We start from the raw sequence: 42,774 nt of genomic DNA, 5'->3' as shown, positions 1-42,774 counted from the left end.
CCCAGTCAAGCGCACGACGGCGCGAGACGCCGCGCGGAACCGTCAGCACCACCGCGCCGGTGCGCGGATCGACGCGGAGCCGCAGGACGCGCGCACGCGCCGATGGCTTGACGATCAGGTTGGCGCTGATCGCGCCCGCCTCGAAGCTCAGCTCAGAGGTCACGGTCGACGAGATGGTGCTCGAGATCACCCGCCTCGGCCTCGGCCACCGTCCAGCCCCTGACCGACATGCCCGCGGCGTGCACCGATTCGCGGTCGCCGCTGACGAGGTAGTGCCATTCCGGCAGGGGTTCGCCCGCCGCCCGCAGCCGGTAGGCGCAGGTCGATGGCAGCCAGGAAAGCGCGCCGACCTTGTCCGCGGTCAGCCGCACGCAATCGGGCACGAACGCCTTGCGCCCGCGATAATGCGTGCAGCGGCAACTGTCCCGGTCGAGCAGCTTGCAAGCGACGTTGGTCGGGTAGATTTCGCCGGTGGCGTCGTCCTCAACCTTGTGGAGACAACATTTGCCGCATCCGTCGCACAGCGCCTCCCATTCGGCGCGGGTCAGCGCCGCCAGCGGCTTCTCCCAGAACCTGTCGCTTACTTCACCCAGCGCTTTATCTCCTCGGCGATGGCGTCGGCGCCCTTGTCATGGGGCACGATGGCGATCGGCTCGCCCTCCGGGCCGAACAGCAATGCGATTCGCGAGTGGTTGACGAGATAATCGCTCGCGCCCTCGACCTCTTCCTTCATGTAATAGACGCCGTAGCGTTTCGCCACATCGGCGATCTCCTCCGGTGTGCCGGTGAGGCCGACAAGGCGCGGATGGAAGGCGGCGACATATTCCTTGAGGACCGGCGGCGTATCGCGCTCCGGATCGACGCTGATGAAGATCGGCTGGACCCTGGCGGCGACCTCGGGGTGGTTTTGCTCCAGCTGCCGCAGCGCCTGTCCGATGATCTGGAGGTCGACCGGACAGACATCCGGACAATAGGTGAAGCCGAAATACACCAGCCGGTACCGACCGGCGAAGTCGGTATCGGCGACGCGCTCGCCATCCTGATTCGTCAGGGTGAAGCCGCCGCCGATCGACGCCCCCGCGAGCGGCGGCGTTTCCTCTTCGCCGGGCGCGCAGCCGGCGAGCAGCAGCGAAAGAAGGAGGGCGAGAAGGCCGAAGAGATTGCGTTCGTTCATGGCACCGGCAGCCATGCTTTGCTATGACGTCGTGATCAAGCCGGCATAGAGCAGGGAATAATTATCGTGATCCGCAAAGTCATCGCCGCCTTCGGGGCCGCCGTCGCCCTTGGCCTCATAGCCTCGCCCGTAGCGGCGCAGATAAACTCCGACAGCTATAAATTCCTGGAGGCGGTCAAGAAGCGGGACGGCACGACCGTAACGGACCTGGTGTCGGTGCCGGGGTCGGTGGTGATCAACACCACTGGCGGCGAATATGACGACGGTGCGCTGCACACCGTCGTGCGGCGACGCGACTATGCCTGGCTCAGCTTTCTTCTCGGCAAGGGCGCCGACGCCAATATCCGCAACGGCGAAGGCAATACTCCCCTCGCGCTCGCTGCCCAGCTCGGCTGGGTCGAGGGTGCGCGGCTGCTGCTCGGGGTCGGTGCCCAGGTCAATGCGGCCAACAGCCGCGGCGAGACGCCGCTGATTTTCGCCGTCCACCGCCGCAACCTGCCCATGGTGCGACTCCTGATGCAGGGAGGAGCCAATCCCAATCATACCGACAGCATCGCCGGCTATTCCGCGCTTGATTATGCCAAGCGGGACCGCCGCGCGGCCAATATTGCCAAGGCGCTCGAAGAGGGTCCGTCAAAACCGACGAAGGAAGTGTCCGGCCCCGTCCTTTAATCCAGCCCGGCAAGCCCGGGATCGAGATCGCCTGCAAGGCGTCGCGCCGCGCGCCGCGCGAATCGCAGCGTCTCCGCCTTGCGCCGCGCAGCCGCCAGCTTGCGCATAGGGGCATCCCTCAGCACGGCCGCGTCATAGCGGTCGGCAACGATCAGGCCCGCCACGTCGGGGCCCAGCGCCGCCGCCTCGAAAAGATCGAGATTGAACCCGGTCGGCACCGCCCAGAAGAAGCGGTCGCAATAATCGAGATAGTCCGGCCATTTCTGATCGCCGAGCAGGTCGGCTCGCGACACCTTGATCTCGACGATGGTGAGCAGCCCCCTGGGGCAGAGCGCGACCATGTCCGCGCGCCGCCCGTTGGGCAGCGGCACTTCGCAGATTCCGAACAGATCCTGCCGGCAGAACAGCCGCGCCAGGCCGCGGGCGACGTCCTGCGCGACCAGCGGCTCGTCGGCAAAGCAGCGCTCGGGACTCGGAAGGGACGCCATCGCGCGACCCTAGAATGAAAAGGGAACAGATGAAAGATGGGAGTGGGGTTCGCTCGCTTTCTTCAGCGAGCAAACTTCCCACCCCGCTTAACGATAGAAGACGTGGTTGCCGACGGAGGCGACTCGGGTGAGGCCGCGCCAGCTCGGCCGCACATAGGTGGCGTGGAAGAACATCGCCGTTGAAACGGCGCTGTCGGCCAGATCCTGCTTGGCGATTTGCGCGATCGCCACGGCCCGGTGCCAGGCCGCGCTCGAGCGCGGCACGGAGGGGATGTGGCCACCACGAACGAAGGAGAATTGGTTTCGCTGCTTCACGACGCCGCAGATCGTGTCGGGGAATTTGGGGGATTTGACGCGGTTGAGGATGACCTCCGCGACAGCGAGCTGACCCTCCAGCGGCTCGCCCTTCGATTCGAAATAGACGGCGCTGGCGAGGCATTCGAGCTCTCCGCCGGCGATATCGGCGCTGGCATAGTCGGCGACGAGCTCGTCGAGCGGCCGTTCTTCGCCCATCTCGACAATATCCATGCCGGTTTCAGCCACGGCGGCGACGGCGTGCGTGGCCACGGGAGTCGAGAAATCCACGTCATGGGCCAGCCGGGCGGGCCCTTGCGAATTGGTTGCCAGCGCGCTGCCGTCCAGGTCGGCCGAGGCGTGGTCGATATAGCGCGACGTGATCGGCGCCGCTTCCACGTCCCAGGCCATTGAAGGATCGGCAAAGGCCGCCGACGCTGCCATTGTGACGAAAGCCGCCGCGTAGGTCGCGGCGCGAGTGAGAGAAAACATTCAGCCACTGACTATGGCGGTTGGTCGATCGCGGCGATGCCTGACTATCGGCATTGCTGATCTTCCCTCCGACTTGCGTGCCGCACGCCGACCTAGGCGTGTCTCGCGGCCCCCGCTCCCGAGCAAAAGTGCTCCGCCGGCCTGATTGTGCGGCGCAACAGGGTCAATCGAAATCGTTCATTTCGTCGGCGAACCGTTCCGCAGACGCGATATCCAGTTCCAGAACCCAGATATCCGGGTCGAATTTTTGCCTTCGCGCAAGGAACTTTTCAAATTCATCATCGTTTTCAGCGGCTTCGCCAACGGCTTCCTGCCAGGCATAATCACCCGTGGGCTGCAGGATCCGCTCCATGATCCGCAGTTTTCTGCCCCTTTCGGCCAATATCACGAGCACGGCTCCGGCCGTCGGGTCGCCCTTCGCCAGCACAGCGGCATAGCCTCCCTCCGACTCGGCGCGCCGCATCAGAGCGGTGACGAAGACCGAGCTGGAGAGTCGCGGCTCCATCACTCTCGATAGCCATCCAGGCTGGTGAGGGAGATATGCGAGCGCATGAACGTCCCCGTTCCGCGCGCCGCCTCCTCGCCGGCGGCATCGATCAGCCGCGCGTCGCCGACGAACACGCGTCGCCGCCCGCTCACCCAGCGACCCTCGGCGATCACCTCGCCGCCCTTCAGCGGCCGGGTGAAATTGAGGTTGAAGGCGGTGGTGAGGAGAAAGCGATCGGTCACCAGGCTGTTGCAGGCGTAGAAGGCGGCATCGTCCATCATCTTGAAGTAGAGTGTGCCGTGGGCGGCGGCGGCGGCATGGTGGACGCGGTCATCCACGACGAATCGTATCCGTGCAAAGCCTTCCTCGACAATCTCGATCGTCGATTCAAACAGCGCGTTGATGGGGGCATGACGATAGAGGGATTCGAGCGCACGGTGATGGGCGTGCGCGCCGACGGCCATGTCGCCGGTCTCAGGCGGCGTCACGGGTTTCCGACGCGGCCAGCAGCGCGAACAGCGCGTCCCTGGACCTCGCGCCTCTTAGCTTGGCCGCGGTCGCCCGGTCCCTCAGCGCCCGGCTGACGCCGGCCAGCGCCTTCAGGTGGTCGGCGCCGGCGTCGGGGGGCGAAAGGAGCAGGAAGACGAGGTCGACCGGCAGATTGTCCACCGCCTGGAATTCGATCGGTGCGCTCAACCGGGCGAAATAGCCGAACATCCGATCCAATCCCTCGATCTTGCCATGGGGAATGGCGGTGCCCCCGCCGAACCCGGTCGAGCCCAGCCGCTCGCGCTCGTTCAGCGTCACGACGATATCCTTGGCGCGCAGGCTCGTCTTTCGGGCCGCCGCCGTCGCCAGTTGCTGGAACAGGGCTTTCTTGTTGCTGACGGTCATCGCCGCATCGACGCTGTCGGCGGCCAGAAAATTGGAAAGATCGCTCATTATACACCGCAAGGAGGCACCGACGCCCCCGTCCTGATCCAGTAAAGACGCGGGTCCCACCCGCATGAGATGGCCTAGCCGCGTTGCGGCTCGACCCAGCCGATGGTCCCGTCGCCCCGTCGATAGACCATGTTGAAGCTGCCCGTGCCGCTGTTGCGGAAGAGGAGCGCATTGGTATTGCGAAGGTCGAGCAGCATCACTGCGTCTGACACGCTCGCATCGGGAATGTCGACCCGCGTTTCGGCGACAATGGGCGGATGGGCGACCGGCGCCGCTTCTTCCTCAGACACCGCAAAGACCGTGTAGCCGGCATCGGTAGAGATTTCCGCGAGCGCTTCGACGGGCGTGGCGCCGTGCCGGTCCTTCAGCCGTCCCATGTAACGTCGGAGCTGCTTCTCGACCCGTTCAGCGGCCTGATCGAAAGCGGGATGCGCGTCGGCGGCCTGGCCGGATCCTTTCAGGATCACGCCCTGCATGACATGGGCGACGATGTCGCAGGTAAAGGCGTGGTCGTGAGGTCCCTTGCCGAATGTCACGGTGGCCGAGATCGTGCGCTCGAAATATTTATCGGCGATGGCGCTTAGCCGTTCCTGGACATGCTCCTTGAGAGCCTCGCCGGTATCGACTTGATGACCAGAGACCCGGATTTCCATCATATTCTCCAGTTACAATTTGGCCGCCGGATAGGCCGCCCATCGGCTTTCCGTCAACCGCACCCCTCCAGTCGATGCCATATGGGGTCGACGAGCCCGGCTACAAATGCGGCATGCCGCGCGAGCTCCGCCTCCGAGGGCTGGTGCGGCCGGGGCGGTCGGATCGGAAGGACGATCGGCGAGGCCTCAGCGACACGCTCCCGGCCTGCTTCGCCGGTCGCCGCGGCGACGGCCAGCGAGAGACCGATCTGGCGGCCGCCGGTCAGCTCGACATAGACCTGCGCCAGCAGCTGCGCGTCGATCAACGCGCCGTGCTTGACGCGCAGGCTGCGGTCGATTCCGTAGCGTGTGCAGAGCGCATCGAGACTGTGCTTGGCGCCGGGATGCCGTTGCCGCGCCAGCACCAGGGTATCGACCATCCGGGTCATGCAGACGAGTGAGCGCCCGCACGCCCCAAGCTCATGGTTGAGGAAGCCAAAATCGAAGCTGGCATTGTGGGCGACCAGCGGGCTGTCGTCGATGAACTCCATCAGGTCTTCGCACAATTCATGGAAGCCCGGCTTGTCGGCAAGAAAGGCGTCGCTGAGGCCGTGGACGGCCTGCGCTTCGCTCGGCATCGGCCGGCCGGGATTGAAATAGGCATGGAAGGTGCGGCCGGTCTCGACCCGGTTCACCAGCTCGACGCACCCTATCTCGACCATGCGGTCTCCGGCGAGCGGGCTGAGGCCCGTCGTCTCGGTATCGAAAACAATTTCGCGCATGCCTTCCTTATCGGACGGAGCGGCCCGCCAGACAAGCAATGATCGCACGCACGGCCGCCCGCGTTTCGTCGAAGGAGCCGCCCGTCTCTATGACGAAATCGGCCCGCGCCCGCTTTTCCGAGTCGGGAATCTGAAGCGCCCGAATGGCCTCGAATTTTTCCTCCGTCATGTCGGGCCGTGAAAGCACGCGTGACTTCTGAATGTCGGTCGGAGCGGAAACCACGGCGATCTTGTCGACCGCTTTCCAGCCGCCCTTTTCGAACAGCAGTGGAATATCGAGCACGACCAAGGGCGCGCCGCGATGCTCGGCGAGGAATGCCTGCTTCTCCCGGGCAACGGCCGGGTGGATCAACGCTTCAAGCCGGCGGAGCGCGCTCCGCTCGCCCAGCACCGCTTCGGCAAGCGCCGTCCGATTGACTCCCGCCGCGCCGGTCGTGCCGGGGAAAAGGGTCTCGATCTCCGCCACCAGAGCGCCCTTCCGGCCCTGCAGCCGATGCACGACCGCATCCGCATCGAACACCGGCACGCCTTCTTCGGCGAACATTGCGCCGACCGTCGACTTGCCCATGCCGATCGATCCGGTGAGGCCGAGAACGATCATCGGATGAGAAGCTTACGAAGCTCGGCGTCGTGCTCGCGCGGCGCGGGGGCACCGAAGAAGAGCTCGAAGGCGGGCGCCGCCTGCCCGATGAGCATGGAGAGGCCACCGACGGTGTGGAGCCCGATCTTTCTCGAATGGCGCAGCAGCCCGGTTTCCAGAGGCGCATAGACCGTGTCGAAGACCGTCGCATTGGCGTCGACATTGGCAAGCCCGTCGATTACGTCCGGAATCATCGGTGGTTTCCCGGTCATTCCGAGCGGCGTCGCGTTTACCATGATCGACGCGTTACTCATCGCGGCCGGAACGTCATTCATCCCCAGGACCTCGACCGGTGCACTGAATCCCTGCACCAGCCTCTCCGCCTTGCGCACATCACGCGCCAGAATCCGCAAGGCCGCTATGGGCTCATTATAAAGGCGGCACAGCACCGATCGGGCCGCGCCTCCGCTCCCGATCAGGCATATGATCGCCCCGTCGAGCTTGGCATCGCGAAGCGCCCAGGCGACGCCGGCGATGTCGGTGTTGGTGCCCCAAAGACAGGACAGGGGCGTGCGCGCGATGCAGTTTACGGCCCCCACGAACCGGCAAAGGCCGGCGGGCGATTCAACGAGGCCGGCCGCGATTTCCTTCAAAGGCGCCGTGACGTTGCAGCCGCGCCACCACAGGTCATTGCGCCTTGCATCAAGATAACCCGGAAGCTCGCCCCGGCTGATGCGGATAGGGCGATAGTCACCGCGAAGCCCCAGCTTCTCGAGCCAAAATTTATGAATCAGCGGCGATTTGCTGTGGTCGACCGGATCGCCGATAACTTCGGCATAGGGAACGCCCATCAGCCGCTCCCACGCGCCGCAGTCATGACCCGAGCACGCCCCTTTCCCTCAGATAGGCGAGCAGCGGCAGCAAGGGCAGGCCGAGGATGGTGAAATAACTGCCCTCCATCCATTCGAACAGCTGCACGCCGCGGCCTTCGATCAGATAGCCACCGACGCTATGACGGATGTCTTCATACTCAAGGTCGAGATATCTCTCGATGAACTCGTCGCTCAAGGGCCGCATCGTCAGCCGCGCCGTGTCCACCTGCCGCCACACGATCTTGCCGTTCTCCGCCGCCACGACCGCCGAGTGCAGAAAGTGGCTCTTGCCTCTGAGCAGCTTAAGCTGAGAGCGCGCATCGGCTCGCGAGGCGGGCTTGTCGAGCATGCCGAAGTCGCCAAATTCCAGAGTCTGATCCGAACCGATGACCAGCACCTTGGGCGCATCGATGCTGAGCGCCTTCATTTCCGCCAGCCCCTTGGCCACGGCGTGCGCGGCGAGGCCGTCGCCCCTGAGCTCCGCCTTGCTCTTCTCCTCATTGACGAGCGATGAGCGCGCCTCGAACTTGATGCCGGCCGCTTGCAGCATGTTGCGGCGGGTTTCGCTAAGCGAAGCGAGGATCAATTTCATACTTCACTATACTCCCGCTGCTCGCACAGCTTCACAATCGCAAAAGCGGTTTCCTCGATCGACCGGCGGGTGACGTCGATCACCGGCCAGCCATTGTCCGCGAATATCCGGCGCGCGAAGGCGAGCTCCGCATTGACCGCGTCGAGATCGACATAATCCGTCTCCGCCGTCTGATTCAACGACAGCAATCGATTGCGACGGATCTGGATCAGCCGGTCGGTGCCTGTCGTCAACCCCACGACAAGCGGATGCTGCAGGGCGAAGAGCGATGGCGGCGGCGGCGATTCCGGAACGAGAGGAAGATTCGCCACTTTGTAGCCGCGATTGGCGAGGTAGATGGACGTCGGCGTCTTCGACGTCCGCGATACGCCGGCGAGCAGGATGTCCGCCTCCTCCCAATTCTCCGCGCCGACGCCATCATCATGCGCGATGCTGAACTGGATGGCATCGACGCGGGCGAAATATGCGGCGTCCAGCGCGTGCTGCCGGCCGGGCCGGGCCTTGGCCTGCTGACCCAGCACCGCCGATAGGGCATCGACGACCGGATCGAGCGCGGAGACGGCATGAATGCCGCGCCGGCGACACTTCCGCTCGAGCTCGCGGCGTATGTTGCTGTTGACCAACGTATAGAGGACCAGCCCGGGCCGCCGCTCGATATCGTCGAGCACCCGGTCGAGATGCCCTTCTGAGCGCACCATCGGCCAGAAGTGCCTCAGCACATCCACGCCGTCGAATTGCGCAAGGCAGGCCTTCGCCACGACCTCGAGCGTCTCGCCGGTCGAGTCCGACAGAAGGTGGAGGTGAAGCTGACTCATGCCGGAATGCCTTCAGCCAGGATGCCCGGCCAATAGTTTCGAAACCATCCCAAAGCCCCCTGTGGAAAACCTTGGGGAAAGCGCTAGCGGAAGCCTCGGGACGCTTTCAAGAAATGCTTTGCTCCCCATTGTCCGGATTCGATCCACAGTTTCACGAAGAGTGAAAAAGTTCCGCGATTTCCCTGTGGATAGCGGGGATAGGGCCCGCGAATCCGCAAAGCTTGGCGCGGCCCTTGGAGTCAAGCTGTTTGCAAAAATGGTGGGAGGCAATAAACCCCGGTTTCCCTCGCCCAACAACCTTCATCAGACTCTCTTATATATAGACTCTATAGATTAAGAGCGGAGCCGATCGCCCTTCCATGTCCGGTTCGACCAAGCCTCTCCTCAAGGCCATGAATGGCGGAAATCCGGGAAAAACGCCGGTCTGGCTGATGCGCCAGGCGGGCCGCTATCTCCCTGAATACCGGGCGCTTCGAGCCGAGAAGGGCGGGTTCCTCGACCTCGTCTACGACAGCGATGCGGCGGCCGAGGTGACTCTTCAGCCGATCCGCCGTTTCGGTTTCGACGGCGCCATTTTGTTCTCCGACATCCTGATCGTGCCTCATGCCCTGGGGCAGGGCCTGCGCTTCGAGGCCGGCGAGGGACCGCGTCTGTCGCCGCCGCTGGTCGATGCCTCGCTCGCCTCGCTGGAGGTCGTTCCAGGGCGTCTGGAGCCGATTTACAGGACTGTGGAGAAAGTGAAAGCGGCGCTTCCCGCGGAAACCACCTTCCTGGGCTTCGCCGGCAGCCCCTGGACGGTGGCGACCTACATGGTTGCGGGTCAGGGCAGCCGGGAACAGGCCGAGGCCAGGCGCTACGCCTATCGCGATCCGGAGGCGTTCGCGGCAATCATCGATGCCGTTGCCGACATGACAGTCGACTATCTGTCGGGACAGGTGCGTGCGGGCGTGGAAGCCGTGCAGCTGTTCGACAGCTGGGCCGGCAGCCTCTCGCCCGACCAGTTCGAGCAATGGGTGATCGCGCCCAGTGCCCGGATCGTTTCCAGCTTCAGGGCCCGTCATCCCGACGTGCCCGTGATCGGCTTTCCCAAGGGCGCCGGCGGAAAGCTCATCGCCTATGCCCGCGAGACCGGCGTGGATGTGATCGGGATCGACGAGACGGTCGGTCCCGAATGGGCGGCCCGAAACCTTCCGTCCGACCTTCCCGTCCAGGGCAATCTCGATCCCCTGGCGCTGATCGCCGGCGGCAAGGCGCTTGAAAAGGCGGTGCAGCGTATCATATCAGCGTTCGAAGATCGTCCGCATATCTTCAACCTGGGGCATGGCATCCTGCCGGACACACCGATCGCGCACGTGGAACAGCTGCTCGAACTGGTGCGCCAGTGAACGGCCCCTTCGATCTTGGGACAGCTCTCGATTTGACCTATCTCTGGATCAAGGCCGCCCACATCATCTTCGTGATCTTCTGGATCGCCGGGCTGTTCATGCTGCCGCGTTTTTACGTCTATCACCAGGAATCGACCCCCGGTTCGGTCGAGGAGCAGCGCTGGATCGAGCGCGAGAGGAAGCTCAGGAATATCATCATCACGCCGGCGATGATCCTGGTGTGGGTGCTCGGACTGACGCTGGCCTATATCACCGGCGCCTGGACGCAGGGTTGGTTCCACGCCAAGTTCGCGCTCGTTTTCCTTCTGTCCGGCTATCACGGCTACATGGTCGGCTATGGCAAGAAGCTGGCGAAGGGCGAGCGCAAGGCGAGCGGCAAGGCGCTGCGCATCATGAACGAGGTGCCCGGTATCGCCACCGCGATCATCGTCATCCTGGTCATCGTCCGGCCGTTTTGATTGCCGAAAGCCGCTTTTCCCTCCGCTTGACTTGAATTAGGGTGGAGCCTAACGCCGCCCCAAGTCGTTAGCCTGCCGTTCGCGCAGACATCTTCCCACCGAAAGCCGTTTCCCCCGCGCTTTGGACGACCGTATCCAGATTTTTTCGAGAAACCTATGCATCTCAAAGACTTGAAGCAGAAAACCCCGGCCGAGCTCGTGGCCATGGCCGAAGAGCTTGGCGTCGAAGGCGCCTCGACGCTCCGCAAGCAGGAGCTGATGTTCTCCATCCTGAAAGTACAGGCCGAGAATGGCCAGGAAATCATGGGCATGGGCACAATCGAGGTTCTGCCAGACGGCTTCGGCTTTCTGCGCAGCCCCGACGCCAACTATCTCGCCGGCCCCGACGATATCTACGTCTCGCCCAACCAGGTCCGCAAGTTCGGCCTCAGGACCGGCGACACCGTCGAGGGAGAGATCCGCGGGCCCAAGGACGGCGAGCGCTATTTCGCGCTCGTCCGCCTCAGCCAGGTCAATTATGACGACCCCGAGGCCGTCCGCCACCGTGTCAACTTTGACAATTTGACGCCGCTCTATCCCGACGAGAAGCTGACGCTCGACAGCGCCGATCCCACGATCAAGGACAAGTCCGCGCGCGTCATCGACATCGTCTCTCCCCAGGGCAAGGGCCAGCGTGCCCTGATCGTCGCGCCGCCGCGCGTCGGCAAGACGGTGCTCCTCCAGAACATCGCCAAGGCGATTACCGACAACCACCCCGAGGTCTATCTGCTCGTCCTCCTGATCGACGAGCGGCCGGAGGAAGTCACCGACATGCAGCGCTCGGTCCAGGGCGAGGTCATCTCCTCGACCTTCGACGAGCCCGCGCAGCGCCACGTCCAGGTCGCAGAGATGGTGATCGAGAAGGCCAAGCGGTTGGTCGAGCATAAGAAGGATGTGGTCATTCTGCTCGACTCCATCACCCGCCTCGGCCGCGCCTACAACACGGTCGTGCCGAGCTCGGGCAAGGTGCTGACCGGCGGCGTCGATGCCAACGCGCTGCAGCGGCCCAAGCGCTTCTTCGGTGCCGCGCGTAATATCGAGGAAGGCGGCTCGCTCTCGATCATCGCCACGGCCCTCATCGACACCGGCTCCAAGATGGACGAGGTGATCTTCGAGGAGTTCAAGGGCACCGGCAATTCCGAGATCGTCCTCGACCGCAAGGTCGCCGACAAGCGCATCTTCCCGGCGCTGGACGTCGGCAAGTCCGGCACCCGCAAGGAAGAGCTGCTGGTCGATCCGGCCACCCTTTCCAAGATGTGGGTGCTGCGCCGCATCCTCATGCAGATGGGTACGGTTGACGCGATGCAGTTCCTTCTCGACAAGATGAAGGATGCCAAATCGAACGAGGACTTCTTCGCTTCGATGAACCAGTAACCGGCACAAGGCGCTCGCGGACCCGATGCTCGATTTCATCTTGAACTTCTCGGTTTCCCTCGGCGGCCCGGGGGCGATCTGGGACGCGATCGTCCACGATTTCTCGAACCTCGGCAGCCCGGCCGCCCTTGCCGCCTTCGGCCAGGTGCTGATGATCGACATCATGCTCGCCGGCGACAATGCGATCGTCGTCGGCGCGCTTGCCGCCGGCCTCCCCGCCGATCAGCGCCGCAAGGTGATCCTGATCGGCATCGTGGCCGCGCTCGTGCTGCGCATCATCTTCGCCCTCATGGTCACCTGGCTGCTCGGTATCGTCGGCCTGGTTCTGGCCGGTGGTCTCCTTCTCCTGTGGGTCGCCTTCAAGATGTGGCGCGACCTGCGCCATGCCGGCGAATCACCCGGCTCGGCCGAAATCCATGGCGATGAGCATTCGGGCCTGAGGCCCGCCAAGAGCTTCGCCGCGGCCGCCTGGGCCGTCGCGGTCGCCGATGTATCGATGAGCCTCGACAACGTGCTCGCGGTCGCCGGCGCCGCCCGCGACCATCCGGGCATTCTCGTTATCGGTCTCGTCCTGTCGGTTGCGCTGATGGGCGTCGCCGCCAACATCCTCGCCAAATATATCGAGCGCTACCGCTGGATCGCGTGGCTGGGCCTTGTCGTCATCGTCTATGTGGCGCTGAAGATGATCTGGGATGGCTGGACGGACGTCCAGCCCTATACCGCGGCCTTCTTCGGCTGACGGCGGTCAGCTGCGGTTCTGGTGGCTGAAGAGCGCAGGAGCGTCGGATTCCTTGCGCTGGGCGGCGGTTTCCTTCGCCGAATCCTGAACGGTGAGCTGAAATCCTGTGACGATCACGTCGCCGCGCTCGACATGAAAGACGGTCTTCATCTGGATCTGGCGATCGAAGCCGTCTTCGGGTGCGCCCAGCGCCTCCTCGGCATTGCCCGCGAGCAGGGCGCGGACGTCCTCCAGATCATATTCGACCGTCGTAACCTTGCTGGTCCTTACCAAGCGCGTCATCGTCTGATCCTTAGCCTGCCGAGACGAACCCGCACGAATAACCCTTAATCGCGGCAAAAGGGAGTCGAATGCGGCCCTACCTTCGCGAGTCAGGGAAGAAGGATGGCCGAGCCGGTCGTCGCCCGCGCCTCGAGGTCGCGATGGGCGTGGGCGGCGTCGGTTAAGGAATAGCGCGCGCCGATATGCACGGGCGCATACCCCTCGCCGACCATCTCGAACAGGCGCTGGGCCGACGCCCTCAGTTCCTCCGGTGTCGAAATATAGTCGGCGAGGGTCGGCCGGGTGACGAAGATCGAGCCCGCCTTGGTGAGGTCGAGCGCGCGAAAGGGCGGCACGGGCCCCGATGCGTTGCCGTAGGTGACGAGCAGGCCACGCTTCGCCACCGATGCCAGCGACTCGGTCCAGCTTGCGGCCCCGACGCCGTCGAATACGACCGCCACGCCCTCTCCGTCCGTCAGCGTCCGGACCTGCGCCGCCAACCCATCTATTGAGCCACTCAAGGCGTGATCGGCGCCGAATTCGCCGGCCCTCTCCGCTTTCTTCGCGCTTCCGGCATGGGCGATGACCGTCGCGCCGATCGCCTTCAGCCAGGGAACCAGGATCGACCCCACTCCGCCGGCTGCGGCGTGAACGAGCACGGTGTCGCCCCGCTTCACGCGGGCGCAGCGCTCGATGAGATACTCCGCCGTGCAGCCTTTCAGCATGATGGCGGCGGCGGTCTCGCTGCTGATGGGGCCGGGTATCGCGACCGCGCGTTCGGCGGCGACGATGCGGTGGGTCGCATAGGCGCCGACCGGGCCGGAGAAGCAGCCCACCCGGTCGCCGACCCTGAAATCGCCGACGCCTTCGCCCACGGCCTCGACGACGCCGGCCCCTTCGCTGCCGAGGCCGGACGGAAGCGGGAGCGCGTAGAGGCCGGAGCGCTGATAGGTGTCGATAAAGTTGAGGCCAACCGCCTCTTGCCGGATCAGGATCTCGCCGCGGCCCGGCGTCAGCTCGCGGATGGGCTCGCGCATGATGACCTCCGGTCCACCCGTTTCGCGGATGATCAGCCGATAGCGTTCGCTCATGCGAGATGCCGCGCGAAAAATTCCTCGGTGCGCCGGTCCGCCAGCCGCGCCGCGCCCTCGCTCCGGCGCTGGCCCATCTCGGTCGCGAAGCCGTGATCCTCGCCCGGATAGTCGTGCAGCGTGACTTTGGGGTGATCGTCCAGCCCCGCGTGCATTTTCGCCTGGGTCTCCTGGTCGACGAAATGGTCGGCGCCGGCGATGTGGAGCATGAGCGGGCGGGAGATGGCGTTCTTCTCGCGAAGGAGGTTGTCGACCCCGACCGCGTAATAGCCGACGCTGGCGTCGATATCGGTGCGGGCTGACGTCATGAAGGCAAGCCGGCCGCCGAGACAATAGCCGATGCAGCCGACTTTGCCATTTCTGTTCAGGTGTTTACGTGCCTCGCGGATGGTCGCTTCGATGTCCCTGATGCCCTGGTCCTGGTTGAACTTGCCCATCAGGTCCAGCGCCTGCTTGAACTCGCTCTCGACGTCGGGATCAAGCTCCACGCCGGGCTTCAAACGCCAGAAGAGGTCGGGCGCGAGCGTGAGATAGCCGAGGTTTGCCATATGGTCGCATTTGCGGCGGATGCCTTCATTGACGCCGAATATCTCCTGGATGACGATGATCGCCGCCTTGGGCGTCCCGTCGGGTTTCGCCTCATAGGCCGGGAAGCTGCCGTCCCCCTCCAGCGTGTCGATCGCGATCATGGCCATGGCGTCTCTCCTCCTTGCGTCGCGGCGGCGACTATACACATAAGGCCAGGCCCGCGGACAATGACCCAGGGAGACGAAAGCCATGAAAGTCACGGTCGATGTCGATTGCACGCCCGAGGAGGCCCGCCGGTTCCTAGGGTTGCCGGACCTGACGCCGGTCCATGTCGCCTATGTCGAGAAGATGCAGAAGATGATGGCCGACGCAATCACGCCGGATGTCATGGCGGAGACGATGAAGGCGTGGGGGCCGATGAGCGAGGCGGGGCTGGGCCTGTGGAAGCAGATGGTCGACCAGATGAGCGGGAAGACGTGACCGCGCCCGCCGGTTCCACCATTTACGCGCTTTCGTCCGGGAATCCGCCTGCCGCCATCGCCATTGTCCGCGTCAGCGGATCGCGGGCGGACGACGCGGTGGCAGCACTCGCGGGGCGACTGCCCGAGGCGCGGCGGCCGACCCTCAGCCTGCTCAGCGATCCTGGAAGCGGCGATCCGCTCGATCGTGCCCTCATCCTGCGGTTCCCCGGCCCGGCGAGTTCGACAGGCGAGGACCTTGCCGAATTTCATCTTCACGGCGGCCGTTCCGTCGTGGCCGCGGTGTTGGCCGCCCTCGCCTCGGTCGAAGGGCTGAGGCCGGCGGAGCCCGGCGAGTTCACGCGCCGCGCGTTCGAGAATGGGCGTATCGACCTGTCGGAGGCCGAGGGCCTGGCCGATCTTCTCATGGCCGAGACCCAGTCCCAGCGGCGCGCGGCGCTCGCGCTCGCGGGCGGGGCGCTAAGCCGCCGCGTCGACGACTGGCAAGCCCGGATTCTTTCGCTGAGCGCGCAGCTGGAGGCATCGCTCGATTTCGCCGACGAGGGCGATGTCGACGACCTTCCGGCGGGCTGGATCGAGGCGCTCGAGGCTCTGGTGAGCGATCTGGAGACCGCGCTCGCGCGCCCGCCGATCGAGCGGCTGCGTGACGGGGTCCGCGTCGTCATCGCCGGGCCACCGAACATCGGAAAGTCAAGCCTTCTCAATGTATTGGCTGGCCGCGAGGCGGCTATTACCTCCGCCGTGGCGGGCACCACCCGCGATCTCGTGGAGGCGCCTACGGCCATCGGTGGCGCGCCCTTCCTCCTCGTCGATACGGCCGGCCTGCGGGAGAGCGGCGATGTGATCGAGACCATCGGGGTAGAGCGCGCCCGCGCCAGCCTCGCGGCCGCCGACATTATCCTGTGGCTCGGCGAGGCGCCCGCCTGCCCCGATCCCGCCCGATCCATCGTCGTCCACTCGAAGGTGGACATGGTGCCGGGAGGGCCGGGCGCCGCTTGCGCGGTGTCGGCGGTCACCGGGGAAGGGATCGACCGCCTGATCGCACTCTTGTCGGAACGCTCGCGCGCGTTGCTTCCGCGGGAGGGAGAACTGGCGATCAACGCGAGGCACCGAGCCCTTCTCGCGGAAGCGTTGACTCATCTCCGATCGGCGGAAGCGGAGAGCGATCCGGTCCTTGTCGCCGAATCGCTTCGCCAGGCCCGCGCCGTGCTCGACCGCATCACCGGGCGCGCCGGCGTCGAGGATATGCTCGACGCGCTGTTCGGCACATTCTGCATTGGTAAATGAAGTGTTTCACGTGGAACGCTCGCCGCGCCGTCATGACAAAGCGGCGCCCGTTCGTTAAAGGCCCAGCCATGTCTGCTGAGTTCGACATCATTGTCGTCGGCGGCGGCCACGCCGGCACGGAGGCCGCGGCAGCCGCCGCGCGCATGGGCGCGGCCGTCGCTCTGGTCAGCTTCACGCGCGAATCGATCGGCGCCATGTCCTGCAATCCGGCGATCGGCGGACTCGGCAAAGGACATCTGGTGAGGGAGGTGGATGCCTTCGACGGCTTGATCGCGCGCGCGGCGGATCATGCCGCCATCCATTATCGCCTGCTCAATGCCAGCAAGGGCGCGGCCGTCCGGGGCCCACGAGTCCAGGCCGACCGGCGGCGCTACAAGGCTGCGATTCACGAGCTGCTCGCGACGCAGGAGGCGCTTACGATCGTCGAGGGCGAGGCCGCGTCGCTTTGCCTGGAGGCGAACGGCACCCCGCGCGTGGTCGGCCTCGGGCTGGCCGATGGGCGCGAGCTGCGGGCCGACGCGGTCATTCTGGCAACGGGCACGTTCCTGGGCGGCAAGCTTCATTTCGGAATGAGTCATTGTGCCGGCGGCCGGGTCGGGGAACGCGCCGCGACGGCGCTGGCCGATCAACTGAAGGCGCTCGACCTGCCCCTCGCTCGTCTCAAGACGGGAACTCCGCCGCGTCTGGATGGACGGACCATCGACTGGGCCGTTCTCGAACGGCAGCCGTCGGACGACGACGATTGGACGATGTCGTCAATGGGCGAAGGCCGGGTGGCGTCGCAGCTCTTCTGCGCGATCACTCGAACCAATCACCGCACCCACGACATCATTCGGGCGAACCTGGATCGCTCGCCGCTCTTCGCCGGCGAGATAACCGGCGTCGGGCCCCGCTATTGTCCGTCGATCGAGGACAAGGTCCATCGCTTCGCGGATCGCGACGGGCACCAGATTTTCCTGGAACCCGAGGGGTTGGACGATCCTCTCATCTATCCCAACGGAATTTCCACCTCCCTGCCGGCCGGCGTCCAGATCGAGATGGTTCGTTCGATGGCGGGACTGGAGAGGGTAGAGATCGTTCAGCCCGGCTACGCCGTCGAATATGATTATGTCGATCCGCGTATTCTCGAGCCGACGCTTGCGGTTCGGCCGGATCGGATCGTGGGCCTCTATCTGGCCGGGCAGATCAACGGCACGACCGGTTACGAGGAGGCCGCCGCCCAAGGCCTCGTCGCTGGCGTCAATGCCGCGGCGGCCGTAGCGGGCAGGCCGCCGGTCCTGTTCGACCGGAGTGACAGCTATATCGGGGTTATGGTCGACGACCTCGTGCTGCAGGGCGTCACCGAACCGTATCGCATGCTCACCGCCCGGGCCGAATATCGCCTCCGGCTTCGTGCCGACAATGCCGACGCGCGACTCACCCCCCTCGCGATGGAGGCCGGCTGTGTCTCGTCGGAGCGACGCGCGGCGTTCGCCGCGTCGCGTCGGGAGCGCGACCGCATCGAGGCCCAGCTGGCGCCGCTCTTCAGTGGGCGTCAGCTCAACGATGCCGGTGTTTCGGTGCGTGACGATGGTGCGAAACGAAGCCTCGGCGAATGGCTGCGTTTCCCGGAGCTCGACAAGGGGGGATTGTTGCGAGCCGCCCCCGCCCTCGCCGGCGCCGATCGGACAGCTTTGGACGAAGCGATCCAGGACCACCGCTATGCGCCTTATGTCGCCAGGCAGCAGGCCGAGATCGTCAAGCTCAGGGCCGACGACGCGGTCCGGATCCCCGACGATTTCGATTATGCGCGCGTCCCCGGATTATCCAATGAAATGGTGGAGCGGCTGTCGGCGTCGCGTCCGCCCAGCCTGGGCGCGGCCAGCCGGATACGCGGGGTCACGCCCGCGGCCCTCGCCGCCATTCTGGTGCATGCCCGACGCCGGGCGGCCTGAATGAAGGAGGTCGAGGCGCAGCGATGGTTAATGGATCATTGCAGTGTTTCACGTGAAACACTGGGGCGCCTGCAAGACTTTATTAACCTTTTGAGGTCGGAGAACGAGCGGCAGAATCTCGTGGCGCGCGCGACGCTGGAACAGGTCTGGGCACGCCACATCGTCGATTCGGCTCAACTTCTCGTTCATGCCCCCGCCGAGGCGTCGTCCTGGCTGGATCTTGGGACGGGCGCCGGATTTCCCGGCCTCGTCGTCGCGATGCTGCATCGCAGCAGAGTGACCCTGGTCGAGGAGCGCAAGAAGCGCGTCGAATTCCTGCGCGCCGCGGTGGCGGTGCTCGGCATAGAAGAGCGATGCGACATCGTGCCGCTGAAGGTGGAGCGGATGGAGCCGGGTTCGTTCGACGTGATAAGCGCCCGGGCGTTCGCGCCGCTCGACAGATTGCTGGCTCTGGGCCAGCGGTTCGCCACGCCCAAGACACGCTGGGTCCTTCCCAAGGGACGAAATGCGCAGTCGGAACTGGCAGCGGCCGAATCTTCATGGCAGGGTGTGTTTCGGATCGAACCCAGTATCACCGACGCTGAAGCCGGGATCATCGTCGCGGAGCAGGTTCGTCCTCGGGTCAAGGGGAAGCGCGGGTAATGATCAGGATAGCGGTGGCCAATCAGAAAGGCGGCGTCGGCAAGACCACGACCGCCATCAACCTTGCCACGGCGCTCGCCGCGACCGGCTGGAAGGTGCTGCTCGTCGATCTCGACCCCCAGGGCAACGCCTCGACCGGGCTCGGCATCGACCACGCCCACCGCGAGCGATCGAGCTACGAACTGCTGCGCGGCGACTGTTCGCTCGGCGAGGCGGTGGTGCAAACCCGTGTTCCCCGCCTCGACCTCGTCCCCGCCACCGTCGACCTCTCCGGCGCCGAGATCGAGCTCATCGATTTCGAACAGCGTACCCATCGCCTCGAAGAGGCGCTCGATGCCGGGTCGCCCGGTCGATGGGACATCTGCCTGATCGACTGCCCGCCCTCGCTCGGCCTGCTGACGGTCAACGCGCTGGTCGCCTCCCAGTCGATCCTGGTCCCGCTCCAGGCCGAATTCTTCGCGCTCGAGGGGCTCAGTCAGCTCCTGAAGACGGTCGAGCGCGTCCGCTCCGGCTTCAATCGCAGCCTCTCCATCCTCGGCGTGGCGCTTACCATGTACGACCGGCGCAACAACCTTTCCGGGCAGGTCGCCGACGATGTCCGCGCCGTGCTCGGCAAGGTGGTGTTCGAGACCGTCATTCCACGTAACGTCCGCCTCTCCGAAGCGCCGAGCCACGGCCTGCCCGCCCTCATCTACGATCACCGCTGCCCGGGATCCGAGGCTTACATGTCGCTGGCCCGCGAGCTGATCGGGCGCCTGCCCAAGCCGGCCGCCGCCGCATGAGCGAAGAAACTCCCCACCGCAAGCGTCCGTCCGGCCTGGGCCGCGGCCTTTCCTCCCTGCTCGGAGAGGTGGAGCAGGAAGCGCCCGTCTCGGGAGCTGCGCCGCGTGGCGGCATTCAGATGCTGTCCGTTTCCAGCATCGAGCCGCATCCGCATCAGCCGCGCCGCTATTTCGATGAAGAGGCGCTGGCCGAGCTTGGCGAATCGATACGCTCGCGCGGGCTCATCCAGCCCATCGTCGTCCGCCCCTTCGGTCAGGGCTATCAGATCGTCGCCGGCGAGCGGCGCTGGCGGGCGGCGCAGAAGGCGCGGCTCCACGAGATTCCCGCCCTCGTCCGCGATTTCGACGATGTCGAAACGCTGGAAGTCTCGATCGTCGAGAACATTCAGCGCCAGGACCTCAACGCAATCGAGGAGGCGGAAGCCTACAAGCGTCTCATCGATGAGTTCGGCCATACCCAGGAAGCGCTTGGGCGGCTCGTCCACAAGTCGCGCAGCCATGTCGCCAACCTGTTGAGATTGCTTGACTTACCGGAGAAGGTGCGTGGCTATGTCGCGTCCGGCGAGCTGGACATGGGCCACGCCCGCGCGCTCATAAAATCGGACGATCCGGAGGCGCTCGCGCTCGAGGTCATCAACCGCGATCTTTCCGTCCGCGAGACCGAGAAGCTCGTGCGTGCCGGCAAGCCCAAAAAACCGCGCCCCGGGCCCGTGGCCCATAAGGACGCCCATGCGGATATCGAGGCGCTGGAGCGCCAGCTCGGCGACATGCTCGGCCTTCGGGTCAAGATCACGCACCGTCCCGACGGCGGCACGGTCGCGCTGGGCTATTCCTCGCTCGACCAGCTCGACATGATCTGCCAGCGTCTCAGCGGGGAGAAGATATAGCGGCCTAGCGGAGCCGGGCTGCCTGGCGACAGATGGCGAACAGCTCCTCGTCGGCGGCGAGCGGACCCAGGCCGCCCGACGCCTTTACCTGCCGCTCGGCCTCCAGCAGCCGCGCCACGCCCTTGGCGATGAGGTCCGACCGCCACCGTGAAAGCTGCGCGGCGACGGCCTCTTTTTCCTTCCAGAATATGGACTTGCCCTGTGCCGCCATGACGGCACCGACGCTGCTCCCGCGCTCGACTTCGGCGCGAAGCCTGGCCAGCAGCATCATCCGCCTCAGCACCGCCCGGATCAGCGATATGCCCTCGATACCCTCGCTCTTGAGACGCAGCAGCTCCGCCCGCAGCATTGCGGCGTCCCCGCCGCCGACGCTGTCGACGAGGCGGCTGAGGTCGCCGCCTTCGCTCGCCGCTCCTACCGCATCGACGACATCATGGTCGATCTCCCGCGGCCGATCGGGCGCCGCATCAACGAAAAGCGCGAACTTGCCCAGTTCCTGCGCGATCAACGCGCGGTTGCCTCCGCTTGAATCGGCGATACGTCGGGCGACGTCCGGACGAATGTCGAGGCCCTCCTCCCGCCCCATCTCCGCCACCAGCCTCTCCGCGTCGCGCCCTTCCGGCGCATAGCTGGCGAAGGCGAGCGCGGATTTCTCGGCGATTGCCAGTTTTAGGAGCTTCGTCGACGGCCTCAGCGCGCCCGCGACGATCGCGACCGGATTGCCCGCGGTCGGCGCCTCGATCAGCGCCTCGACCGCCGCCAGCACTTCGTCGCCCGACGCCTCGACCACGATGTAGCGGGCGCCTCCGAAGAGCGAGATCGAGGCGGCCTCGTCGGCGAGCCTGGCCGGGTCCGCCTTCAGCTCCGCGCCGCCGAGTTCGATCCTTTCCGCTTCGGCGCCCATGGCCGCCCCCAGCACCTTCGCCAGCGCCCGCGAGCCCGCCTCGTCCGGCCCGTGCAAGAGGACAAAGCGAGTCGCGTTGTCCGGCGCCTTCAGCGCGCTCTCTATCTGCGCCTTGCTGGCCTTCACTGCCCTTCGCCGGTCCGCGCCACATAGAGGGCGACGCGCGAGACGATCTGATCGGCGACTTCCTCCGTCAGCCGTTCCAGCGCCGACTGTTCAGCGGCGACCGTGGCATATTCCGAGCGAACCACGTCGATTCCGGCATCCGATCCGGCCGTGGCGTCGAGCACCACCGTCCCCAGCGAGGCATCGACCAGTTGGTAGCGGGCGCGCAGCGACCGCCGCTCGCGCGTTACCGCGTTATCGGGACGGATGCCGAAGCCGGTAATGTCGTCATCCAGCTCGATCTCGAGCCGATAGCGCGCCGCCTCTCCTTTCGCGCCGAGCCGGTCCTCCAGCGCCGTCCGCACCAGCCAGCCGGCACGCCCCTCGATCGGCGCGACATCGACCGAACGAAGTGTCGTGGCCACCGCCCCGTCGCCACCACCTCCGTAGAGCGGCCGCAATGTGCATCCGCTCAGCAGCAGCATCATGGCAAGGGCGGCGGCCCGAATCATGCGACGAGGTTCACCAATCGGTCCGGCACGACGATCACCTTCCTCGGCGCCTTCCCGTCTAGGATACGCACGACCTTTTCCGACGCCAGCGCCATCTCTTCCACCGTCTCTCGCGCCGCGCCCTTGGGAGCGATGATCGTGTCGCGCAGCTTTCCGTTCACCTGCACCGCGATCGTCACCTCGTCCTCGACCAGCAGCGCCGGATCGACATCGGGCCAGGATTGGTCGGCGATCAGCCCCTCGCGCCCGAGCGCCGCCCAAGCCTCCTCGGCGAGATGCGGCACCATCGGCGCGACCAGAAGCAGCATCGCCTCGACGGCCTTGGCGCGGGACGCTGAAGCCGGAGCTTTCTCGACCGTGTTGGCAAGCTCGTAGATGTTGGCGACCGCCTTGTTGAAGGCGAGCGATTCGATGTTGGCCGCGACGCTGGCAATCGTTCGGTGGAGTTTACGGTCGAGCGCCTCGTCCGCGCCATCGCCCAGCCAGGTCGAGCGTCCGCCGGCGCCGGCGCTCATCCGCCACAGCCGCTGGACGAATCGCCAGGCGCCCTCGATGCCGGCCTCGCTCCAGGCGAGGTCGCGTTCGGGCGGGCTGTCCGACAGCATGAACCAGCGGACGGCGTCGGCGCCATATTGATCGACGATCGGCTCCGGATCGATGGTGTTCTTCTTGGATTTGGACATCTTCTCGACGCGGCCGGCCTCGACCGGCTTGCCGCTCGCGGTCTCGACCAGCGTGCCGTCCCGCTCGTCGATCTCGTCGGGGCTCAGCCAGCGGCCATCCGTGGCCCGATAGGTCTCATGAGTCACCATGCCCTGGGTGAAAAGGCCCTTGAACGGTTCCTCTATGTCGAGCCGACCGATGCGCTTCAGCGCCCGCGTCCAGAAGCGTGCGTAAAGGAGGTGGAGGATCGCATGCTCGACCCCGCCTATATACTGGCCGACCGGGAGCCAGCTTTCCGCCACGGCGCGGTCGAACGGCCCGTCGTCGGGCTGACTGGCGAATCGAATGAAATACCAGCTCGAATCGACAAACGTATCGAGCGTGTCGGTCTCGCGCCGGGCGACGCCGCCGCAGGTCGGACACGGAACCTGGCTCCAGCCCGGGTGCCGATCGAGCGGATTGCCCGGAGTGTCGAAGGTCACGTCCTCCGGCAGCACGACCGGCAGCTGGTCGCGCGGCACCGGGACGGGCCCGCAGGCCTCGCAATGGATGATCGGAATCGGCGTGCCCCAATAACGCTGGCGCGACACGCCCCAGTCGCGCAGCCGCCACACGGTCGTGCCCTGGCCCCAGCCATCCTGTTCCGCGCGGTGAATGACCTCCCGAACGCCCTCTTCGGCGGGAAGGCCGTCGAGGAAGCGCGAATTCACTAGCAGGCCGGGACCGGTATAGGCTTCCTCGCCGATCGGCGCGTCGGCTTCGTCGACGCTGGGGGCGACGACGCGGGTCACCGGAAGGCCGTATTTGCGGGCGAACTCCAGGTCGCGCTGATCGTGCGCGGGACAGCCGAAGACGGCGCCCGAGCCGTAATCCATCAGCACGAAATTGGCGACGTAGAGCGGCAGCTTCCAGCCGGCATCGAACGGATGGATCACGCTAGCGCCGGTGTCGAAACCCTTCTTTTCCGCCGTCTCCAGCGCCGCGGCGGTCGTGCCGCCCGCTTTGCAATCCTTGATGAAGGCGTCGAGCGCCTCATTCTTCCCGGCCAACACCGTCGCGATCGGGTGATCGGGCGAAATGGCCGCGAAGCTCGCGCCGAAGATCGTGTCGGGGCGGGTCGTGAAGACCTCGAAATCCGTTGCGCCGCCTACCGGCTCGCTCAGCTGGAAGCGGAACTTGAGGCCCTGGCTCTTGCCGATCCAGTTCTCCTGCATCAGACGGACCTTGTCGGGCCACTGGTCGAGCTCGTCGAGGCCGTCGAGCAACTCCTCGGCGAAGTCGGTGATCTTCAGGAACCACTGGTTGAGCTTTCGCCGCTCGACCGGCGCGCCGGAGCGCCAGCCCCTGCCGTCGATCACCTGCTCGTTGGCGAGCACGGTCATGTCGACCGGATCCCAGTTCACCTCGCTCTGCTTGCGATAGACGAGACCCGCCTCGAAGAGGTCGAGGAACAGCGCCTGTTCGTGGCCGTAATAATCGGGCTCGCAGGTGGCGAGTTCCCGGCTCCAGTCGAGCGCGAAGCCGAGGCGCTTCAGCTGTGCCCGCATGGTGTCGATATTGGCGCGGGTCCAGGCGCCGGGATGGACCTTCTTCTCCATCGCCGCATTCTCGGCCGGCATGCCGAAAGCGTCCCAGCCCATCGGGTGGAGGACCTCGAAGCCCTTCATCCGGCGGTAGCGGGCAAGGACGTCTCCCATCGTATAGTTGCGGACATGGCCCATATGGATGCGCCCCGAGGGATAGGGGAACATCTCGAGGACGTAGGATTTCGGCTTTACGCTGTCGTCGGAGGCGTGGAAGGAGCCTCGCTCCTCCCAGATTTTCTGCCAGTGCGCATCGGCCTTGAGCGGATTGAAGCGCGATGCCATCGCTTTGATTTACCTTATGATCTGGGCATTCAGCCGTTCACGGCGTTTCGGCGGAGCTCGCGCGCCTTGGTGAGGATGATCTCCTCGAGCTTCTGCACGGTCGCCGCGGCGACCGGCGCCTCGGTCCACTGGCCGTTCTGATTGACCTGGCGCGAGGCGGCGACCCTGAGGGCATCGGCGCGGAGGTCGCTGTCGAGGATGGTGGCGGTCACCTTCACCCGCTCACCCGGCGAGTTCGGGTCGGCATACCAATCGGTGACGATCACGCCGCCGGCCGAATCGACCTGGGCCATCGGCGCGAAGGAAAGCGTGTCGAGCGCGGCCCGCCACAGATAGGAGTTGACGCCGATAGTCGTCGTCTGGGCGGCGGCAAGGTCGGCCGCGGGGATTTCCCGGTTGCCCGCGCAGGCCGACAGCGTTGCGGCGCAGACGAACGTCAAGCCGATAGAAACAGCGCGGGAGGCCATGTGCATTTCCTTGAAAAACGAGTATCGGTTGCCGCCGTTATAGATATCGCCGCGCGGGCGGCAAGCGGTCTCTGGCCAGCGGCAGCGCGGCGGTTTCATCTCACAGCAATCCGGTTTGTGGAAAAGATGCAACAACCGTGGCTGATTCGTCCACAAGGGACGGCGCCTTGCTGGTTTCGCGAGGCGAGTCGGACTACATAGACTCGATACGGGAGTCGAACGACGTGAAGAAGCTGGGTGGGATTGCTGCTGCCGGAGGGGTGTCGCTTGCCGCGATATCGCTTCTGCTCGCGCCTGCCCTCGCCGCGACGACCCAGAAGCAGGATGACCAGAAGGCGCGCTCCGCTCCCTCGCTCAGTATCGGAGGCTTCACGCCGGCTGTGGCGGATCCCCGTCTGGCGGCCGAACTGGCAAGGCGCGGCCTCCCCTCCGGAAGCTTCCGCTTCACCCCGACCACCGGCTCGCGCGACAAGAGCAAGGCGGTGAAGGTCGCCGTGCGCGCCCGGGCCTCGACCACGGCCGAGGCGGCGCGCACCGTCGCCGGATCGTCGGCGAGCGCCATCACGGCGATCACGCCCACCGCCTATAATCTCGGCGTTTCCGTGGGCTGGAAGCGCTTCGCCATCTCCGGCGATATCGCCAAGGTCGATGGCGGCGTGCTCCCGGGCGGCAGCGAGGCGGCGGAAGTCGGCGTCAGCTACACCGGCAAGAATTTCGCCGGCCGGGTCATGGTCGGCGCCCAGCGCAACGACGCGGCGAGCATCCTGCCGACCGAGGAAAGCTATTCGCTCGACGTCGGCGGCTCCTATTCGATCACCCGCAACCTCGATGTGACCGGCGGCGTCCGCTACAAGATCCAGCGCGACCGCCTCGAACCGCTCGCCGACGAACGCCGCGACAGCCAGGCCGTCTATATCGGCACGGCCTTCCGCTTCTAAAGCCTAGTAGCTCCAGGCGTCGATCGCCGCCCATCCATGCATTCCAAGGCCCGCCAGCGAGCGAGCCCGCTTGGCGTCCATTCCGCCCAAGGCGATGACCGGAAGGCGCGTTTGCCTCGCCAGCAGACCGAAGCGGACCGGCCCGAGCGACCTTGCGCCGGGATGGGACCGGGTGGGAAAGACCGGTGACAGGATGATGAGGTCCGCGCCGCTCCTTTCGGCCTTTCGTATCTCGGGCAGATCGTGGGCCGGGGCGCTGCGGAGGCCGACGCCCGATTTGCCGGGTCCGCTCAGGCCGTGACTTCCATCGGCGCCCCACAGCCGCGCCCGACCCGGCGGCCCGGCCAGGAGGAGCAGCAATCCCCGGCTGCGCGTGATCGATCTCACCCGCTGGAAAAGCGCGCGCCGGTCCCTCGGGGGCAGGCTGTGATGGCGAAAGACGACGCCCGCGCCGCGTGGCAGCCGATACAGTGCGCGCCATAAGGTCTCACCCTGCCGCTCGTCCGTCATCATCCAGAGATGCGGCAAAGGCTGGCGGCGGTGCATGGCCCTTCCTATAGCAGCGGCCATGACCGAAGCATCACCTGCGGAGCGGCTGGAGGCCGTGAAGAGTGCCATCGCCGGCGCCGCCAGGCTCGCCCGCCGCTCTCCGGACGATGTTACGCTGATCGCGGTGTCGAAGACTCATGGCGCGGAAGCGATCGAACCCATACTGCACGCCGGCCACCGCCTTTTCGGCGAGAATAGGGTTCAGGAAGCGCAAGCGAAATGGCCGGAGCTTCGGCAGCGCTTCGAAGAGGTCGAATTGCATCTCGTCGGCCGGCTTCAGTCCAACAAGGCCGAGGAAGCGGTGGCGCTGTTCGACGCCATCCATTCGGTCGACCGGCCGTCGCTGGTCGAGGCGCTCGGCAAGGCCATGGCGAAGGCGGGCAAGCGTCCCGATTGCTTCGTCCAGGTCAATATCGGCGACGAGTCCCAAAAGGGTGGCTGTCCGGTCGCCGAGCTGACGGCTCTGCTGGACTTGTGCGCCGACGCGGATCTCCCCGTCGTGGGTCTCATGTGCATCCCGCCCGCCGATGTCGAACCGGCACCCTATTTCGCGCTCCTCGTCAAGCTGGCCCGCCGCCACGGTCTCGCCGGGCTCAGCATGGGCATGTCGGACGATTACGAAACCGCAGTGGCGATCGGGGCCACCCACGTCCGCGTCGGTACCGCCCTGTTCGGAGAACGGAGCTGAAATTTCAGGCCATCATCTTCGATTTCGACGGAGTCATCGTCGATAGCGAAGGGCTCGCCAATGCCGCCATGGCCGAGGTGCTGACAGGGCTTGGCTGCCGGATCAGCGGTGAAGAGGCGGTGGCGCGCTATGCCGGCCTGCGCTGGCGCGATTGCCATCGCCGCATAGAGCTGGATTTCGGCCGCTCTTTCGATAGTGAGGAGCTCGGCACGCTTGTCGATGCTGCCATCGAAGCGCACGCGGGAGAGATGCCGGCGATCGACGGCCTGGAAGCGTTCCTCGATGGGCAGGCTCACCGGCGGCTCGCCGTCGCTTCGTCGAGCGAGAGGGCATGGCTCGACACCATGCTCGGCCGCCTCGGCCTCGCCGGCTTTTTCGGCGAGCATGTCTACAGCGCCGCTCGCATTCCGAGGGGCAAGCCGCATCCCGACGTCTATCTTCATGTTGACGAGCAGCTGCGCCTGCCGTCGTCGGCCTGCCTCGTCATCGAGGACCATCCGGTAGGCGCCGCGGCCGGCGCGGCGGCGGGAATGACGGTGATCGGCCTGATGGCCGCCAGCCATATCCGCGGCGGCCACGAGGAGAGGCTGCAGGCCGCCGGAGCGCACCGATGCGCCCGAAGCTATGCCGAAGTGACGGAAATCCTGGCTCGGCTGGAAGCGTCATGACGTCATGACGGCACCCTAGAGCTGGTGACCGCTCCGCAGCCGCTTTGCGTCGAGATAGGCCTGGTTGTGGGGATTGGCTCCCGATTTGAGGGGCACTTGCTCGACCACCTCGATGCCGGCGCCTTCGAGACCCGCCACCTTGCGCGGGTTATTGGTCAGTAGACGCACTCTTTCCTGCGAGAGGTGCCGGAGCATCAACGCCGCCACGCTGAAATCGCGCTCGTCGTCGCTGAAGCCGAGGCGGAGGTTGGCGTCGACCGTGTCGAAGCCCTGGTCCTGCAGCGCATAGGCGCGCAGCTTGTTGACGAGACCGATGCCGCGCCCTTCCTGGCGCAGGTAGAGCAATATGCCCCAGCCGGAGGCGGCGATGGCGGCGAGGGCATCGTTGAGCTGGGGCCCGCAATCGCATTTCAATGAGCCTAGCGCGTCGCCGGTCAGGCATTCGCTGTGGAGGCGCACCAGCGGCGGCGCGTTGCTAGGTTCGCCGATCGCCAGCGCGACGTGCTCCGCGGCGTCCTCCTCGGACCGAAAGGCGACGATTTCCGTCTTTTCGGCGTATCGGGTCGGCAGCCTGGCGCGGGATGCGATCACCAGCGACGGCGCGCGGTCGAATTCGGTTACGGCGTCGGCCGTCAGCGAAATATCGTCCGGGGTCGGCCTCCCGCCGACGAAGAAAGCCGGCAGCAGCCCCGCGCGGCGCGCCAGGCGCAGCGCAGCCGTCGCCGCTTCGGGACGGTCGTCCGCCCTCGTCTGGAAAGGCCCCTTGAGGGGCGTTTGGAGATCCAGCGCGGGATCGGCGAGGGCGGTCGCGGCGCCGAGGTCGATCCACGGCGCCCGCGCGATCCTTACCGGACCGGTTGGTACGGCCTCGCGCTGGTTGGCGAGCTTCAGCGTAGCGGCGCGATTGCCGGAGATGAGAAGGTCGGCCGGCGATCCCTCATCGAAGGCGGCGAGGCCATCGTCGTCCGCGGTCTCTACCGCCAGGAAGCCGATTCCATCGATGGCGATCGGCCAGCCGCGCCGCAGCGCATCGATGGCGCGGGCGATGGTGCGGGCGTCTGGGCGCCCGCCGTTCAAATGGCGAACTCGGTCACGAGCGGCACATGGTCGGACGGTCGCGCCCAGCTCCGGCAATGCTCGTGAACCACGTGACCGCGGGCCAGCTTCGCGACATCGGGAGAGGCCCACATATGATCGAGGCGGCGCCCCCGGTCGTTCCGGGTCCAGTCGGGCGAGCGATAGCTCCACCAGGTGTGTAGGCGACCCGGCGCCGGGTGGAAATGGCGGCCGAGGTCGACCCACTCGCCGCTCTGCTGAAGACGGGCCAGGGCGTCTACTTCAACGGGGGTATGGCTGACGACATTGATCAGTTGCTTGTGGCTCCAGACGTCGCATTCCAGCGGCGCGACGTTGAAATCGCCAACCAGCAAAGTGGGGCAGCCACACTTTTCCGACCAGCGCGTCATCCGCTCGATATAGTCGAGCTTCTGACCGAATTTCGGATTCTGGTCCCGGTCGGGAATGTCGCCGCCAGCGGGCACATAGACGTTTTCGAGCCGGATGCCGCAGTCGAGCTGGACACCGACATGGCGCGCCTCGCCATTGTCCTGCCAGTCGTGGCGGTGATCCTCCCGGATCGGCAGGCGGCTGAGGATCGCGACACCATGGTGCATGCGCTGGCCGCACAGTACCAGATGGTTGTAGCCCAGGCGCCGGAACACGCCTTCGGGAAAGTCGCCGTCGACGACCTTGGTCTCCTGAAGACAGAGAATGTCGGGCATCTCGTCTGTGAGGAACTTCTCGACGATGTCGAGGCGGGCACGAACGGAATTGATATTCCAGGAAGCGATCTTGAGCGGGGAAGACATGGCGTGGGCTCTAGCGGGAGGCGGCGCGGCTGTCGACATTTGCGGGCTCGTCTCCCGACAAAGAAAGGCCCCCGCTCCGGGGGCGTGGAGCGAGGGCCAACCAAGCGTTTGCTACGCGAGGTCAATTACGAGGGTCCGTTTCGGGCAACAGGGGGAAAACCCGAAGGGATTCGCAATTGCAGTCTTTCTTTTAAACCTATCTTCCTGTCGCGCCGATGAATGGCGTTAACTATTTCGCCGTGCCTAGCCGCGCGGTCCACGCCGGCGAGGATCGGTCCAGCGGAAGGCACTGTCCGCCACGCGGACGTTGAACCGCTGGTTCGACAGCTTGATCGTCGTCCGGTCGTTTTGCGCGTCGATCGTCGTCCACCCCTCCAGCATCAAGCCCGCCGGCGCGCTCGGCACCTTGGCGAAGGCGATGGTGATGGTGCCGAATTCCGGCTTCTTGGGGTCGCGGGCCTGGACGAGCAGCACTTGGCCGTCGTTCCGCGTCACCTTGGCGACGCCCGTCAGGTCCTTGTTCGGGTTCAACAGCACCGACAGCGGCGAATCGCCTATCGGCCAGCGCGAGACCTGATCCACTTCGTAGTCGATCATCGTGAGCGCCTTGCCGTCACCCACGATCAGCATCGGCACGCCCTTCTGATATTGGAAACGCACCTTGCCCGGCCGCTTCATCGTGAGCGTGCCGTTCAGGGTCTGGCCGCTGCGGCCGGTCTGGCTGAAATTAGCGGTCATCGTGTCGACCGCCTTCAGATGCGCCTGCACCTGCGACAGCGGCGAGGAGGATTGCGCCGCGACCAGAGCCGGCGCGGCGAGCGCGAGCGGCAGAGCAGCAAGAGCGAGCGTTCCGAAACGCGTCATGAAAATCTCCGTCCTTGTTGTGAGAAGGATATGGATGTCGGCGATTGAATGCCCACTGAACCCCCCGGTTCCCTGGCGTTCAGCCTTCAGATGGCGTGACCTTCTGGGTCGATCAGTACTTCGCGGCGGCCGACATGGTCGGGGGCGCTGACTTTCCCTTCACGTTCCATCCGTTCAATGAGGCGCGCGGCGTTGTTGTAGCCGATGCGAAGCTGGCGCTGGATGTAGCTGGTCGACGCCTTCTGGCTCTCGGCGACGGTCTGCACGGCCTTCTTGTAGAGCTGTGTCTCGGCGTCGTCGTCGCCCATCGGCTGGCCTTCGAAGATATAGCCGCCGTCCTCCGGCTCCTCGGTGACCGCCATATTATATTCGGGCGTGCCCTGGCCGCGCCAATGGTCGGCAACGGCGCGCACCTCCTCGTCGGAGACGAAGGGGCCGTGGACGCGGGCGATCTGCTTGCCGCCGGGCATATAGAGCATGTCGCCCTTGCCGAGGAGCTGCTCCGCGCCCTGCTCGCCGAGGATCGTGCGGCTGTCGATCTTGGACGTGACCGAGAAGCTGATCCGGGTCGGGAGGTTCGCCTTGATGACGCCCGTGATGACGTCGACCGAAGGGCGCTGCGTGGCCATGATGAGATGGATGCCTGCGGCGCGCGCCTTCTGGGCCAGGCGCTGGATCAGGAACTCGACCTCCTTGCCCGCCGTCATCATCAGGTCGGCGAGCTCGTCGACGACCACCACGATTTGCGGCAGCACGTCGAAATCCAGCTCCTCCATCTCATATTGCGGCTGGCCGGTCTCGGGATCGTAGCCGGTCTGCACGCGCCGCCCGAGCGACTGACCCTTGGCCTTGGCGTCCCGCACCTTGGCGTTGAAGCTGGAGAGCTGGCGAACGCCCACCGACGCCATCATCCGATAGCGCTCCTCCATCTGCTCGACGGTCCATTTGAGGGCGCGGATCGCCTTGGCGGGCTCAGTGACGACGGGCGAAAGGAGGTGCGGGATATCATCGTAGATGCTGAGCTCCAGCATCTTGGGATCGATCATGATCATCCGGCACTGCTCGGGCGTCAGACGGTAGAGCAGCGACAGGATCATGCAATTGAGGCCGACCGACTTGCCGGACCCGGTCGTGCCAGCGACGAGCAGGTGCGGCATCGGCGCCAGATCGGCGATGACCGGGTCGCCGGCGATATTCTTGCCGAGGATAAGCGGCAGCTGCGCCACCTGGTCCTCGAATGCCTCGCTCGCGATCAGCTCGGAGAGGGTCACCATCTCACGCTTGGCGTTGGGAAGCTCGATGCCGATGACGCTGCGACCGGGAATGGTGGCGACGCGCGCCGATAGCGCCGACATGTTGCGGGCGATGTCGTCGGCGAGCTGGATGACCCGGCTCGCCTTGATGCCGCTCGCCGGCTCCAGCTCGTACATGGTGACGACCGGGCCGGGGCGGACCTCGACGATCTCGCCCTTGACGGAGAAGTCTTCCAGCACGGATTCGAGCAGTCGCGCATTGCGCTCAAGGCTGACTTTGTCGAGCGCGGCATTGGTGGGCGGCGGGGGCGGATTGAGCAGATCCAGCGTCGGGAGGGCGTAGCTGTCGCCCAGCGCCAGCGACGGCTGCCGTTCGCGCTTCGGCCGGCGGCCGCTATCGGGTGCCTTGGCCCGGTCGGCGATCACGGTTCGCGACGCTTCCGGCGGAGTAATGACCGGCGCCCTAGCCCGGCGGACGATGGGCTGGTCAGGCTCGGCTCCGTCTAGGTCATCGAGTGCCCTCGGCGTCCCTTGCCGCCGGGTGAACAGCCACCGCCGCTCCTCGCTACGCAGGCCGAGGCCGAGATACCAGAGGAACAGTCCCGCCAGGCCAAGCAGCGAGACGGCGACTATTCGAAAGGGCTCGGCGATGGCGGGTTCGCCGATGAGCGCGATGCCGATCTCCACGAGCGAGGCAAACGACAAGCCGAACGCGCCGCCCCAGCCGGCCGGAAGGCCGTTCACCGCACCGCCGAAGAGAAGCGCGAGGCCCGTTCCGATGAGAATGATACCCAACGTGGCAAGCAGCACGGCGCGCAGCCACCGTCCGGCCTCGGCGCCGCGCATCAGCCGAACGCCGATCACCAGCATTAAGGGCAGCAATAGTCCCGCCGGCGGGCCCCACAGGCTCAACATGAGGTCCGACCCATAAGCACCGGCCGGACCGGCCCAATTGCCCACTGGTCCGGCGGCGGCGGTATTGAGGGCGGGATCGCTCGGCCGGTAGCTGACCAGGGCGAGGCCGAGCAGAAGGGTCGCCGCGATCAGCGTCAGCCCGCCGATCAAGGTCGTCGATCTCCTGGCCCCTCGCTTGAGGCCGTCCTGCCATTGCGCCAGCCGTCCCGGACGGCCACGCGTCGCTGATGTCGCCACGATCGTGCCCCGTATGTTCCGCTTATCCTTAATGCGCCTTGGCGGACTCCCCGGTCAAGCGCTTGGCGTTGCCCCCGCGCATCGCTAAGGCGAGAAAATGACCCAAGCGGACGTCATCATCCTCGGCGGAGGTCTCGTCGGCCTCACCCTCGCCATCGCCGTCGATCGCCATGGGCTGACCAGCATCGTCGTCGATCCCGCCGATCCCGAAAAGACGCTGACGCCCCAATATGACGGCCGCGCGACGGCGGTCGCTAGCGCCTCGTGGCGCATGCTGGAGGCGATCGGAGTCGGCGAGCGGCTCGAAGGACAGGGCTGTCCCATTCAGTCGATCCGGGTCAGCGACGGGCTGGAGCCGGGCGGCCTCGTCTTCGATCCGCCGGGAGGCGACGATCCGCTCGGCCGCATGTTCGAGAATCGGCTGCTGCGCGCGGCGCTTCGCGAAACGGCGCTGGCGGCGAAAGGCATCGACCTCGCCATGCCCGCTCGTCCCGCCGAAGTCGTCCGCGACGGCGCCGGCGTTCGCGTCACGCTGGAGGATGGCCGCCAGCTTGCAGCAGCGCTGCTGATCGGCGCGGAAGGCCGCGGCTCCCCCACTCGCGAGGCAGCCCATATCCCGGTTGCGCGCTGGAGCTATGATCACACCGCCATCATCGCGACGGTCACCCACGCACGCGGCCACGACAACGTGGCCTATGAGATTTTCTACCCCGCCGGGCCCTTCGCCATCCTGCCCATGCTGCCGGGCAACCGCTCGGCAATCGTCTGGTCGGTGAAGGCGGAGGATGCGCCGGCCATTCTCGACCTGCCCGACCGCGCCCTCGCGGCGGAGATCGAGAAGCGGATGGGCGGGTTCCTGGGGGCGATCGCGCTGGCTGGCCCGCGCGCCAGCTACCGTCTCGGCTTCCACCATGCCGCTACCATCACCGCCGAACGGCTGGCACTGGTGGGAGACGCCGCGCACGGAATCCATCCGATTGCGGGCCAGGGGCTCAACCTCGGCTTCCGCGACGCCGCCGCGCTGACCCAGGTGCTCGTCCAAGGCGCTCGCCTCGGGCTCGATCTAGGCGACGCCCAACTGCTCGACCGCTACGAGCGCTGGCGCAGCCTCGACACCTTCATGGTCGCCGCGTCGACCGATAGCCTCACTCGTCTCTATGGCATTCCGGGCAAGACCGCCTCCGCTATCCGGCGCTTCGGCATGGGTGCGGTGCAGCGGATCAGGCCTCTCAAGGATCGTCTCATGGCCGAAGCGCGGGGGGAAAGCGGCGAAATGCCACTCCTGCTCAGAGGGCTGCCGATCTAACGGAGGATTTCAAGCGGCTCTTCAGTTTCCGCGAGCCGTCGGCCTGTCCCAGTGGCGCGGATCATCAAGAAGGTGCCGGACCATATGCCCGCGATCTGCCACTGGCCCTCGATCTCGTTCCCATCGGCGTGAAGCGCGCCATCATAATGCACGACGTCATATCCTCCCTCCGCCTCGTCATACATTTTCAGGAAGCGGATCGAGCCTCCTTTCCGGCGGCCGTCAATTACCGCATGCAGCGTTTGTCCATGGCCGGCGACCAGGTCCGAAGTCTCCGTTGTTGTCCCAGTCACACAACCAGAACTTTCGCGCAGCTGAGCTTCGAACGGCACCGGAGGCCCGTCCGGATAGTTGTAGAGGCCGGTCCAATGGCCAGTTAGATCGACATCCTTTCGGCTCATGACCCCAGCGCGCGCGCCTCCTCGATGAGCATAACCGGTACGCCGTCACGGATTGGATAGGCGAGACCGGCCGCTTCCGATATCAGCTCGTTCGCATTCTCATCGTAGCGAAGCGTCGTCCGCGTTACCGGACAGACCAGCTTCTCCAGCAGCGCCGGATCGAGCCTCATTGCAGGGTTTCCGGTCCGTCGGCGCCGCCGGGCGCCATGCGCTGGAACTGCATGAACTGGACGACCAGGTCAGCTCGCGCGGCCAGATCGTCCGCCTCCAGCAGCGCCTGCTTGGAGCCGACGTCGAGCGGGGCGATCTGGGCGATGCCGTTGACCAGCATCTCGTCGTCCAGCCGACTTACCGCCTCCCAGTCGACGACATAACCCAGAGCGTCGGCATAGCGTTTCGCTTCGCGTTCCAGCTCCGCCCGCTGGATGCTGGCCAGCGGATCGGGCTCGACGTCATCCGCGAATCCGCCGAGATCGGCATCGACCTGGCGATAGGGCGTCTCGACCTCGGCTTCCCGCGCGATGCGGAAGCGGCCGATGCCTTCGAGGACGATGTTGAAGCGGCCATCCTCCAGCTCCTCGGAGCCGACGATCCGGCCGAGGCAGCCGATTTCGAACAGGCTCGGCGGATCCTGCTCGTCCTTCGGCTGAACCATGGCGATCACAGGATCGCTCGCCAGCGCGTCGCGCACCATCGCCCGATAGCGCGGCTCGAAGATGTGGAGCGGCAATTGCGTGCGCGGGAAGAGCAGCGCCCCCGCCAGCGGAAAGATCGGAACCCGAAGAAGGGCCGGCCCTTCCATCAGGTGAAGAGAATCGCCGAGAGGCGGCGCCGCTGCTGCGAGACCCAGGGATCCTCGAGCCCGACCACTTCGAGGAATTGGAGCAGCCGCTTGCGCGCGGCGCCCTCGTTCCAGTCGCGGTCGCGGCCGATGACCTCGAACAGCTGGTCGGCGGCGGCGTCGCGGTCGCCCTGATTCATCAGGGCGCCGGCAAGCTCGTAGCGCGCCTCCAGGTCATCGGGATCGGCGGCGATTCGCTTTTCAAGGCCACGGGCGTCGACATCCGGCTGAGCCGCGCCGGCGAGCTCCAGAGCCGAACGGGCGCGGGCGATGGCCGGATCGCCGGAAAGCGCGTCCGGCGCGGCGTCGAGAAGCGCGCGTGCCTCGGCTACCTGTCCCGCGGCGATAAAGGCACGGGCAAGGCCGGAAATCACTTCCACATTATCAGGCGCCATGTCCGCGAGTTGCTGGAAGATGGAGACGGCACGGGGCGCATCGCCCTCGCCCAACACCTGCTCGCCCATCGCGATGAGCGGCGCCAGCTCGGCCTCGGCCTGTTGCGCCTCGCCCTGGACGGGGAGCTGCGCCAGGAGCTGGTCGAGCGCGCCGGTCAGCTGTCCCTCGGTCCGCGCCGGCGTCAGGTCCGCGACGAGCTGGCCCTGGAAGATCGCGTAGACGGTGGGGATCGATTGCACCCGGAACTGGGCGGCGACAATCTTGTCCTCATCGACGTTGATCTTGACCAGCTTCACGCCCTTCGCCGCATAATCGGCGGCGACCTTTTCGAGGATCGGCGTCAGCTGCTTGCACGGGCCGCACCATTCGGCCCAGAAGTCGACGATCACTAGCTCGGTCATCGACGGCTCGACGACGTCGCGCCTGAAAGTTTCCAGCGCTTCCTTCTCGGCCGCGCTCATGCCCAGTGTCGCCACGTGCTTTCTCTCCCGGGTTGGCTCACGCCCCTATGTGGGATGCGGGCGGGGTCTGCCAAGCCTCGTCTTTCTCCAGTAATTCGGGACTTGCGGGCCCGCGGACCCCATGCTAACCGCCGCCGCCTTGATTGCCCGCGTCTCTCGCGGGGCGATCCGCCGAGCGGGCGTAGCTCAGGGGTAGAGCACAACCTTGCCAAGGTTGGGGTCGAGGGTTCGAATCCCTTCGCCCGCTCCAGATTTTCCACGATCTTTGTCGAACCCGCGAGGCTTGTTAGCTCTCCGCCCTGCCGGTCTGCGCGCCGGTTCGAATTCCTTCGCCCGTGCCAAATTTCACAAAAATCAGCTCGGCCGCGCCATGTCGCGCGCAACGGCGCTCGTTTCGGCGGGGACGTCGGTACGCGGCGGGTTGCGGGGATCCAGGAGCGCGGCGGTCTCGATCGTGTCGAGTGCGCGGCGCGCGGCGACGTAACGGCGGGCGGCATCGATCCAGACTTGCGCATTCTCATGGCCGGGCATGCGCATCACTTCGGCGAGCGCGACATCGACTTGCCCCGATTCCAGTCGCCGGGTGGCGCGGCGCAGCCGCTCGGCCGGCAAGGTCGAAGGCGTCCCGCCCTTGCGGACGGTGACGAGGCCGCCGAGCTCCGCCTTGAGCGCATCCCACCAATTCTGGTCCGGGCCGCCCTCCGTGAGATCTTCGCCCACCTCCTGCAGGCCTTCCTGCAGCTCCTCAAGCGTGACAGGCTGGCGCGAGGCGGTGATGATCGTCGCCACTGCCTGGCGCTGGCTGTCACCGAACCGCTGCCTCAAGAGGCCTTCGATGTAGCCCAGCGCGACGCCGCGATCGAGGGCGCGCCGGGCGGCGAAGGCGACGAGCAGACCCTCGGCACGATCGGCATTGCCGACCGCGGCGCGCGACTGGGTATCGATCGCGGCGATGCGCTGTTCCAGCCGGTTGACCCGGCGGGTGATCTCCGGATCGATGAGCAGGCGCTCGGGCTCGCCGGTAGCGGACGGGACCGCCACCTGCGTTACGGGAGTCCGCACGGCCTCAATCGGGGCGGGCGGAGCGGCGGGACGGACGCCGAGAAAAGAGGCAGCCGCGTCCCAGTTGACGAGCAGCCAGCCCATCGCCGCCACCCCGGCGACGAAGGCTATCAGGGGCAGCAGCACGATCGAGAGGAGCGAGCGCTTGCCCGCGCCTGCGCTGTCGACCCGCTCATAATCCATCCGCATCGCCTTATCCTGCCGCCGCGCGCTCAGTCTTGCACAGCTTGGCGGCAAGCTCCAGCAATGCCGCATCGCGTGGCGCTGCCGCCACAGACACGCTTTTCCAGCCTTTCCCGGCCGCCGCCGCGGCCGCATCGCTGATCGCGGCGATCGCGATCGAGGCGCGCTCCAGTCCTGCCTCATCAACCAGTTGAGCGAAACGCGCTCCCGCCTGCGGCGAGTGGAGAAGGGCATGGGCTCCGGTTCGAAGTGCCGCCTTGGCTTCCGCCGGAAGACGCGCCGCCGGTTCCGACGCGTAGACGATCCGCCGAGCGATCGAGAGGCGCGGATGGCTCAGGGGAATATGATCGCGTCCGCACAGATGCAGCGCGCTCCCCACTCCGGCCTCGGCCATCATCAGGGTCAGCGCGGCGCCGTCGCTCGGGCCGATGCGGATATCGGCAAATCCGGCCGCGCGCGCCGCTTCGGCGGTCGTTTCTCCCACGGCGTAGCAGGGGAGGTGGCTGAACATGGCCAGCGCCTTGCCGCCGCTTCGCGCGGCATTGGCGCTGGTCAGCATCACCGCCTCCACCGTCTCCGGCGCCGGCGGCTCCCAGGCGACGGGCCGGATCGAGAAGAGGGGCGTCGTCACGGCCCCGAGGCCCCGTTGGCGCGCCCGCTCGGCTGTCTCGCGGGCACCCGGCTCCGGCCTCAGGACCAGCATGTCGGTCATCCGGAAAATTGGGCGCGCAGGGCAGGGCTCGCCGTATCCAGAAGTTGCCGCGCCAATGCCAGTGGGGCGTCGCGGTCGTCGGCGGCGAAGCGCGCCTCCCCGCGCGACACCTCGGTGCCGTCGTTGGTCAGGATCTCGGCGCGAAGGCGAATCGATTCGCCATCGCATTCCGCCAACCCGGCCACCGGCGTATGGCAGTCGCCGCCCAGTCCCTCGAGCAGGCGCCGCTCGGCCGCGACGCATATCTCCGTCGCCCGGTCGCCGATCGCCGCCATCAGCCCGGCCACCTGCTTGTTATCGGCGAGCGTCTCGATACCGATCGCGCCTTGGGACGGGGCGGGCAGCATGTCTTCGACCACGACGCCGATCTCCGGGTGGCCGAGCCGCTCAAGGCCTGCCGCGGCGAGCAAGGTCGCGTCCGCCTCGCCCATCTCCAGCTTCCTCAGCCGCGTGGCGACATTGCCCCTGAAGGGAACGATGTTGAGGTCCGACCGCCGGGCCAGCAGCTGCGCGGCGCGGCGCGGCGAGGACGTTCCGACCCGTGCCCACTCCGGTAGCGCCTCCACGCTCTCGGCGCCGACCAGACGGTCGCGGACATCGGCGCGTGGCAGCATAGCGGCGATCCGGAATTCGGCGGGGCGGAAGGTCTCGACATCCTTCATCGAATGAACCGAAATGTCGGTGCGGCCGTCGGCGAGGCAACGGTCGAGCTCCTTGGTCCACAGCGCCTTGCCGCCCACCTCGGCGAGCGGCCGGTCCTGGATCATGTCGCCGCTCGTGGTGATGGGGACGATCTCGATCCGCTCGGGACCCCAGCCCAAAGTGTCGCGCAGCGCCTCCGCCACCAGCCGCGCCTGGGCGAGCGCCAATGGCGATCCGCGGGTGCCGATGCGAAGGAGCCGTGCCATCGGCGCTTGTGCTAGCGGCTAAGGCGATGGCAGGGAAGCGGGATGAGCCTGATCCTCGGCATAGAATCGAGTTGCGACGAGACCGCGGCCGCGCTGGTCACGTCCGAGCGGCGCATCCTCGCCCATCGCCTGGCGGGACAAGAGGCGGAGCACCGTCCTTATGGCGGCGTCGTCCCGGAGATCGCGGCCCGTGCCCATGTCGAGATCCTGCCGTCGCTGATCGAAGATGTGCTGCGTGAGGCGGACGTGGCGCTGGCCGAAGTGGACGCCATAGCCGCGACCGCCGGGCCGGGGCTGATCGGTGGCGTGATGGTGGGGCTTGTGACCGCGAAAGGGCTGGCGCTGGCCTCGAGCAAACCGCTCATCGCCGTCAATCACCTCGAGGGCCACGCCCTCTCGCCGATGCTGGCCCAGCCGAGCCTCGCCTTTCCTTACCTGCTCCTCCTGGTTTCGGGAGGCCATTGCCAGCTGCTCTTCGTCGAGGGCGTCGGCCGCTACCGCCGCCTCGCCACCACCATCGACGACGCGGCGGGCGAAGCCTTCGACAAGAGCGCCAAGCTTCTCGGCTTGGGCTTTCCCGGCGGTCCGGCGGTCGAGCGCGCGGCCGCCAAAGGCGATTCCAAGGCCGTGCCGCTTCCCCGCCCGCTGGTCGGGTCGGACGAGCCGCATTTCTCCTTCGCCGGCCTCAAGAGCGCGGTCCTTCGCGCTCGCGATTCCGGCCGCTACGGGACCGAGGATATCGCCGCCTCCTTCCAGCGGGCGGTGGTCGACTGCCTGATCGATCGGACGAGCCGAGCCCTCGCCGAGGCTAAAGGCGCTACCGCCCTCGTCGTCGCTGGCGGAGTGGCGGCCAACCAGGCCATCCGCTCCGCACTGATGGCTCGTGCGGCCTCTCATGGCCTTCCCTTCGTCGCTCCGCCGCTGTGGCTGTGCACCGACAATGCCGCGATGATCGCCTGGGCCGGCGCGCTTCGCTATGACGTCGGGCTCACGGATGGATTGGACGCGCCGGCGCGGGCGCGGTGGCCGCTCGACCCCAATGCGGAGAAGGCGCGTGGCGCGGGGGTGAAAGCATGATCGAGAAGCTGGGGGTGATCGGCGGCGGGGCCTGGGGCACCGCTTTGGCCCAAGTCGCGGCGGCGGGCGGGGAAGACACGCTTCTTTGGGCGCGCGAGCCCGAGGTCGTGGCGAGCGTCAATGAATCCCACGAGAATGCGACCTTCCTCGCCGGCTATCCGCTCAACCCCGCGATCCGGGCCACCGGAAATCTGTCCGATCTTTCCAGCTGCGACGCTTTGCTCGTCGTCACGCCCGCCCAGCACATGCGCTCCGTCCTCGGCGGCCTCGGCCGCTGGGACAAGCCGCTCATCCTCTGCTCCAAGGGCATGGAGGAGGCGTCGATGAAGCTGATGCACGATGTCGCCGACGAAGCGCAGCCCGGCGCCCGGATCGCCGTCCTCTCGGGCCCAACTTTCGCCCATGAGGTCGCCATCGGCCTCCCCGCCGCGGTGACCCTGGCGATCGAGGACCGTGAGGTCGGCGAGGCTCTTCGCGGCCGCCTCGCCCGCCCGAACTTCCGACCCTATCTCTCCGACGACGTGGTTGGCGCCGAGATCGGCGGGGCGGTCAAGAACGTCCTCGCCATCGCCTGCGGCGTGGTCGAGGGGCGGGGCCTGGGCCAGAATGCCCGCGCCGCCCTCATCTCGCGCGGCTTCGCCGAGATGACCCGCTTCGGCCTCGCCCTGGGTGCTCGCGCCGAGACTCTCGCCGGCCTCTCCGGCCTTGGCGACCTCGTCCTCACCTGCTCTTCGGCGAGCTCGCGCAACTTCAGCCTCGGCAAGGGTCTGGGTGAAGGCCACTCCCGCGCCGAACTTCTCGCCGACCGTCGCACCGTGGCGGAGGGCTCGTTCACGGCGCCGGTGCTGAAGCGCGCCGCCGAGGCCGCTTGTGTCGACATGCCGATCGTGGCGGCGGTCTGTGCGCTGCTGGGCGGCGAGGCTTCGGTCGAAGAGGTGGTGGAGGCCTTGCTGTCGCGGCCGCTGAAGAGCGAGGGTCTCTAGAAGTCCCAGCAGATACCGCTGTTTTCCCAGTCGCCGTAGCGAGTGGGCTCCTCCCCTTTCGGCCCGCCATGCTCCTCGCGTGGCTTCACCGGTTCGGGCTTGGGCACGGGCGGGCTCTTCGAGAGGTGCCTCGGCGGTTTCACATGAGCGGGACGCTGGCCGGCCATCGGGCTCCGATTGAACTAGAGGGATTTCACCCCACATTTCGGGCGTGAAGGGCGAAGACGCAAGATGAACGGTTTCAAGACCCTGATGCTCCTGGCGGCGATGACCGCCTTGTTCATGGGCCTGGGCTACACGCTCGGCGGTTCGGGCGGTGCGCTGGTCGCGCTCGTCGCGGCGGCGGCGATGAACCTCTTCACGTTCTGGAACGCCGACAAGATCGTCTTGAAGATGCACAAGGCGCGCGAGGTGGACGGGCGCACCGCCCCCGAATTCGTCGGCATCGTCCAGCAGCTGGCCTCGCGCGCGGGCCTGCCGATGCCGAAAGTCTATATCGTCGATTCACCGCACCCCAACGCCTTCGCCACCGGCCGCAATCCCGAGAATGCCGCCGTCGCCGCGACCACCGGCCTGCTCGATCTCCTTAGCCGCGACGAGATCGCCGGCGTGATGGCGCACGAGCTGGCGCATGTGAAGAATCGCGACACGCTCATCATGACGATGACGGCGACCATCGCCGGCGCCATCGCCTTCCTCGCCAATTTCGGCCTGTTCTTCCGGGGCGGCGGCGACAATCGCGCCAACCTGCTGGCGATGATCGCAGCCGTCATCATCGCGCCCTTCGCGGCGATGATCGTGCAGATGGCGATTAGCCGCACCCGCGAATACAGCGCCGACCGGGGCGCCGCCGAGATCGGCCGCAACCCCCGCGCCCTCGCCTCGGCGCTTGCCAAGCTGCACGAAGGCGCGGCCCGCATCCCCAATCCGGTCAGCCTGCGCAATCCCGCCGCTGCCTCCCTCTACATCGTGCCGAGCGGCACCGGCCGCGACAGCCTGTTCTCGACCCATCCCGACACCGGCAACCGCATCGCCGCCCTCCACGCCATGGCCGATGAAATGGGCCTCGCCTCGCCGTCGCCGGTCACCGATACGACGTTGCCGCCCGCCCGCGCTTCGGTGCCCAAGAGCCGCCGCGCCGTCAGCGCCCTCGATCCGCTGGGGCGCCGGGACTGAGCGAGGCCTTTCCCCCCGGTACGGGCTCGCGCCGTGCCGCGATGCGACTGCTCGACGCGGT

51 protein-coding genes and 1 tRNA gene are annotated in these 42,774 nt (G+C 66.3%); 19 read left to right on the top strand and 33 right to left on the bottom strand.

From position 1 onward, the window contains the following. Positions 1-152 precede the first annotated feature (152 nt). Positions 153-593, bottom strand: coding sequence for a YcgN family cysteine cluster protein (locus VIR62_RS10310; protein WP_431871015.1), 441 nt, complete (start codon positions 591-593; stop codon positions 153-155). Continuing rightward, a complete protein-coding gene (locus tag VIR62_RS10305; protein WP_431871008.1) occupies positions 581-1,189 on the bottom strand; it encodes an SCO family protein in 609 nt (202 codons plus the stop codon). Before VIR62_RS10305 ends, VIR62_RS10310 begins: the two co-directional genes overlap by 13 nt. A gap of 51 nt (positions 1,190-1,240) precedes the next feature. Between VIR62_RS10305 and VIR62_RS10300 the strand changes: the two genes are divergently transcribed. Next, on the top strand, positions 1,241-1,846 hold the full coding sequence (locus VIR62_RS10300) for an ankyrin repeat domain-containing protein (RefSeq protein WP_431871006.1): 606 nt from the start codon (positions 1,241-1,243) through the stop codon (positions 1,844-1,846). Here VIR62_RS10300 and VIR62_RS10295 read toward each other — a convergent pair. The 11 genes from VIR62_RS10295 to VIR62_RS10245 all read right to left on the bottom strand — a co-directional run bounded on the left by VIR62_RS10295 (position 1,843) and on the right by VIR62_RS10245 (position 8,822). Continuing rightward, complete coding sequence (locus VIR62_RS10295) at positions 1,843-2,334, bottom strand: MmcB family DNA repair protein (protein WP_431871004.1); 492 nt, start codon at positions 2,332-2,334, stop codon at positions 1,843-1,845. The genes VIR62_RS10300 and VIR62_RS10295 overlap by 4 nt on opposite strands. A gap of 87 nt (positions 2,335-2,421) precedes the next feature. Then, entirely contained in the window at positions 2,422-3,120 is a 699-nt protein-coding gene (locus VIR62_RS10290; RefSeq protein WP_431871003.1) for a cell wall hydrolase, read from the bottom strand. Between the two features lie 163 nt (positions 3,121-3,283). Then, the gene (locus VIR62_RS10285) at positions 3,284-3,625 is read right to left on the bottom strand and encodes a DUF1491 family protein (RefSeq protein WP_431871001.1); all 342 of its coding nucleotides are present in this window, start codon (positions 3,623-3,625) and stop codon (positions 3,284-3,286) included. After that, complete coding sequence (locus VIR62_RS10280) at positions 3,625-4,071, bottom strand: PaaI family thioesterase (RefSeq protein ID WP_431871014.1); 447 nt, start codon at positions 4,069-4,071, stop codon at positions 3,625-3,627. The genes VIR62_RS10285 and VIR62_RS10280 overlap by 1 nt, the downstream gene beginning before the upstream one ends. 10 nt (positions 4,072-4,081) lie before the next feature. Next, positions 4,082-4,549, bottom strand: a complete 468-nt coding sequence (locus tag VIR62_RS10275) for a PTS sugar transporter subunit IIA (protein WP_431871000.1) — start codon at positions 4,547-4,549, stop codon at positions 4,082-4,084. 74 nt (positions 4,550-4,623) lie between these two features. After that, positions 4,624-5,202, bottom strand: coding sequence for a ribosome hibernation-promoting factor, HPF/YfiA family (gene hpf / locus VIR62_RS10270; protein WP_431871012.1), 579 nt, complete (start codon positions 5,200-5,202; stop codon positions 4,624-4,626). Between the two features lie 53 nt (positions 5,203-5,255). After that, positions 5,256-5,963 carry a DNA polymerase III subunit epsilon gene (dnaQ, locus tag VIR62_RS10265; protein ID WP_431870998.1) on the bottom strand — a complete coding sequence of 236 codons (708 nt, stop codon included), beginning with the start codon at positions 5,961-5,963 and terminating at the stop codon, positions 5,256-5,258. Between the two features lie 7 nt (positions 5,964-5,970). Then, positions 5,971-6,564, bottom strand: a complete 594-nt coding sequence (gene coaE / locus VIR62_RS10260; RefSeq protein WP_431870996.1) for a dephospho-CoA kinase — start codon at positions 6,562-6,564, stop codon at positions 5,971-5,973. After that, positions 6,561-7,394, bottom strand: a complete 834-nt coding sequence (locus VIR62_RS10255) for a shikimate dehydrogenase family protein (RefSeq protein ID WP_431870994.1) — start codon at positions 7,392-7,394, stop codon at positions 6,561-6,563. The genes coaE and VIR62_RS10255 overlap by 4 nt, the downstream gene beginning before the upstream one ends. A gap of 22 nt (positions 7,395-7,416) precedes the next feature. Next, the gene (locus tag VIR62_RS10250) at positions 7,417-8,007 is read right to left on the bottom strand and encodes a Maf family protein (protein WP_431870992.1); all 591 of its coding nucleotides are present in this window, start codon (positions 8,005-8,007) and stop codon (positions 7,417-7,419) included. Further along, on the bottom strand, positions 8,004-8,822 hold the full coding sequence (locus VIR62_RS10245; RefSeq protein WP_431870991.1) for a pyruvate, water dikinase regulatory protein: 819 nt from the start codon (positions 8,820-8,822) through the stop codon (positions 8,004-8,006). Before VIR62_RS10245 ends, VIR62_RS10250 begins: the two co-directional genes overlap by 4 nt. A gap of 359 nt (positions 8,823-9,181) precedes the next feature. Between VIR62_RS10245 and hemE the strand changes: the two genes are divergently transcribed. The 4 genes from hemE (at position 9,182) to VIR62_RS10225 (ending at position 12,817) form a co-directional block, all read left to right on the top strand. After that, a complete protein-coding gene (gene hemE / locus VIR62_RS10240) occupies positions 9,182-10,207 on the top strand; it encodes a uroporphyrinogen decarboxylase (RefSeq protein WP_431870989.1) in 1,026 nt (341 codons plus the stop codon). Beyond that, positions 10,204-10,665 (top strand): CopD family protein, encoded by a 462-nt coding sequence (locus VIR62_RS10235; protein WP_431870987.1) that lies wholly within the window; start codon positions 10,204-10,206, stop codon positions 10,663-10,665. The genes hemE and VIR62_RS10235 overlap by 4 nt, the downstream gene beginning before the upstream one ends. Before the next feature lie 156 nt (positions 10,666-10,821). Then, complete coding sequence (gene rho, locus VIR62_RS10230) at positions 10,822-12,078, top strand: transcription termination factor Rho (RefSeq protein ID WP_431870985.1); 1,257 nt, start codon at positions 10,822-10,824, stop codon at positions 12,076-12,078. Positions 12,079-12,103: 25 nt separating this feature from the next. Continuing rightward, complete coding sequence (locus tag VIR62_RS10225; protein WP_431870983.1) at positions 12,104-12,817, top strand: YjbE family putative metal transport protein; 714 nt, start codon at positions 12,104-12,106, stop codon at positions 12,815-12,817. A 6-nt stretch (positions 12,818-12,823) separates the two neighbouring features. On the opposite strand, the gene VIR62_RS10220 is transcribed toward VIR62_RS10225, so the two are convergent. From VIR62_RS10220 to VIR62_RS10210, 3 genes are all read right to left on the bottom strand, one after another. Next, positions 12,824-13,099 (bottom strand): hypothetical protein, encoded by a 276-nt coding sequence (locus VIR62_RS10220; protein ID WP_431870981.1) that lies wholly within the window; start codon positions 13,097-13,099, stop codon positions 12,824-12,826. Between the two features lie 89 nt (positions 13,100-13,188). Further along, positions 13,189-14,169 carry a quinone oxidoreductase family protein gene (locus VIR62_RS10215; protein WP_431870979.1) on the bottom strand — a complete coding sequence of 327 codons (981 nt, stop codon included), beginning with the start codon at positions 14,167-14,169 and terminating at the stop codon, positions 13,189-13,191. After that, positions 14,166-14,864 carry a dienelactone hydrolase family protein gene (locus tag VIR62_RS10210; protein ID WP_431870977.1) on the bottom strand — a complete coding sequence of 233 codons (699 nt, stop codon included), beginning with the start codon at positions 14,862-14,864 and terminating at the stop codon, positions 14,166-14,168. Before VIR62_RS10210 ends, VIR62_RS10215 begins: the two co-directional genes overlap by 4 nt. A gap of 82 nt (positions 14,865-14,946) precedes the next feature. Here VIR62_RS10210 and VIR62_RS10205 point away from each other — a divergent pair, with 82 nt between their 5' ends. The 6 genes from VIR62_RS10205 (at position 14,947) to VIR62_RS10180 (ending at position 20,708) form a co-directional block, all read left to right on the top strand. Beyond that, positions 14,947-15,177 (top strand): DUF6489 family protein, encoded by a 231-nt coding sequence (locus VIR62_RS10205; RefSeq protein ID WP_431870975.1) that lies wholly within the window; start codon positions 14,947-14,949, stop codon positions 15,175-15,177. Next, entirely contained in the window at positions 15,174-16,463 is a 1,290-nt protein-coding gene (gene mnmE, locus VIR62_RS10200; protein WP_431870974.1) for a tRNA uridine-5-carboxymethylaminomethyl(34) synthesis GTPase MnmE, read from the top strand. The genes VIR62_RS10205 and mnmE overlap by 4 nt, the downstream gene beginning before the upstream one ends. A 68-nt stretch (positions 16,464-16,531) precedes the next feature. After that, positions 16,532-18,397, top strand: coding sequence for a tRNA uridine-5-carboxymethylaminomethyl(34) synthesis enzyme MnmG (gene mnmG / locus VIR62_RS10195; RefSeq protein WP_431870972.1), 1,866 nt, complete (start codon positions 16,532-16,534; stop codon positions 18,395-18,397). Next, on the top strand, positions 18,398-19,039 hold the full coding sequence (rsmG, locus tag VIR62_RS10190) for a 16S rRNA (guanine(527)-N(7))-methyltransferase RsmG (RefSeq protein WP_431870970.1): 642 nt from the start codon (positions 18,398-18,400) through the stop codon (positions 19,037-19,039). Next, positions 19,039-19,821 carry a ParA family protein gene (locus VIR62_RS10185; protein ID WP_431870968.1) on the top strand — a complete coding sequence of 261 codons (783 nt, stop codon included), beginning with the start codon at positions 19,039-19,041 and terminating at the stop codon, positions 19,819-19,821. The genes rsmG and VIR62_RS10185 overlap by 1 nt, the downstream gene beginning before the upstream one ends. Continuing rightward, the gene (locus tag VIR62_RS10180) at positions 19,818-20,708 is read left to right on the top strand and encodes a ParB/RepB/Spo0J family partition protein (RefSeq protein ID WP_431870966.1); all 891 of its coding nucleotides are present in this window, start codon (positions 19,818-19,820) and stop codon (positions 20,706-20,708) included. Before VIR62_RS10185 ends, VIR62_RS10180 begins: the two co-directional genes overlap by 4 nt. Before the next feature lie 4 nt (positions 20,709-20,712). Here VIR62_RS10180 and holA read toward each other — a convergent pair whose 3' ends face one another. Genes holA through VIR62_RS10160 form a run of 4 tightly spaced genes read right to left on the bottom strand, consistent with a single transcriptional unit; the run spans position 20,713 to position 25,227 of the window. After that, positions 20,713-21,738: a DNA polymerase III subunit delta gene (gene holA, locus VIR62_RS10175; protein WP_431870965.1), complete on the bottom strand. Its 1,026-nt coding sequence runs from the start codon at positions 21,736-21,738 to the stop codon at positions 20,713-20,715. Then, a complete protein-coding gene (lptE, locus tag VIR62_RS10170) occupies positions 21,735-22,229 on the bottom strand; it encodes an LPS assembly lipoprotein LptE (protein WP_431870963.1) in 495 nt (164 codons plus the stop codon). Before lptE ends, holA begins: the two co-directional genes overlap by 4 nt. Beyond that, entirely contained in the window at positions 22,226-24,760 is a 2,535-nt protein-coding gene (gene leuS / locus VIR62_RS10165; protein WP_431870962.1) for a leucine--tRNA ligase, read from the bottom strand. Before leuS ends, lptE begins: the two co-directional genes overlap by 4 nt. Before the next feature lie 29 nt (positions 24,761-24,789). Next, positions 24,790-25,227, bottom strand: coding sequence for a DUF3576 domain-containing protein (locus VIR62_RS10160; RefSeq protein WP_431870961.1), 438 nt, complete (start codon positions 25,225-25,227; stop codon positions 24,790-24,792). A 137-nt stretch (positions 25,228-25,364) separates the two neighbouring features. Between VIR62_RS10160 and VIR62_RS10155 the strand changes: the two genes are divergently transcribed. Beyond that, positions 25,365-26,165, top strand: a complete 801-nt coding sequence (locus tag VIR62_RS10155; RefSeq protein ID WP_431870959.1) for a hypothetical protein — start codon at positions 25,365-25,367, stop codon at positions 26,163-26,165. A gap of 3 nt (positions 26,166-26,168) precedes the next feature. On the opposite strand, the gene VIR62_RS10150 is transcribed toward VIR62_RS10155, so the two are convergent. Further along, positions 26,169-26,711, bottom strand: a complete 543-nt coding sequence (locus VIR62_RS10150) for a thiamine phosphate synthase (protein WP_431870957.1) — start codon at positions 26,709-26,711, stop codon at positions 26,169-26,171. A 22-nt stretch (positions 26,712-26,733) separates the two neighbouring features. Between VIR62_RS10150 and VIR62_RS10145 the strand changes: the two genes are divergently transcribed. Together VIR62_RS10145 and VIR62_RS10140 are read left to right on the top strand one after the other, a co-directional pair. Further along, positions 26,734-27,402: a YggS family pyridoxal phosphate-dependent enzyme gene (locus VIR62_RS10145; RefSeq protein WP_431870955.1), complete on the top strand. Its 669-nt coding sequence runs from the start codon at positions 26,734-26,736 to the stop codon at positions 27,400-27,402. Continuing rightward, entirely contained in the window at positions 27,399-28,070 is a 672-nt protein-coding gene (locus tag VIR62_RS10140; RefSeq protein WP_431871010.1) for an HAD family hydrolase, read from the top strand. Before VIR62_RS10145 ends, VIR62_RS10140 begins: the two co-directional genes overlap by 4 nt. Positions 28,071-28,085: 15 nt before the next feature. On the opposite strand, the gene ribA is transcribed toward VIR62_RS10140, so the two are convergent. From ribA to VIR62_RS10120, 4 genes are all read right to left on the bottom strand, one after another. Continuing rightward, the gene (gene ribA / locus VIR62_RS10135) at positions 28,086-29,147 is read right to left on the bottom strand and encodes a GTP cyclohydrolase II (RefSeq protein WP_431870954.1); all 1,062 of its coding nucleotides are present in this window, start codon (positions 29,145-29,147) and stop codon (positions 28,086-28,088) included. Next, the gene (locus VIR62_RS10130) at positions 29,144-29,938 is read right to left on the bottom strand and encodes an exodeoxyribonuclease III (RefSeq protein WP_431870952.1); all 795 of its coding nucleotides are present in this window, start codon (positions 29,936-29,938) and stop codon (positions 29,144-29,146) included. The genes ribA and VIR62_RS10130 overlap by 4 nt, the downstream gene beginning before the upstream one ends. A 243-nt stretch (positions 29,939-30,181) precedes the next feature. Next, positions 30,182-30,802, bottom strand: a complete 621-nt coding sequence (locus VIR62_RS10125; protein ID WP_431870950.1) for a LolA family protein — start codon at positions 30,800-30,802, stop codon at positions 30,182-30,184. 86 nt (positions 30,803-30,888) lie between these two features. Next, positions 30,889-33,207, bottom strand: coding sequence for a DNA translocase FtsK 4TM domain-containing protein (locus tag VIR62_RS10120; protein WP_431870948.1), 2,319 nt, complete (start codon positions 33,205-33,207; stop codon positions 30,889-30,891). Positions 33,208-33,304: 97 nt separating this feature from the next. Between VIR62_RS10120 and VIR62_RS10115 the strand changes: the two genes are divergently transcribed. Continuing rightward, positions 33,305-34,513 (top strand): UbiH/UbiF/VisC/COQ6 family ubiquinone biosynthesis hydroxylase, encoded by a 1,209-nt coding sequence (locus VIR62_RS10115; protein ID WP_431870946.1) that lies wholly within the window; start codon positions 33,305-33,307, stop codon positions 34,511-34,513. On the opposite strand, the gene VIR62_RS10110 is transcribed toward VIR62_RS10115, so the two are convergent. From VIR62_RS10110 to VIR62_RS10095, 4 genes are read right to left on the bottom strand one after another with little or no spacing between them, the layout of a single operon-like run. Beyond that, positions 34,510-34,914 carry a hypothetical protein gene (locus VIR62_RS10110; RefSeq protein WP_431870945.1) on the bottom strand — a complete coding sequence of 135 codons (405 nt, stop codon included), beginning with the start codon at positions 34,912-34,914 and terminating at the stop codon, positions 34,510-34,512. The two genes, VIR62_RS10115 and VIR62_RS10110, sit on opposite strands and share 4 nt — an antisense overlap. Next, entirely contained in the window at positions 34,911-35,084 is a 174-nt protein-coding gene (locus VIR62_RS10105) for a Trm112 family protein (protein ID WP_431870943.1), read from the bottom strand. Before VIR62_RS10105 ends, VIR62_RS10110 begins: the two co-directional genes overlap by 4 nt. Then, on the bottom strand, positions 35,081-35,716 hold the full coding sequence (locus tag VIR62_RS10100; RefSeq protein ID WP_431870941.1) for an LON peptidase substrate-binding domain-containing protein: 636 nt from the start codon (positions 35,714-35,716) through the stop codon (positions 35,081-35,083). The genes VIR62_RS10105 and VIR62_RS10100 overlap by 4 nt, the downstream gene beginning before the upstream one ends. Next, positions 35,716-36,627: a tetratricopeptide repeat protein gene (locus tag VIR62_RS10095; RefSeq protein WP_431870939.1), complete on the bottom strand. Its 912-nt coding sequence runs from the start codon at positions 36,625-36,627 to the stop codon at positions 35,716-35,718. The genes VIR62_RS10100 and VIR62_RS10095 overlap by 1 nt, the downstream gene beginning before the upstream one ends. A gap of 160 nt (positions 36,628-36,787) precedes the next feature. Between VIR62_RS10095 and VIR62_RS10090 the strand changes: the two genes are divergently transcribed. Further along, positions 36,788-36,862, top strand: a tRNA-Gly gene (locus VIR62_RS10090). 104 nt (positions 36,863-36,966) lie between these two features. On the opposite strand, the gene VIR62_RS10085 is transcribed toward VIR62_RS10090, so the two are convergent. The 3 genes from VIR62_RS10085 to hemC are packed head-to-tail and all read right to left on the bottom strand — an operon-like array spanning position 36,967 to position 39,477. Further along, entirely contained in the window at positions 36,967-37,863 is an 897-nt protein-coding gene (locus VIR62_RS10085; protein WP_431870938.1) for a hypothetical protein, read from the bottom strand. Positions 37,864-37,867: 4 nt separating this feature from the next. Beyond that, the gene (locus VIR62_RS10080; protein ID WP_431870937.1) at positions 37,868-38,560 is read right to left on the bottom strand and encodes a uroporphyrinogen-III synthase; all 693 of its coding nucleotides are present in this window, start codon (positions 38,558-38,560) and stop codon (positions 37,868-37,870) included. A 5-nt stretch (positions 38,561-38,565) separates the two neighbouring features. Further along, on the bottom strand, positions 38,566-39,477 hold the full coding sequence (hemC, locus tag VIR62_RS10075; protein WP_431870936.1) for a hydroxymethylbilane synthase: 912 nt from the start codon (positions 39,475-39,477) through the stop codon (positions 38,566-38,568). Positions 39,478-39,519: 42 nt separating this feature from the next. Here hemC and tsaD point away from each other — a divergent pair, with 42 nt between their 5' ends. Then, positions 39,520-40,554, top strand: coding sequence for a tRNA (adenosine(37)-N6)-threonylcarbamoyltransferase complex transferase subunit TsaD (gene tsaD, locus VIR62_RS10070; protein ID WP_431870934.1), 1,035 nt, complete (start codon positions 39,520-39,522; stop codon positions 40,552-40,554). Continuing rightward, entirely contained in the window at positions 40,551-41,537 is a 987-nt protein-coding gene (locus VIR62_RS10065) for an NAD(P)H-dependent glycerol-3-phosphate dehydrogenase (RefSeq protein WP_431870932.1), read from the top strand. The genes tsaD and VIR62_RS10065 overlap by 4 nt, the downstream gene beginning before the upstream one ends. Here the strand turns inward: VIR62_RS10065 and VIR62_RS10060 are convergent. Then, entirely contained in the window at positions 41,534-41,644 is a 111-nt protein-coding gene (locus VIR62_RS10060; RefSeq protein ID WP_431870930.1) for a DUF1674 domain-containing protein, read from the bottom strand. The genes VIR62_RS10065 and VIR62_RS10060 overlap by 4 nt on opposite strands. A 124-nt stretch (positions 41,645-41,768) precedes the next feature. On the opposite strand from VIR62_RS10060, the gene htpX reads away from it, so the two are divergent. Beyond that, complete coding sequence (gene htpX / locus VIR62_RS10055) at positions 41,769-42,713, top strand: zinc metalloprotease HtpX (protein ID WP_431870929.1); 945 nt, start codon at positions 41,769-41,771, stop codon at positions 42,711-42,713. Positions 42,714-42,774: the final 61 nt, after the last annotated feature.

Origin of the sequence: Allosphingosinicella sp., from assembly GCF_036570505.1 — a bacterium.
In the GTDB taxonomy this organism is placed as follows: Bacteria; Pseudomonadota; Alphaproteobacteria; order Sphingomonadales; family Sphingomonadaceae; genus Allosphingosinicella.
This window is presented reverse-complemented; position numbering and strand designations above follow the sequence as displayed.

Excerpts from the sequence above, each read along its gene's own strand:
- VIR62_RS10305 (WP_431871008.1), bottom strand. The coding sequence starts at position 1,189 with ATGGCTGCCGGTGCCATGAACGAACGCAATCTCTTCGGCCTTCTCGCC.
- VIR62_RS10295 (WP_431871004.1), bottom strand. The coding sequence starts at position 2,334 with ATGGCGTCCCTTCCGAGTCCCGAGCGCTGCTTTGCCGACGAGCCGCTG.
- VIR62_RS10290 (WP_431871003.1), bottom strand. The coding sequence starts at position 3,120 with ATGTTTTCTCTCACTCGCGCCGCGACCTACGCGGCGGCTTTCGTCACA.
- VIR62_RS10285 (WP_431871001.1), bottom strand. The coding sequence starts at position 3,625 with ATGGAGCCGCGACTCTCCAGCTCGGTCTTCGTCACCGCTCTGATGCGG.
- VIR62_RS10280 (WP_431871014.1), bottom strand. The coding sequence starts at position 4,071 with ATGGCCGTCGGCGCGCACGCCCATCACCGTGCGCTCGAATCCCTCTAT.
- VIR62_RS10275 (WP_431871000.1), bottom strand. The coding sequence starts at position 4,549 with ATGAGCGATCTTTCCAATTTTCTGGCCGCCGACAGCGTCGATGCGGCG.
- hpf (WP_431871012.1), bottom strand. The coding sequence starts at position 5,202 with ATGGAAATCCGGGTCTCTGGTCATCAAGTCGATACCGGCGAGGCTCTC.
- dnaQ (WP_431870998.1), bottom strand. The coding sequence starts at position 5,963 with ATGCGCGAAATTGTTTTCGATACCGAGACGACGGGCCTCAGCCCGCTC.
- coaE (WP_431870996.1), bottom strand. The coding sequence starts at position 6,564 with ATGATCGTTCTCGGCCTCACCGGATCGATCGGCATGGGCAAGTCGACG.
- VIR62_RS10255 (WP_431870994.1), bottom strand. The coding sequence starts at position 7,394 with ATGGGCGTTCCCTATGCCGAAGTTATCGGCGATCCGGTCGACCACAGC.
- VIR62_RS10250 (WP_431870992.1), bottom strand. The coding sequence starts at position 8,007 with ATGAAATTGATCCTCGCTTCGCTTAGCGAAACCCGCCGCAACATGCTG.
- VIR62_RS10245 (WP_431870991.1), bottom strand. The coding sequence starts at position 8,822 with ATGAGTCAGCTTCACCTCCACCTTCTGTCGGACTCGACCGGCGAGACG.
- hemE (WP_431870989.1), top strand. The coding sequence starts at position 9,182 with ATGTCCGGTTCGACCAAGCCTCTCCTCAAGGCCATGAATGGCGGAAAT.
- rho (WP_431870985.1), top strand. The coding sequence starts at position 10,822 with ATGCATCTCAAAGACTTGAAGCAGAAAACCCCGGCCGAGCTCGTGGCC.
- VIR62_RS10225 (WP_431870983.1), top strand. The coding sequence starts at position 12,104 with ATGCTCGATTTCATCTTGAACTTCTCGGTTTCCCTCGGCGGCCCGGGG.
- VIR62_RS10220 (WP_431870981.1), bottom strand. The coding sequence starts at position 13,099 with ATGACGCGCTTGGTAAGGACCAGCAAGGTTACGACGGTCGAATATGAT.
- VIR62_RS10215 (WP_431870979.1), bottom strand. The coding sequence starts at position 14,169 with ATGAGCGAACGCTATCGGCTGATCATCCGCGAAACGGGTGGACCGGAG.
- VIR62_RS10210 (WP_431870977.1), bottom strand. The coding sequence starts at position 14,864 with ATGGCCATGATCGCGATCGACACGCTGGAGGGGGACGGCAGCTTCCCG.
- VIR62_RS10205 (WP_431870975.1), top strand. The coding sequence starts at position 14,947 with ATGAAAGTCACGGTCGATGTCGATTGCACGCCCGAGGAGGCCCGCCGG.
- mnmG (WP_431870972.1), top strand. The coding sequence starts at position 16,532 with ATGTCTGCTGAGTTCGACATCATTGTCGTCGGCGGCGGCCACGCCGGC.
- rsmG (WP_431870970.1), top strand. The coding sequence starts at position 18,398 with ATGAAGGAGGTCGAGGCGCAGCGATGGTTAATGGATCATTGCAGTGTT.
- VIR62_RS10185 (WP_431870968.1), top strand. The coding sequence starts at position 19,039 with ATGATCAGGATAGCGGTGGCCAATCAGAAAGGCGGCGTCGGCAAGACC.
- VIR62_RS10180 (WP_431870966.1), top strand. The coding sequence starts at position 19,818 with ATGAGCGAAGAAACTCCCCACCGCAAGCGTCCGTCCGGCCTGGGCCGC.
- lptE (WP_431870963.1), bottom strand. The coding sequence starts at position 22,229 with ATGATTCGGGCCGCCGCCCTTGCCATGATGCTGCTGCTGAGCGGATGC.
- leuS (WP_431870962.1), bottom strand. The coding sequence starts at position 24,760 with ATGGCATCGCGCTTCAATCCGCTCAAGGCCGATGCGCACTGGCAGAAA.
- VIR62_RS10160 (WP_431870961.1), bottom strand. The coding sequence starts at position 25,227 with ATGGCCTCCCGCGCTGTTTCTATCGGCTTGACGTTCGTCTGCGCCGCA.
- VIR62_RS10150 (WP_431870957.1), bottom strand. The coding sequence starts at position 26,711 with ATGCACCGCCGCCAGCCTTTGCCGCATCTCTGGATGATGACGGACGAG.
- VIR62_RS10145 (WP_431870955.1), top strand. The coding sequence starts at position 26,734 with ATGACCGAAGCATCACCTGCGGAGCGGCTGGAGGCCGTGAAGAGTGCC.
- VIR62_RS10130 (WP_431870952.1), bottom strand. The coding sequence starts at position 29,938 with ATGTCTTCCCCGCTCAAGATCGCTTCCTGGAATATCAATTCCGTTCGT.
- VIR62_RS10125 (WP_431870950.1), bottom strand. The coding sequence starts at position 30,802 with ATGACGCGTTTCGGAACGCTCGCTCTTGCTGCTCTGCCGCTCGCGCTC.
- VIR62_RS10115 (WP_431870946.1), top strand. The coding sequence starts at position 33,305 with ATGACCCAAGCGGACGTCATCATCCTCGGCGGAGGTCTCGTCGGCCTC.
- VIR62_RS10110 (WP_431870945.1), bottom strand. The coding sequence starts at position 34,914 with ATGAGCCGAAAGGATGTCGATCTAACTGGCCATTGGACCGGCCTCTAC.
- VIR62_RS10105 (WP_431870943.1), bottom strand. The coding sequence starts at position 35,084 with ATGAGGCTCGATCCGGCGCTGCTGGAGAAGCTGGTCTGTCCGGTAACG.
- VIR62_RS10100 (WP_431870941.1), bottom strand. The coding sequence starts at position 35,716 with ATGGAAGGGCCGGCCCTTCTTCGGGTTCCGATCTTTCCGCTGGCGGGG.
- VIR62_RS10085 (WP_431870938.1), bottom strand. The coding sequence starts at position 37,863 with ATGCGGATGGATTATGAGCGGGTCGACAGCGCAGGCGCGGGCAAGCGC.
- VIR62_RS10080 (WP_431870937.1), bottom strand. The coding sequence starts at position 38,560 with ATGCTGGTCCTGAGGCCGGAGCCGGGTGCCCGCGAGACAGCCGAGCGG.
- hemC (WP_431870936.1), bottom strand. The coding sequence starts at position 39,477 with ATGGCACGGCTCCTTCGCATCGGCACCCGCGGATCGCCATTGGCGCTC.
- tsaD (WP_431870934.1), top strand. The coding sequence starts at position 39,520 with ATGAGCCTGATCCTCGGCATAGAATCGAGTTGCGACGAGACCGCGGCC.
- VIR62_RS10065 (WP_431870932.1), top strand. The coding sequence starts at position 40,551 with ATGATCGAGAAGCTGGGGGTGATCGGCGGCGGGGCCTGGGGCACCGCT.
- htpX (WP_431870929.1), top strand. The coding sequence starts at position 41,769 with ATGAACGGTTTCAAGACCCTGATGCTCCTGGCGGCGATGACCGCCTTG.